This window comes from Prochlorococcus marinus str. MIT 0912 (genome assembly GCF_027359595.1).
GTDB lineage: Bacteria > Cyanobacteriota > Cyanobacteriia > PCC-6307 > Cyanobiaceae > Prochlorococcus_B > Prochlorococcus_B marinus_C.
In genome coordinates this window covers 1,805,860-1,862,514 of sequence record NZ_CP114783.1, presented here as the reverse complement: position 1 = coordinate 1,862,514, position 56,655 = coordinate 1,805,860, and the positions used below count along the sequence as shown (strand labels likewise).

At 34.9% G+C, this 56,655-nt stretch carries 63 protein-coding genes, 2 tRNA genes and 2 pseudogenes (1 of these 67 only partly in view); 36 read left to right on the top strand and 31 right to left on the bottom strand.

The window, feature by feature from the left end:
• Positions 1-19 precede the first annotated feature (19 nt).
• The 4 genes from cobO (at position 20) to O5640_RS10615 (ending at position 3,251) form a co-directional block, all read left to right on the top strand.
• Complete coding sequence (gene cobO, locus O5640_RS10630; protein ID WP_269612453.1) at positions 20-712, top strand: cob(I)yrinic acid a,c-diamide adenosyltransferase; 693 nt, start codon at positions 20-22, stop codon at positions 710-712.
• A gap of 97 nt (positions 713-809) precedes the next feature.
• Positions 810-1,523: a UMP kinase gene (gene pyrH / locus O5640_RS10625; RefSeq protein WP_269612452.1), complete on the top strand. Its 714-nt coding sequence runs from the start codon at positions 810-812 to the stop codon at positions 1,521-1,523.
• A 52-nt stretch (positions 1,524-1,575) separates the two neighbouring features.
• Positions 1,576-2,124, top strand: a complete 549-nt coding sequence (gene frr, locus O5640_RS10620) for a ribosome recycling factor (RefSeq protein WP_269612451.1) — start codon at positions 1,576-1,578, stop codon at positions 2,122-2,124.
• A complete protein-coding gene (locus tag O5640_RS10615) occupies positions 2,121-3,251 on the top strand; it encodes an NAD(P)/FAD-dependent oxidoreductase (RefSeq protein ID WP_269612450.1) in 1,131 nt (376 codons plus the stop codon). The genes frr and O5640_RS10615 overlap by 4 nt, the downstream gene beginning before the upstream one ends.
• A gap of 3 nt (positions 3,252-3,254) precedes the next feature.
• Here O5640_RS10615 and O5640_RS10610 read toward each other — a convergent pair whose 3' ends face one another.
• The 4 genes from O5640_RS10610 to O5640_RS10595 form a co-directional block, all read right to left on the bottom strand.
• On the bottom strand, positions 3,255-4,253 hold the full coding sequence (locus O5640_RS10610; RefSeq protein ID WP_269612449.1) for a transaldolase: 999 nt from the start codon (positions 4,251-4,253) through the stop codon (positions 3,255-3,257).
• Positions 4,254-4,345: 92 nt separating this feature from the next.
• Positions 4,346-6,142 (bottom strand): peptidoglycan D,D-transpeptidase FtsI family protein, encoded by a 1,797-nt coding sequence (locus tag O5640_RS10605; RefSeq protein WP_269612448.1) that lies wholly within the window; start codon positions 6,140-6,142, stop codon positions 4,346-4,348.
• 7 nt (positions 6,143-6,149) lie between these two features.
• Positions 6,150-6,614 (bottom strand): hypothetical protein, encoded by a 465-nt coding sequence (locus O5640_RS10600; protein WP_269612447.1) that lies wholly within the window; start codon positions 6,612-6,614, stop codon positions 6,150-6,152.
• Positions 6,615-6,698: 84 nt separating this feature from the next.
• Positions 6,699-8,045: a CPBP family intramembrane glutamic endopeptidase gene (locus O5640_RS10595; RefSeq protein ID WP_269612445.1), complete on the bottom strand. Its 1,347-nt coding sequence runs from the start codon at positions 8,043-8,045 to the stop codon at positions 6,699-6,701.
• Between the two features lie 109 nt (positions 8,046-8,154).
• Between O5640_RS10595 and O5640_RS10590 the strand changes: the two genes are divergently transcribed.
• Together O5640_RS10590 and O5640_RS10585 are read left to right on the top strand one after the other, a co-directional pair.
• Positions 8,155-9,483 carry a histidine phosphatase family protein gene (locus tag O5640_RS10590; protein WP_269612444.1) on the top strand — a complete coding sequence of 443 codons (1,329 nt, stop codon included), beginning with the start codon at positions 8,155-8,157 and terminating at the stop codon, positions 9,481-9,483.
• Positions 9,484-9,487: 4 nt separating this feature from the next.
• Complete coding sequence (locus O5640_RS10585; RefSeq protein ID WP_269612443.1) at positions 9,488-10,762, top strand: dihydroorotase; 1,275 nt, start codon at positions 9,488-9,490, stop codon at positions 10,760-10,762.
• Here the strand turns inward: O5640_RS10585 and lepB are convergent.
• The 5 genes from lepB to O5640_RS10560 all read right to left on the bottom strand — a co-directional run bounded on the left by lepB (position 10,737) and on the right by O5640_RS10560 (position 13,245).
• The gene (gene lepB, locus O5640_RS10580; RefSeq protein WP_269612441.1) at positions 10,737-11,429 is read right to left on the bottom strand and encodes a signal peptidase I; all 693 of its coding nucleotides are present in this window, start codon (positions 11,427-11,429) and stop codon (positions 10,737-10,739) included. The two genes, O5640_RS10585 and lepB, sit on opposite strands and share 26 nt — an antisense overlap.
• A gap of 69 nt (positions 11,430-11,498) precedes the next feature.
• The gene (locus O5640_RS10575) at positions 11,499-11,858 is read right to left on the bottom strand and encodes a Spx/MgsR family RNA polymerase-binding regulatory protein (RefSeq protein WP_269612439.1); all 360 of its coding nucleotides are present in this window, start codon (positions 11,856-11,858) and stop codon (positions 11,499-11,501) included.
• A gap of 53 nt (positions 11,859-11,911) precedes the next feature.
• Positions 11,912-12,439 (bottom strand): inorganic diphosphatase, encoded by a 528-nt coding sequence (locus O5640_RS10570; protein WP_269612438.1) that lies wholly within the window; start codon positions 12,437-12,439, stop codon positions 11,912-11,914.
• Positions 12,426-12,680, bottom strand: coding sequence for a hypothetical protein (locus O5640_RS10565; protein ID WP_269612437.1), 255 nt, complete (start codon positions 12,678-12,680; stop codon positions 12,426-12,428). Before O5640_RS10565 ends, O5640_RS10570 begins: the two co-directional genes overlap by 14 nt.
• A gap of 103 nt (positions 12,681-12,783) precedes the next feature.
• The gene (locus O5640_RS10560; protein ID WP_269612436.1) at positions 12,784-13,245 is read right to left on the bottom strand and encodes a resolvase; all 462 of its coding nucleotides are present in this window, start codon (positions 13,243-13,245) and stop codon (positions 12,784-12,786) included.
• Positions 13,246-13,418: 173 nt separating this feature from the next.
• Between O5640_RS10560 and O5640_RS10555 the strand changes: the two genes are divergently transcribed.
• The 4 genes from O5640_RS10555 to O5640_RS10540 all read left to right on the top strand — a co-directional run bounded on the left by O5640_RS10555 (position 13,419) and on the right by O5640_RS10540 (position 18,147).
• Entirely contained in the window at positions 13,419-15,200 is a 1,782-nt protein-coding gene (locus tag O5640_RS10555) for a proline--tRNA ligase (protein WP_269612435.1), read from the top strand.
• A 55-nt stretch (positions 15,201-15,255) separates the two neighbouring features.
• Positions 15,256-15,690, top strand: coding sequence for a photosystem II protein Psb27 (gene psb27, locus O5640_RS10550; protein ID WP_269612434.1), 435 nt, complete (start codon positions 15,256-15,258; stop codon positions 15,688-15,690).
• Between the two features lie 95 nt (positions 15,691-15,785).
• Complete coding sequence (locus O5640_RS10545) at positions 15,786-17,099, top strand: adenylosuccinate synthase (RefSeq protein ID WP_269612433.1); 1,314 nt, start codon at positions 15,786-15,788, stop codon at positions 17,097-17,099.
• 40 nt (positions 17,100-17,139) lie between these two features.
• Positions 17,140-18,147 carry an adenosine kinase gene (locus O5640_RS10540; RefSeq protein WP_269612432.1) on the top strand — a complete coding sequence of 336 codons (1,008 nt, stop codon included), beginning with the start codon at positions 17,140-17,142 and terminating at the stop codon, positions 18,145-18,147.
• A gap of 11 nt (positions 18,148-18,158) precedes the next feature.
• On the opposite strand, the gene cutA is transcribed toward O5640_RS10540, so the two are convergent.
• Together cutA and O5640_RS10530 are read right to left on the bottom strand one after the other, a co-directional pair.
• Positions 18,159-18,482: a divalent-cation tolerance protein CutA gene (cutA, locus tag O5640_RS10535; RefSeq protein WP_269612431.1), complete on the bottom strand. Its 324-nt coding sequence runs from the start codon at positions 18,480-18,482 to the stop codon at positions 18,159-18,161.
• 15 nt (positions 18,483-18,497) lie between these two features.
• The gene (locus O5640_RS10530) at positions 18,498-19,307 is read right to left on the bottom strand and encodes a precorrin-6A/cobalt-precorrin-6A reductase (RefSeq protein ID WP_269612430.1); all 810 of its coding nucleotides are present in this window, start codon (positions 19,305-19,307) and stop codon (positions 18,498-18,500) included.
• Positions 19,308-19,343: 36 nt separating this feature from the next.
• Here O5640_RS10530 and O5640_RS10525 point away from each other — a divergent pair, with 36 nt between their 5' ends.
• Positions 19,344-19,781, top strand: a complete 438-nt coding sequence (locus O5640_RS10525; RefSeq protein WP_269612429.1) for a single-stranded DNA-binding protein — start codon at positions 19,344-19,346, stop codon at positions 19,779-19,781.
• A 4-nt stretch (positions 19,782-19,785) separates the two neighbouring features.
• Here the strand turns inward: O5640_RS10525 and O5640_RS10520 are convergent, their stop codons facing one another.
• Positions 19,786-19,977, bottom strand: coding sequence for a hypothetical protein (locus O5640_RS10520; protein WP_269612427.1), 192 nt, complete (start codon positions 19,975-19,977; stop codon positions 19,786-19,788).
• Between the two features lie 53 nt (positions 19,978-20,030).
• Here O5640_RS10520 and O5640_RS10515 point away from each other — a divergent pair, with 53 nt between their 5' ends.
• The 4 genes from O5640_RS10515 to O5640_RS10500 are packed head-to-tail and all read left to right on the top strand — an operon-like array spanning position 20,031 to position 22,592.
• On the top strand, positions 20,031-20,594 hold the full coding sequence (locus O5640_RS10515) for a DUF2854 domain-containing protein (protein ID WP_269612426.1): 564 nt from the start codon (positions 20,031-20,033) through the stop codon (positions 20,592-20,594).
• Positions 20,587-21,501, top strand: a complete 915-nt coding sequence (argB, locus tag O5640_RS10510) for an acetylglutamate kinase (RefSeq protein WP_269612424.1) — start codon at positions 20,587-20,589, stop codon at positions 21,499-21,501. The genes O5640_RS10515 and argB overlap by 8 nt, the downstream gene beginning before the upstream one ends.
• Entirely contained in the window at positions 21,502-21,909 is a 408-nt protein-coding gene (locus O5640_RS10505) for a hypothetical protein (RefSeq protein ID WP_269612423.1), read from the top strand. It begins immediately after the preceding gene.
• Positions 21,910-21,962: 53 nt separating this feature from the next.
• Positions 21,963-22,592: a DUF3153 domain-containing protein gene (locus O5640_RS10500; protein ID WP_269612422.1), complete on the top strand. Its 630-nt coding sequence runs from the start codon at positions 21,963-21,965 to the stop codon at positions 22,590-22,592.
• Positions 22,593-22,607: 15 nt separating this feature from the next.
• Here the strand turns inward: O5640_RS10500 and priA are convergent.
• A pseudogene (gene priA, locus O5640_RS10495) lies at positions 22,608-24,850 on the bottom strand (replication restart helicase PriA).
• A 410-nt stretch (positions 24,851-25,260) separates the two neighbouring features.
• On the opposite strand from priA, the gene rpoD reads away from it, so the two are divergent.
• On the top strand, positions 25,261-26,523 hold the full coding sequence (rpoD, locus tag O5640_RS10490) for an RNA polymerase sigma factor RpoD (protein ID WP_269612420.1): 1,263 nt from the start codon (positions 25,261-25,263) through the stop codon (positions 26,521-26,523).
• 158 nt (positions 26,524-26,681) lie between these two features.
• The gene (gene hemC, locus O5640_RS10485; RefSeq protein WP_269612419.1) at positions 26,682-27,629 is read left to right on the top strand and encodes a hydroxymethylbilane synthase; all 948 of its coding nucleotides are present in this window, start codon (positions 26,682-26,684) and stop codon (positions 27,627-27,629) included.
• Positions 27,630-27,643: 14 nt separating this feature from the next.
• On the opposite strand, the gene O5640_RS10480 is transcribed toward hemC, so the two are convergent.
• The gene (locus O5640_RS10480; protein ID WP_269612418.1) at positions 27,644-28,231 is read right to left on the bottom strand and encodes an inorganic diphosphatase; all 588 of its coding nucleotides are present in this window, start codon (positions 28,229-28,231) and stop codon (positions 27,644-27,646) included.
• A gap of 127 nt (positions 28,232-28,358) precedes the next feature.
• Positions 28,359-29,887, bottom strand: a pseudogene (locus O5640_RS10475) (carboxypeptidase M32).
• A gap of 230 nt (positions 29,888-30,117) precedes the next feature.
• On the opposite strand from O5640_RS10475, the gene O5640_RS10470 reads away from it, so the two are divergent.
• From O5640_RS10470 to O5640_RS10455, 4 genes are all read left to right on the top strand, one after another.
• Positions 30,118-30,579 (top strand): secondary thiamine-phosphate synthase enzyme YjbQ, encoded by a 462-nt coding sequence (locus O5640_RS10470; RefSeq protein ID WP_269612417.1) that lies wholly within the window; start codon positions 30,118-30,120, stop codon positions 30,577-30,579.
• A gap of 19 nt (positions 30,580-30,598) precedes the next feature.
• Positions 30,599-30,886 carry a 4a-hydroxytetrahydrobiopterin dehydratase gene (locus O5640_RS10465; RefSeq protein WP_269612416.1) on the top strand — a complete coding sequence of 96 codons (288 nt, stop codon included), beginning with the start codon at positions 30,599-30,601 and terminating at the stop codon, positions 30,884-30,886.
• A gap of 25 nt (positions 30,887-30,911) precedes the next feature.
• Positions 30,912-31,946 carry a CobW family GTP-binding protein gene (locus tag O5640_RS10460; protein WP_269612415.1) on the top strand — a complete coding sequence of 345 codons (1,035 nt, stop codon included), beginning with the start codon at positions 30,912-30,914 and terminating at the stop codon, positions 31,944-31,946.
• 96 nt (positions 31,947-32,042) lie between these two features.
• On the top strand, positions 32,043-33,560 hold the full coding sequence (locus O5640_RS10455) for an ABC transporter permease (RefSeq protein ID WP_269612414.1): 1,518 nt from the start codon (positions 32,043-32,045) through the stop codon (positions 33,558-33,560).
• Positions 33,561-33,569: 9 nt separating this feature from the next.
• Here the strand turns inward: O5640_RS10455 and O5640_RS10450 are convergent, their stop codons facing one another.
• The 4 genes from O5640_RS10450 to O5640_RS10435 all read right to left on the bottom strand — a co-directional run bounded on the left by O5640_RS10450 (position 33,570) and on the right by O5640_RS10435 (position 36,879).
• Positions 33,570-34,484: a lysylphosphatidylglycerol synthase transmembrane domain-containing protein gene (locus O5640_RS10450; protein WP_269612413.1), complete on the bottom strand. Its 915-nt coding sequence runs from the start codon at positions 34,482-34,484 to the stop codon at positions 33,570-33,572.
• A 50-nt stretch (positions 34,485-34,534) separates the two neighbouring features.
• Positions 34,535-35,761: a nickel pincer cofactor biosynthesis protein LarC gene (larC, locus tag O5640_RS10445; RefSeq protein WP_269612411.1), complete on the bottom strand. Its 1,227-nt coding sequence runs from the start codon at positions 35,759-35,761 to the stop codon at positions 34,535-34,537.
• A gap of 65 nt (positions 35,762-35,826) precedes the next feature.
• A complete protein-coding gene (locus tag O5640_RS10440; RefSeq protein WP_269612410.1) occupies positions 35,827-36,474 on the bottom strand; it encodes a hypothetical protein in 648 nt (215 codons plus the stop codon).
• 69 nt (positions 36,475-36,543) lie between these two features.
• On the bottom strand, positions 36,544-36,879 hold the full coding sequence (locus tag O5640_RS10435; RefSeq protein ID WP_269612409.1) for a hypothetical protein: 336 nt from the start codon (positions 36,877-36,879) through the stop codon (positions 36,544-36,546).
• Between the two features lie 57 nt (positions 36,880-36,936).
• On the opposite strand from O5640_RS10435, the gene xth reads away from it, so the two are divergent.
• On the top strand, positions 36,937-37,779 hold the full coding sequence (gene xth / locus O5640_RS10430; RefSeq protein ID WP_269612407.1) for an exodeoxyribonuclease III: 843 nt from the start codon (positions 36,937-36,939) through the stop codon (positions 37,777-37,779).
• Between the two features lie 281 nt (positions 37,780-38,060).
• Positions 38,061-39,347 carry a glutamate-1-semialdehyde 2,1-aminomutase gene (gene hemL / locus O5640_RS10425; protein WP_269613852.1) on the top strand — a complete coding sequence of 429 codons (1,287 nt, stop codon included), beginning with the start codon at positions 38,061-38,063 and terminating at the stop codon, positions 39,345-39,347.
• Positions 39,348-39,402: 55 nt separating this feature from the next.
• On the opposite strand, the gene O5640_RS10420 is transcribed toward hemL, so the two are convergent.
• The 5 genes from O5640_RS10420 to O5640_RS10400 all read right to left on the bottom strand — a co-directional run bounded on the left by O5640_RS10420 (position 39,403) and on the right by O5640_RS10400 (position 42,851).
• Entirely contained in the window at positions 39,403-40,209 is an 807-nt protein-coding gene (locus O5640_RS10420; RefSeq protein WP_269612405.1) for a prohibitin family protein, read from the bottom strand.
• 136 nt (positions 40,210-40,345) lie between these two features.
• On the bottom strand, positions 40,346-40,540 hold the full coding sequence (locus O5640_RS10415) for a hypothetical protein (protein WP_269612404.1): 195 nt from the start codon (positions 40,538-40,540) through the stop codon (positions 40,346-40,348).
• 42 nt (positions 40,541-40,582) lie between these two features.
• On the bottom strand, positions 40,583-41,080 hold the full coding sequence (locus O5640_RS10410; protein WP_269612403.1) for a YajQ family cyclic di-GMP-binding protein: 498 nt from the start codon (positions 41,078-41,080) through the stop codon (positions 40,583-40,585).
• 120 nt (positions 41,081-41,200) lie between these two features.
• The gene (locus O5640_RS10405; RefSeq protein WP_269612401.1) at positions 41,201-41,719 is read right to left on the bottom strand and encodes a DNA recombination-mediator protein A; all 519 of its coding nucleotides are present in this window, start codon (positions 41,717-41,719) and stop codon (positions 41,201-41,203) included.
• Between the two features lie 31 nt (positions 41,720-41,750).
• Complete coding sequence (locus O5640_RS10400; protein WP_269612400.1) at positions 41,751-42,851, bottom strand: phosphotransacetylase family protein; 1,101 nt, start codon at positions 42,849-42,851, stop codon at positions 41,751-41,753.
• A gap of 151 nt (positions 42,852-43,002) precedes the next feature.
• Between O5640_RS10400 and O5640_RS10395 the strand changes: the two genes are divergently transcribed.
• Positions 43,003-43,752: an SDR family oxidoreductase gene (locus O5640_RS10395; RefSeq protein WP_269612399.1), complete on the top strand. Its 750-nt coding sequence runs from the start codon at positions 43,003-43,005 to the stop codon at positions 43,750-43,752.
• Between the two features lie 15 nt (positions 43,753-43,767).
• Here O5640_RS10395 and map read toward each other — a convergent pair whose 3' ends face one another.
• Entirely contained in the window at positions 43,768-44,607 is an 840-nt protein-coding gene (gene map, locus O5640_RS10390; RefSeq protein WP_269612398.1) for a type I methionyl aminopeptidase, read from the bottom strand.
• A 302-nt stretch (positions 44,608-44,909) separates the two neighbouring features.
• On the opposite strand from map, the gene rplS reads away from it, so the two are divergent.
• The 5 genes from rplS (at position 44,910) to gltX (ending at position 47,479) form a co-directional block, all read left to right on the top strand.
• Positions 44,910-45,398 carry a 50S ribosomal protein L19 gene (gene rplS / locus O5640_RS10385; RefSeq protein ID WP_269612397.1) on the top strand — a complete coding sequence of 163 codons (489 nt, stop codon included), beginning with the start codon at positions 44,910-44,912 and terminating at the stop codon, positions 45,396-45,398.
• A gap of 58 nt (positions 45,399-45,456) precedes the next feature.
• Positions 45,457-45,529: transfer RNA gene (locus O5640_RS10380), tRNA-Trp, on the top strand.
• 35 nt (positions 45,530-45,564) lie between these two features.
• Positions 45,565-45,753 (top strand): hyperconserved protein Hcp, encoded by a 189-nt coding sequence (locus O5640_RS10375; RefSeq protein WP_006043540.1) that lies wholly within the window; start codon positions 45,565-45,567, stop codon positions 45,751-45,753.
• Positions 45,754-45,953: 200 nt separating this feature from the next.
• Positions 45,954-46,027 (top strand) — tRNA-Asp (locus tag O5640_RS10370).
• A gap of 21 nt (positions 46,028-46,048) precedes the next feature.
• Positions 46,049-47,479, top strand: a complete 1,431-nt coding sequence (gene gltX, locus O5640_RS10365) for a glutamate--tRNA ligase (protein ID WP_269612396.1) — start codon at positions 46,049-46,051, stop codon at positions 47,477-47,479.
• Here the strand turns inward: gltX and O5640_RS10360 are convergent.
• The 4 genes from O5640_RS10360 to tsaD all read right to left on the bottom strand — a co-directional run bounded on the left by O5640_RS10360 (position 47,435) and on the right by tsaD (position 50,706).
• Positions 47,435-48,679, bottom strand: coding sequence for a cation:proton antiporter (locus O5640_RS10360; protein ID WP_269612395.1), 1,245 nt, complete (start codon positions 48,677-48,679; stop codon positions 47,435-47,437). The two genes, gltX and O5640_RS10360, sit on opposite strands and share 45 nt — an antisense overlap.
• Positions 48,680-48,849: 170 nt before the next feature.
• Complete coding sequence (locus tag O5640_RS10355) at positions 48,850-49,359, bottom strand: DUF1643 domain-containing protein (protein ID WP_269612394.1); 510 nt, start codon at positions 49,357-49,359, stop codon at positions 48,850-48,852.
• A gap of 63 nt (positions 49,360-49,422) precedes the next feature.
• The gene (locus tag O5640_RS10350; RefSeq protein WP_269612393.1) at positions 49,423-49,605 is read right to left on the bottom strand and encodes a high light inducible protein; all 183 of its coding nucleotides are present in this window, start codon (positions 49,603-49,605) and stop codon (positions 49,423-49,425) included.
• A 30-nt stretch (positions 49,606-49,635) separates the two neighbouring features.
• Positions 49,636-50,706, bottom strand: coding sequence for a tRNA (adenosine(37)-N6)-threonylcarbamoyltransferase complex transferase subunit TsaD (gene tsaD, locus O5640_RS10345; RefSeq protein WP_269612391.1), 1,071 nt, complete (start codon positions 50,704-50,706; stop codon positions 49,636-49,638).
• A gap of 73 nt (positions 50,707-50,779) precedes the next feature.
• Between tsaD and O5640_RS10340 the strand changes: the two genes are divergently transcribed.
• Together O5640_RS10340 and psaJ are read left to right on the top strand one after the other, a co-directional pair.
• On the top strand, positions 50,780-51,337 hold the full coding sequence (locus O5640_RS10340) for a Photosystem I reaction center subunit III (RefSeq protein WP_269612389.1): 558 nt from the start codon (positions 50,780-50,782) through the stop codon (positions 51,335-51,337).
• A 45-nt stretch (positions 51,338-51,382) separates the two neighbouring features.
• Positions 51,383-51,520, top strand: a complete 138-nt coding sequence (gene psaJ, locus O5640_RS10335) for a photosystem I reaction center subunit IX (RefSeq protein WP_269612388.1) — start codon at positions 51,383-51,385, stop codon at positions 51,518-51,520.
• Between the two features lie 22 nt (positions 51,521-51,542).
• Here the strand turns inward: psaJ and gmk are convergent, their stop codons facing one another.
• On the bottom strand, positions 51,543-52,103 hold the full coding sequence (gmk, locus tag O5640_RS10330; RefSeq protein WP_269612387.1) for a guanylate kinase: 561 nt from the start codon (positions 52,101-52,103) through the stop codon (positions 51,543-51,545).
• Between the two features lie 68 nt (positions 52,104-52,171).
• Here gmk and O5640_RS10325 point away from each other — a divergent pair, with 68 nt between their 5' ends.
• The 3 genes from O5640_RS10325 to tatC all read left to right on the top strand — a co-directional run bounded on the left by O5640_RS10325 (position 52,172) and on the right by tatC (position 55,118).
• Positions 52,172-53,875, top strand: coding sequence for an Rqc2 family fibronectin-binding protein (locus O5640_RS10325; protein WP_269612386.1), 1,704 nt, complete (start codon positions 52,172-52,174; stop codon positions 53,873-53,875).
• A 41-nt stretch (positions 53,876-53,916) separates the two neighbouring features.
• The gene (locus O5640_RS10320) at positions 53,917-54,168 is read left to right on the top strand and encodes a hypothetical protein (RefSeq protein WP_011294430.1); all 252 of its coding nucleotides are present in this window, start codon (positions 53,917-53,919) and stop codon (positions 54,166-54,168) included.
• 230 nt (positions 54,169-54,398) lie between these two features.
• A complete protein-coding gene (tatC, locus tag O5640_RS10315; RefSeq protein ID WP_269612385.1) occupies positions 54,399-55,118 on the top strand; it encodes a twin-arginine translocase subunit TatC in 720 nt (239 codons plus the stop codon).
• Here tatC and O5640_RS10310 read toward each other — a convergent pair.
• Entirely contained in the window at positions 55,084-55,446 is a 363-nt protein-coding gene (locus O5640_RS10310) for a DUF3067 family protein (protein WP_269612384.1), read from the bottom strand. The genes tatC and O5640_RS10310 overlap by 35 nt on opposite strands.
• A gap of 83 nt (positions 55,447-55,529) precedes the next feature.
• Here O5640_RS10310 and petC point away from each other — a divergent pair, with 83 nt between their 5' ends.
• Positions 55,530-56,066, top strand: a complete 537-nt coding sequence (petC, locus tag O5640_RS10305) for a cytochrome b6-f complex iron-sulfur subunit (protein WP_269612383.1) — start codon at positions 55,530-55,532, stop codon at positions 56,064-56,066.
• A 7-nt stretch (positions 56,067-56,073) separates the two neighbouring features.
• Positions 56,074-56,655: the 5' portion of a cytochrome f gene (gene petA, locus O5640_RS10300; RefSeq protein ID WP_269612381.1), read on the top strand. The gene runs 384 nt beyond the window's last position; the window shows 582 of its 966 coding nt (coding positions 1-582); it begins with the start codon at positions 56,074-56,076; the stop codon falls past the right edge of the window.

The following is a 56,655-nucleotide window of genomic DNA, read 5'->3' as shown; positions in this document are numbered from 1 at the left end:
TATAATTTAATCTAAGGAAATGAACAATAAGATTTCCAAAGAAGATTCAAGACTAAATAACCTAGATAAGAGTGCAGAGAAAATAGGGATGGGTGGTAATTTAATACAAAATATTACCGAAGAAAAATATCGCGAAAGGATGAAAAAAAGGAAAGAAGTTCAAGAACAAAGATTAAAAGAAAGAAATAAAGAAAAAGGCCTTATAATAATTAATACTGGTAATGGGAAAGGTAAAACTACAGCAGCTCTTGGGATGGTATTAAGAACTCTTGGTCATAACCATCAAGTTGCAATAATTCAATTTATAAAAGGGGGATGGGAACCAGGAGAGTCATTAGCCTTGAGAATATTTGAGGATAAAGTAAAGTTCCATGCCTGTGGGGAAGGGTTCACATGGGAAACACAAGATAGAAATAAAGATATAAATTTAGTTAAGTCAAGTTGGAGAAAAGCATTATTTTATATCAAAGACCCAAATTATAAACTTATAATTTTAGATGAGATTATTGTTGCAATCAAACTTGGATATATAGATGAAGATGAAATTATAAATGGCATAAATTTACGCCCCGATTTAACACATGTAGTATTAACTGGAAGAGGAGCTTCAAAAAAATTAATCGAATCAGCTGACCTTGTAACAGAAATGAAATTAATCCACCATCCGTTTAGAGAGCAGGCAGTAAAAGCACAAAAGGGAATTGAATATTAATCCCTAATCTTGAAAATATTTCCATCGCAAGGGATCCAATACAGATATAAAGACGTTCTCCCAGGACTTGCTACTGTCAATTTGTTATGAATTTTTAATGAAATACTCTAGAGCACTTATAAAACTCAGTGGTGAAGCTCTTATGGGAGAAAAACCTTATGGAATTGATCCTGAAATTGTTCAATCTATTGCCAAGGATGTTTCAAAAGTAGTTGAAAATGGAACGCAAATAGCAATTGTGGTTGGCGGGGGAAATATTTTTAGAGGTCTAAAAGGATCTGCGGCAGGTATGGATAGAGCTACTGCTGACTATGTAGGAATGCTTGCAACCGTAATGAATGCAATCACACTTCAAGATGGATTAGAAAGAGCTGGAGTCCCCACAAGAGTTCAATCTGCTATTGATATGCAACAGATTGCTGAACCATACATAAGAAGAAGAGCAATAAGACATCTTGAGAAAGGGAGGGTAGTGGTTTTTGGAGGTGGGTGCGGCAATCCGTTTTTTACAACTGATACCACTGCTGCGCTTAGAGCCGCTGAAATTAACGCAGAAGTTGTTTTCAAAGCTACGAAAGTTGATGGGGTTTACGATCGAGATCCAAAAAAGTTCTCTGATGCTGTCAAATATGACAATCTCACCTTTCAAGATGTATTGGCCAACGAGATAGGAGTAATGGATAGCACTGCTATTGCTCTTTGCAAAGATAATAAAATCCCTATAGTTGTTTTTAATATTTTTCAACCTGGGAACATTGCAAAGGCTATTTCTGGCGAACCAATTGGATCAAGGATATCCAATTCAAGTTAAGGCTAAAATTTTTGAACCTTTTTAATAATCAATTCGCAATAACTTTATCTAAATGTCAAACCAAGAACTTAAAACCACAATGAGCAAATCTGTTGAAGCAGCTCAGAGGAATTTCAATACTATTAGGACAGGGAGAGCAAATACGTCTTTATTAGATAGAGTTTCAGTCGAATACTACGGAGCTGACACTCCTCTTAAGTCACTTGCGACTATCACTACTCCTGACTCTCAAACGATAGCAATTCAACCCTTCGACTTGGGCTCATTAGCTTCAATTGAAAAATCGATTGCTACAAGTGATCTAGGTTTCACTCCAAATAATGATGGCAAAATAATTCGTATCAATGTGCCTCCCTTAACTGAAGAGCGTAGAAAAGAATTTTGTAAACTCGCATCCAAATATGCAGAGGAAGGTAAAGTTGCCCTAAGGAATATACGGCGTGATGCAATAGAGAGAGTCAAGAAAGCTGAGAAGGATGGTGATCTTTCTGAAGATCAAAGCAGAGATGAACAAGAAATAATTCAGAAGGAGACGGATAATTTTATTAAAGATATTGAAAAAAAACTTTCAGAAAAAGAAGCTGAGATTTTAAAAGTTTGACCATCATAGATGTTGCCATTATTGGAGGGGGAGCATCAGGTGCTACTGCGGCATTTCATCTAGCTAGTAAAAGTAAAAATGTATGTATTCTTGAAAAAAATATCTCCTCTCCAGAGAAAAGCTGTGGTGGTGGTATGTCTGCTGCAGTGCAAAATTGGTTTCCTTTTAAACTTTTACCAATAGTTGATGAAGTAATAACAAAAGTAGAGTTTAGTTGGTGCAATACCGACAAAGTGATAGCTAATCTATCTGGATCCTCTCCTTTTTGGATAGTTAAACGTGAAAAGCTCGATTCATACCTATTAAACCAAGCATTAAATTCCGGTTGTGATATATTGACAACTTTTAATGTTGTCGATATAAAAAAAAAGTCTAATATTTGGCAAATTACCGCCCTTGACGGGAGACAACTAGAAGCGAAAGCAGTTGTTATTGCTGATGGATCTCAATCACCATGGCCTAAAACTTTTAATTTAGGTCCAAATCAACAAAAATTTGCTTCTACTTTCTCAGGGAGAATTAGCAAGAGGGGAAACTTAAGGAGTGAAACCGCTAGATTTGAATTTGGCTTAGTAAAGAATGGTTTTGCATGGGCCTTTCCACTAAATAATGAAGTAAATATTGGAATAGGAACTTTTCTAGGTAATAAAAATTCAATTCCAGTTAATGAAATACTTAAATCCTTTCTACCTGATTTAGGTTTTGATCCTTCTGAAGTAATTGGCCATGAAAAAAAATTAAGGGTATGGAATGGCCAGTGTAAATTAAACGCAGAAGGAATTCTTTTAGTTGGAGATGCTGCCTCATTATGTGATCCTTTTTTAGCAGAGGGATTAAGACCTGCTTTGATGAGTGGTTTTGAAGCTGCAAAAAGCCTTATTTATTGGCTGGATGGAGAAGTCAACTGTTTAGATACCTATACAAAAACAATGCAAAAAAACTGGGGGAATTCGATGGCTTGGGGTAAAAGAATTTCTCAAGTGTTTTATCGTTTTCCCAAAGTTGGATACCAATTAGGTATAAAAAGGCCAACTGCTCCAAAAAGAATTGCACAAATTCTTTCAGGTGAGATGAGTTATGAAGACATTGCAAAAAGAGTAATCAAGAGATTAGTCTTTCAGAATTGAAGTTCAAATAGTTAGGGCAATTCCTTTTTCAATAAACTCAAGTCTTTCGTTCAATTGATTTTCTAATTTATCAATTGCTTCACTAAAACCGTTAATTCCTTCATTAAGTTTTTCCGTAGCCATTTTGTCTCCAGCCATCATTAGTTCAAAAGATGTCTGATCTAGATGAATTGTCTCTTCAACTAATAAAGGTTTTTGTGCGTTTAACTTAATTGGCAAGTCCAAATATGTTTGATTAAGTTGCTGAAGTAATTTAGGAGAAATTGTTAATAAATCACATCCTGCAAGCTCAGTTATTTCCTCTATATTTCTGAAACTTGCTCCCATAACCTCTGTCTTATAACCATTCGACTTGAAATAATTAAATATTTTAGTAACAGAAACCACACCTGGATCTTCAGTTGCCGGATAAGAATCTCTTCCTGTAGCAGATTTATACCAATCTAAAATCCTTCCAACAAAGGGTGAAATAAGCGTTACACCTGCCTCAGCACAAGCAACTGCTTGATAAAAATTAAACAATAAAGTTAAATTGCAATGTATATTCTCTTTTTCTAATACCTCAGCAGCTTTTATTCCTTCCCATGTAGAAGCAATTTTGATTAAAACCCGGTCATTAGAAATACCATCTTGATTATATTTAGCAATTATTTTTCTTGCTTTTGCAATAGTGGCATCAGTATCAAAACTCAGCCTTGCATCAACTTCTGTTGAAACACGGCCAGGAATTAACTTCAAAATCTCTTTACCAAAGACCACACAAAGTTCATCTAAAGCTTCCTTAACCACATTAGTATTAGAGGCACTGGCTCCTAGCATTTCTCTTGAAGTAGCAAGTGCTTGATCAATCAAATTTTGATAAGCAGGAATTTGTGCGGCCGCAAGAATTAAAGAAGGATTTGTTGTAGCATCTCTGGGATGAAATTTTTTGATCGCTTCAAGATCACCAGTATCAGCCACCACTACAGTCATCGAAGATAACTGATTAAGAAGGGATTCCATAATTAAAAACGTCTTTCATAGGCCATAGACTAGCTATATTTTTTAAGGATTTCACCCTTTAATTTGAACTTTTGAGAAAATTTAGCCATCTCTTAGCTTTTGATAGCTAAATGTTCTTTTTTAGAAATACTTGGAGGTATTTTTTCTATTACGAGTAAAGTCTCAATAATTTTTTTTGCCACAGGGAGAGCGACAGTTGATCCATAGGCATTTGGTTTTTGGGGTTCATCAATAACTGCTAAAACGACATAGCGAGGATCATCGATAGGAAGACTTGCAACAAAACTACAAATTTTTGAATTATAGTTCAAACCATCTTGCGATTTTTGTGCCGTCCCAGTTTTCCCTCCAATTCGATATCCAGGAACATTTACCTCAATACCACTTTCATCGTAAAAGGAGACAACAGTTTCCATCCATCCAAGAACAGTATTTGTAACCTCAGGAGATAAAACCTGCTTAGCTTCTGAAGGAGTATTGAAATACGACTCATAATCACCTTTCAGGCCTTTAGTAATATGAGGCGTAACAAGTCTGCCACCATTCGCAATCAAAGCATGCAATTGAGCTAGTTTAAGCGGAGTAATAGAAAATCCTTGGCCAAAGGAGGCTACCGCAGGTTCTATGGGTTGATTTACAAAAGTCTGTTTTGATTTTATTTGGCCAGAGACTGCTCCAGGAAGGTCAGTCTCTGGTATTTCATCAATGCCCAAGCGTCTTAACCATTGCCAGTAATTACTCGCATTCAATTTATTCATAATCTTAACCATACCTACATTGCTTGAGACTTGTAATACTTCAGGGAAAGTCAATATCCCATTAGGTTTTCGATCCCAATTAGAGAGAGGCCATCCTCCTACTGTAACCAGACCATCATCATTCACTTCTCCATTAGGGCTTATAACTCCCTCCTCCAATGCCAATGCCAAGTTAATTGGCTTAAAGGTAGAACCAGGTTCAAATAATTCTTGCACTGACCACTCTTTAAAAAGAGAAGGAGAATAATCCCAATATTTATTAGGATCATATGTCGGTGTAGAAGCTAATGCCAAAAGTTCTCCGGTCTCTATATCCATTACAATTACAACGCCTTTTTTTGCATTCCACTTCTTTACTTGCTTACTTATTTCTTTAACGGCTACCTCTTGAAGCCTTACATCTAAGGTTAGTTGTAGACTAAGTTGATCTTCATCAAAGACACCACGTTGAACACCTATAGGTAAAGGAGTTCCATCAGCTCCTCTTCTGATTACACTTGTTTTCTCTTGACGCTTTAGATCTCTATCTAAACTTAATTCCAGTCCAGCCTGAGGTCTTCTATCTATATCCAAAAAACCAACTACATTTGCAAAAAGTGACCCATGAGGATAAAGCCTTTGAGGATAGGCCTCCAAGTCAATACCACTGATTCCAAGTTTTTTAATTCTATTAGCCTTCTCGGGTGTTACCCCGTCTGCAAGTTTTACTCCTGAAGAGTAATTTCCTAATTTATTCAAAATTTCATCAACACTTTTGGATAATGGCGTAGAAAGAAGTTTTGCTACTTCATATGGTTTACGCACTGTCCTAGATGAATCACCAGGAAACTTAAAATATTTAGGATGAGCCCAGATTTTAAAACGTCTCTCATCTATTGCGACAAGCTTCCCATTTCTATCTAAAATAGATCGACGTGTTCCCAAAGGGTTTTTTTGTTCTGTTTGAACTTCGCGTGCTAGAGCTCTTAATTGATCAGACCGAAATAGTTGAAGCCAACCTACTCTTAAAAAAAGTCCCCCAAGTCCAAGGCATAATAAAACAAAGACAACTCTTAATCTAGACTGTGATAGGGGCGCAGGAGTTTTTACTTTAGAAGTCTTTCTCTTCTTTCTAGAATTCATACTTCTCATAAAATTATTAATAACCTGACTTAAAAGGAAAAGAAGATATTCTCTCTAGCAATCTACTTTTAAATGTCATATCTAATTTTATTTTAGTTTCTTCTGGTTTTGGTCTGGCCAAATATAGAAGATCTTCCGCTTTTGTCGGGACTAAATTTCTAGACAACTTTTGATTTTTCAATAGGTAACTTTCAAGAATTGAAGTTGATTCCAATATCCTTCGGTTCAAGTCTCTAGTGGTTTCAAGTTTAGTAAAAGATTTAGTCCACAAATATTGAGAGTGCAAAGCAACTGACGACATTATCGCCACTGTCGTGAGTATGCCTACCAATGCACCATCTAAAACGATATGAAGCGCAGCCTGAATTGGAAATTTTCTTTGAACCTGTTTTGATGAGAAAACACTGTTTAATAATCCCTTTGGCAACTTCTTTTTTTGAAATTGTCTTACTTTTTCTTTATATAGAGTGCGACTAAACAAATCAAAGTTCGAAAGTAATTCAAGTCAAACACCTTGATCAAGCAACTGCAAGAGCTGGAATACTGATGTTTTTTTTATTTAATATCAAGCTACCAATAGCAGGCTAATAAAAGTCACTCCATTCCAAAGAGAATGCATAAGAGCACAAGGAAATAACCTTCCTGAACTCAATCTCATTAAACCAAGACCAATTCCTAAAACGAATAGAGGGGGTAATTCCCCTACACTTAAATGAGCCAAAGCAAAGATCAAGGCACTCAATAAAACTCCGCTGATTTTTCCAACTTTGGATACCAATACTGGTAAAAGAATACCTCTAAAGACTAACTCTTCAAAGATTGGAGCTAAAAGAACGGTTGTAATCAAAAGCAAAGACAATGGAATAAATTCATCACTACCTAAAACCAATTCCAACAAAGGATTACTTCCACCCTGATCACCAAAAATTTCATTCATTAGCCACCCACTAAGCAGAACTAAAGGCATAACCATTAACCATCCACTTATTGATTTAAGAATGCCTGCTTGGATTGGTTTGATTTTCCATTGCAACCATCCTCCATCAATTCCCGAAGAAACCAGACCCATTAATTGATATCTAATTATAAATAAAGGAGCTATAGTCATTGAGCAGTAACCAATAAATACTCTGAGAGACTCTTTTAATGGAGAGGATAAATTATTAAACAATAAATCAGTTATGGGTATTATTAACGCGGGAAAAAAAACTTCACCAATAACAACAAAACCGCCAGAAATAAGTAGAACCATATCTATTAATGTTAAAGGAGGAGCTATCATTTCTGGCCATGGAGTATTTTTCTTTCTTAAGAAAATAAAAGCATACCTAATCAATAAAATACATCCTATAAAAGAAGCAAAAAAAGGTAGTAATTGTGAGGTTAAGAGTCTTAAAGCAGAGAGGGAACTATATTTTTTATTAATACACTTTTCATCCGAAAAACCCAGATTAGAGCATGAAATTTTATAAAGAAAAGGATCTAATTTAATCTCATCAATATTAGGGAATTCAGTTAATTTTTTACCTTTTTGTCTATCTAATATATATCCTCTAATCGTTTCAAAATTTTTATCCTTAAAATTTGTCTTCAAGATTAATTTCTGCTCATCCTCAGACTCTTCCATAACTGCTAATAAGAGTCTTTGCCTATCCTCAATTTGTTCCAAAGGAATCTTTTTAAGAGTTTGATATAGTTTTTCTTCGGGTTCTGAACCTAAAAATAAATCTTGTAAAGATTCAGGTATGGCTGAAGAAGCTGAAACTGCCATCTCAGTTTGCATCAAGGAAATCTTTGGAGCCACTGAGGGTCGTTCAAAGCTTTCTTGTAAGCCTTGTCGCCATATCAGAACAGTTAAAAGCAATGAAAATAAAGCTATGGCCCATTTCCAACTAGTTTTGGCTTGTCTCATAAAATCAACTTGTGAAGACTGACATGGAGAAAGACTTCTATCTTTACTAAAAGAACATTAGATTGCCCTCATGGCTAATACCATAATTATCTAGAAGACACTTTATTTAATGACATTGCGTCTAATTTTTGTCCGGCATGGATTGAGTAGTTTTAACAAGGAAGGTCGTATTCAAGGAAGAAACGACCTTTCAACATTAACTAAAGAAGGACAATTACAAGCTGAAGCTGCTGGAAAAACAATTTCTTCTATTCCAATAGATGCAATCTATAGTTCCCCTTTGCAAAGAGCATCAGAAACAACAAAAATCATAATCAAACAACTTAAGGACGACCTTCATGCAACTTATACAGATGAGCTCTTAGAGGTTGACCTTGGGCCTTGGAGTGGTTTAACAAAAAATGAACTAAAAGATCGCTTTCCAGAAGAGCTTTCTGTTTGGCAAAAAAACCCTAAGGAACTAACCATTAATAGAGAAGACGGTACAAAATTCCAACCAATTAAAGAACTCTTACATCAAGCCGAAACTTTCTTAAAAAATTTATTTAATTCTCATTTAGGTTCTAATAAAACGATTGTAATAGTTGCCCATAATGCAATTCTTAGGTGCTTGATACTGAAATTAATTAATGAGCCTTCAAAAGGATTTAAAAGATTGAAGTTAGACAATAGCTCAATCTCAATTTGTAATGTTACTTTTAATGATTGGCGGGATAGACAAGTTCAAATTCAATGTCTAAATAATATCGCTCATTTGTATCCTAGTATTCCCCAAAAAAGTAGTAAAAAAAGAATTATTTTAGTCAGGCATGGTGAAACAGACTGGAATAAACAGGGAAGGTTCCAAGGACAAATTGATATTCCCTTAAATAAAAACGGGAAAGCTCAAGCAAAGGCTGCAAGTGTATTTTTAAAAAATACTATTATAAAAAAAGCTTTTAGTAGTTCTCTATCAAGACCAAAAGAAACAGCTCAGATAATTCTAAATGAACATCCGGGGATCGAAATTTCTGTTAAAGATAACCTCAAAGAGATTGGTCACGGAAAATGGGAAGGAAAGTTGGAGTCTGAGATCAAGTCCGACTGGCCAGATCTTCTTAAAACATGGAAAATCTCTCCTGAAAGAGTTCAAATGCCAGAAGGAGAAAATATAAAAGAAGTCTCCGCGAGATCAATTACCGGTTGGAATGAAATTCGCAAAGATCTAAAAAATGGTGAAACGGCATTGGTTGTAGCTCATGATGCAGTTAACAAAACAATTCTTTGCCATCTATTAGGGTTAATGCCATCAGAAATTTGGATGATAAAACAGGGTAATGGAGGCATTACAGTCATTGACCTCTCAGAAAAAGAAGGTCAACCAGATACAATCATCTGTCTAAATATCACTTCACATTTGGGAGGAATTATCGACTCAACAGCTGCAGGAGCACTTTAATTAAATGACTAGTAGTTATTTGTTTGAAAATATTCAAATACTTGAAAATGCTGGATCATCTTTAAAGAGGGAAACTGTTTTAATCAAAAATGGTGTGCTTAAAGCATTTGGCCGCAAGGCACTTCAAAATGCAGAACTTTTAGGGATCAAGCCTCAAAAAGCTAAAAATATGCTTATTGCACCTTGCCTTGTTGACCCTCATTCATTTTTGGAATCCCCCTTTAATGGTAAGGAAGAGAATATCTATTCACTAATAGAAAAAGCAACATTTTCTGGATATGGTCAATTAGGTATTCTTCCTAGATCTGATTCATGGAGAGATCAAATCGAGTCGATTATAGCTTTAAAGACTATCAAAAGTGATGTTTTAATACACTTATGGGGAGGTTTTAGCCTGGGTGGGGAGGGAGTTGCTCTGTCTAAACATTCTGAACTACTACAAAATGGAGCCATTGGTTTAAGTGATGACGATTTCATGCCTCCCATAGAGCTTCTTAAAAAAGGTTTTTCACTTGGAGAAATGAAGAATTACCCTGTATTATTTGCACCAAGAGATAAAACACTACAAGCTGGAGGAATGTCTAGAGAAAGTGTTTATACACTTAGAGCAGGCTGGCCCCCTGATCCAGTTGAAAGCGAAATTATTCCTTTAATCCAATTACTTGAGCTTCATAAGCAATACCCTGAAATTGCAGTAAGGTTAATGAATATTTCTACAGCTGATGGCGTCTCAATTCTTAAAAATGCATCCTCTAATCCAATGGCAACCATCTTATGGTGGCATTTAGTCAATGACAACTCCAGTCTTTCCCCTTTTGATATTGGATGGAGCGTAACACCTTCATTAGGGTCCCCCAGAGATAGAGCCTCACTTATACAAGGTTTAAAGGATGATGTTTTAACAGCAATATCTGTTCATTCCACTCCTATAGACGACTCTGAGACTAAACTTCCTGCAAATAAAAGAAAAAAAGGGATTAGTTGCTATAACCTTGTTCTACCTCTTCTCTGGGATCAATTAATAAGAAAGTCAGGGTGGGAAGTGGAAAAATTATGGAAAAAAATTAGTTTTGGTCCATCAAAATTCCTAAACCAAGCTGAGGAAAAATTAAGTTTAAATAGTAATCGCTGGTTACTATTTGATCCTGACAAAGAATGGTACCAATCTAATGAAGAAAAACATTTAACTTCAGCAACTAATCAACCTATCAAAGACAAAAAAATAATTGGGAAAGTTATAGATTGTGGACTTATTAATCAAGCTTGCCAAAACGACTGACAGGCCAAAAACGCCAGCTTGCTTTCCCAATTATTTCTTTCTGGGGTAAGAATCCCCCTGCTGGCCAGAAACGACTATCCCAACTATTAGCTCGGTTATCGCCCAAAACGAACACATGTCCTTTTGGAACAATTGTAGTCATTGGACGACATAGATTAAATCTAGGTTGACTTGGGCAGAAGTATTCAACATATGGTTCGTTGATTGACCTACCGTTCAAAACAATCTCTCCCTTACCATTAATCAAAATACGATCTCCTCCTACAGCTATTATCCTTTTGATATAAGCATCACAAGCACGATCAGATAAAGTTGGTATCCAAGAAATCAATGGAAAAGTTAAAAATGAGCATTGAAATTTAGACGGAAGTTGTTTTTTTCTATCTGCTATCAATTTCTTATCAAAGGAATATGGTGAGTTGAAAACTACAATTTCCCCACGAGAAGGAGCCCTATTTCGCAAAGAAAGTTTTTCAACAATTAGTCGATCATTTACTTTCAATCCTGGCAGCATCGAACCCGAGGGAATATATCTTGCTTCTGCTATATAATGACGAATGCCTATATACAATAGAACAGTTAGAGAAATAGGTCCCCACGTATCAAAAAAAGAGTACCACCAACAATTTTTAGTTTCTTTAATCGAGTTTGACTGCTTTTGCTGCACTTGTTTATAAATAATAAGTTTGTAGTTTACTTTATTTGTAAAGACTACTGTTTCAAGTCAATGTTAGACCTAATTTGAATTTCTAAGTAATTTTTCAGACCACATTTCTTCTTTAAATCCAACTAAAAAGCATTTACTAGACTTAAATAAAAAAGGTCTCTTTATTAATCTGGGTTCAATAAAAAGTTTCTCAAACAATTCGTTATCAGTCATTTTTTTGACAACATCCGAACCCATAGAACGATATATAGCTCCACTAGTATTTAAAAGATATTTTCTATGTCCATATAGCTCACTTGCTGAGATTAACATTTCCTTGGAAGGAGGGGATTTTAAAATATCAACTAATTCGAAGGAAATATCATTGTTTTCAAGCCACTTAATCGCCCTGCGACAAGTTGAACATGAAGAATAACTAAATAATTTCAAGTGTTTAATGCCTAGAAAAAATCATTTTATCCAAAAAGATAAGATTAAATTAATTATTTCAGTGACAAATTAGTGTGATGTGCATCTATACAAGTTTTCAATAATTCATCAACAGCATCATAGTCTCTCCATCCGTCTATTACGATAACTCTTCCTTCCAAGCTTTTATAGGTTCTAAAAAACTCAGCAACATCCTCCAATTGGTTCTGAGCTATTTGCTTAATAGTATTAATTTCTCTTTGTCTTGGATCTGCCGTAGGTACACATAGAAGTTTGCCATCGTAGGCCCCTGAATCATGCATATCAAGAACTCCTATAGGCCTTGCCTTGATCAAGCAACCGGCAAAAGTAGGTTCTTCCATAACGACCATTGCATCAAGTGGTGCTCCATCCTCCGCAAGAGTGTTTGGGATAAATCCATAATCAAATGGATATCTCACTGAAGAATGCAAAACTCTATCAAGAGCCATAATTCCTGCAGAGCTAAAATACTCGTATTTATTTCTACTGCCTGCAGGAATCTCAACAACTAGATTTACTAATCCAGGCGATGGGGAAGGAGGAAGATCACTCAGGTCCATTTTGATTTATTGAAGTCGGTAGGCTGTTTCTGTTTGTTGTTTCTTGCCTTTCGCTAATGACAGCAAACAATGGTATTCCAAGCATTACAAATACTATTGCTAAACCAATTAAAGAAGTAGAGGTACTATTAAAACTGTAAGGATCTTCATCATCAGAAGATAGTTGATCTTTTTCTGTATTAAGAAAAGGTGGATCTAGCTTAGAAGATTGGTTCTTAATTAAATGTGGTTCTAAATCCATTTAAAATTTGAAATAAATAAATCGTTAGTCGAATGTGTAAAAATCAATTAAAACAATCAATTATTTATAAATTATATATACGTTACCCCGAATTTAAGAATAACTAGGCAACCTTTCTATCAGTATCTTTTAAATGACTGGGAATAGAGTGATTGTTATCAGACTGTCCATCAAGCTTATTTCTTATTATTCTCAACTCATCAAGTATTGCATTTAGAATACTTTGAGTTTCAGATGAGGGAGAATTCAATATTTCTACTGTTACTTCCTTAATTCTGAGTATATCTTTTGCAAATCTTGCAACTTCATTGGGGTGAAAAAGTAATTGATCTTTTTGATCACTTCTAAATTCAGTGTTTAGTTTTCTTGGGTTGAAGGGAGGATTTAGATTCCTAGTGTCAGTATTTGTATATCTGTATACGGAAGCCCTAGATCTATTTAATGTTTTCTGAACTTCGTCAATAGTCAATAATGAATCGCTTGAATTAGAAGCTGTATTAAATAATTTATCTAAAGACTCTTCTGATCTTCCATTTGTTCCTGAATTTACTGAGCCGTTAAACATTGCGAAAGAAAGATTCTAGAAAAACATGTGACAGAAGTTAGCAGATGAATCAAATTAACACCATGTACATTTGGACACTTTAAAAAAACAACATGATTCCCGCACAAACAATATAGATATTCTTACGGCCAACACTAGAGTACTAATCTCATAACGATATAAATTTTAGGCTCATGCGCGTCTCCCGCCTAATGCTAAACACGCTCAGAGACGTCCCTGCGGAAGCCGACATAATTTCACATCAATTACTTGTAAGAGGAGGCTTCATCAAACGTCTTACAGGAGGTATTTATGCTTACATGCCATTACTTTGGAAGGTTTTAAAAAAAATAACCCTAATTGTTGAGGAAGAGTTATCAACGAAAGGATGTCTTCAAACTCTTCTCCCTCAACTTCAGCCTTCAGATATATGGGAAAAAAGTGGGAGGTGGAAATCATATACAGAGGGAGAAGGTATTATGTTTAGCCTTAAAGATAGACAAGGTAAAGAATTAGGTTTGGGGCCAACTCATGAAGAAGTAATTACTCATATAATTTCTCAGACTATTCACTCCTACAAACAATTACCAATAAATATATTCCAAATTCAAACAAAATTCAGAGATGAAATAAGACCAAGATTTGGATTAATGAGAAGTAGAGAATTCATCATGAAGGATGCTTATTCCTTTCATGCAAACGAGAATGATCTTCAGTCAACTTATTCAGAGATGAGAAATGCCTATCAAAATATATTTTCAAAATGCGGTCTAGATTTTGTTTGTGTCGAAGCAGACAGTGGAGCTATTGGAGGAGCAGCATCTCAAGAATTTATGGTTACCGCCGAATCTGGAGAAGATTTAATTTTAATAAGTTCTGATGGTAAATATGGAGCCAATCAAGAAAAAGCTGTTTCTATTATCGAAGAAGGAGAATTACTAGAAATTGATGAACCTTCAATAATCAAGACTCCTAATCAAAAAACAATAGATGAATTATGTAACCACAATAATTTCCACCCAAGTCAAATTGTAAAAGTTATAGCTTATCTAGCAACCTGTGATAATAATAAAAAATACCCTATTCTCGTAAGTATAAGAGGGGACCAAGAAGTAAATGATATTAAACTTTCAAATGAAATATCATTTAAATTAAAACAAAATGTACTGGAAATTAGAAAAATTTCTTATGAAGATATAGAGAATCAAGGTATTAATAATATTCCATTTGGGTTTATAGGTCCTGATCTTAGCGATGATTTAATAACAAAATCAAAGGAATGGGAAAAAAAATTCATAAGAATTGCAGATAATTCTGTAAAAGATCTTAAAAGTTTTATATGTGGAAGCAATAATAAGGATGAACATAAAATATTCTATAACTGGAGTTTAATTAATACTGAACATCTGATATGTGATATTAGAAAAGCCCAGCTTGGAGACAGATGTATCCATGACAAAACACAAAAGCTTAAAGAATGTAGAGGAATAGAAATAGGGCATATATTTCAGTTGGGAACTAAGTATTCAAAATCGTTAAATGCTACTTTCACCAATGACAAAGGTATAGAAGAGAACTTTTGGATGGGTTGCTATGGAATTGGTATTTCCAGATTAGCTCAAGCAGCCGTAGAACAAAATCACGATGATTTAGGTATTATTTGGCCAGTATCAATTGCCCCATTTGAAGTAATAATAGTTATTGCCAACATAAAAAATGTTGAACAAACATGTTTAGCCGAAGAGATCTACCAAAAATTATTAGAAAATCGGGTTGATGCTCTACTTGATGATAGGGACGAGAGAGCTGGAATAAAATTTAAAGATGCAGACCTTATTGGCATCCCATGGAGAATTGTTGTTGGTAGAGAAGCTAGTTCTGGACTGGTTGAATTACATAATAGAAAAGCAAAAGTCACAGAATCGTTAAATGTAGGATCTGTTTTAAAAAAACTTTCTGAAGAATTTAATACCTAAAAACTATAAATTTAGCCCAAATGACTCTAGAGTCTAATGTAATTGCAAAAAACAAATGATTTCTGCCTTTCATCAGCACTCCATCAGGTTGGTGAGGGCAGCTTTGGCTATATGCCTTGGCTTATGCCTCATATTCTTCCAATTCGCTTCTGAAGTGAACGCAGCCAAAACATTTATGACTGGGGATTTTGCTAAAGACACAATTGCAGTCTCTTCTTCTTTAAAAGAAACCATAACTTTACCCAAAGAAGATAAGGGGCTATCAGAGGCAGAAAAAGAGGCTGTTTTTCTAATAAGTGATTACATTTCAAGATATAGGAATAGATCTCAAATAAATACTTCCTCGACCTTTACAACAATGCAAACTGCCTTAAATGCATTAGCAGGTCATTACAAAACTTTTGCAAACAGGCCAGTTCCTGAAAATCTCAAAGAGAGATTAAACGAAGAACTTTCTAAAGCAGAAAAATCAGTAGTTAGAGATAATTAAAGATAATCTTTAATTCATTTCTTTGACTCAGGGTAGGGCTATCTGCAAATCTTGTTTCTTCTAAAGTAAATCGGTTTCGAGCCGAATTTTCTTCCTTGGCAAATGTTGTAGTCATAGGCGCTCAGTGGGGTGATGAAGGTAAAGGCAAAATCACCGATTTGCTCAGTCGCTCCGCAGATGTAGTTGTTCGCTATCAAGGCGGCGTTAATGCCGGTCATACAATTGTTGTAGAGGACAAAGTTCTCAAATTACATTTGATACCCTCTGGAATCTTGTATCCAGATACGATTTGTCTTATTGGGTCAGGAACAGTTGTTGACCCTAAAGTGATGATTAAAGAAATAAAAATGCTTGAAGAAAATGATATTGATATTTCAGGACTAAAACTTGCTTCAACTGCTCATGTGACGATGCCATATCACAGGCTCTTGGATTTAGCCATGGAGCAAAAGCGAGGTCAACAAAAAATCGGTACCACTGGAAGGGGCATTGGACCAACTTATGCAGACAAATCTCAAAGGAATGGGATTCGAATCATTGATCTACTCAGCAGGGAAAAACTTCAAGAAAGATTAAAGGTTCCGTTAGCGGAGAAAAATGGACTCCTCCAAAAGATTTATGGAATTGAACCATTAATTATTGATGAAATAGTAGAAGAATATCTTGATTACGGAAAACAACTAAAAAAACATATTGTTGACTGCAACAGAACAATTCATCAAGCAGCCAAAAAGAAAAAAAATATCTTATTTGAAGGTGCTCAAGGAACCCTTTTAGATCTTGATCACGGTACCTATCCTTATGTTACCTCCTCTAATCCAGTATCAGGCGGGGCATGTATTGGTGCAGGAGTAGGCCCTACACTTATAGACAGAGTTATCGGTGTTGCTAAAGCCTATACAACTAGAGTGGGAGAGGGGCCCTTCCCTACTGAACTGCAAGGGAGTATAAATGACCAACTTTGTAATAGAGGGGGTGAATTTGGAACAACTACTGGAAGAAGAAGGAGATGTGGCTGGTTTGATGGAGTAATAGGTAAATACGCAGTTGAGGTAAATGGATTGGATTGTCTTGCTATTACTAAATTAGACGTTTTAGATGAACTGGAAGAAATTGATATATGTGTCGCTTATGAATTAAACGGCAAAAGAATTGATTATTTCCCAAGTAGCGTTGAAGATTTTGAAAAATGTACCCCCATTTTCAAAAAGCTACCTGGCTGGAGATGCTCTACAGAAAATTGTCGTCGTTTGGAAGACCTTCCACCAGCAGCCATGAGTTACTTGAGGTTCCTAGCCGAGCTTATGGAAGTTCCCATAGCGATAGTTTCCTTGGGAGCCAATAGAGATCAAACAATTGTTATTGAGGATCCTATTCATGGACCCAAAAGAGCTCTTTTAAATTCTTAAAAAGCAAAGAATTATAATTTTATGATTTTTAATTAATTTGATGATTAATAAAACGACCGTCCCTACCCTTGACATAGTAGGTGTTGGGAATGCAATTGTAGACGTACTAACAACAACAGATGATTCTTTCTTAGAGGATCTTTCTTTCAACAAAGGTTCAATGACCTTGATTGATGAAAACAAAGCTGAAGAACTTTATGAAATGACAAGTAACAGAGTTCAGAGGTCAGGAGGTTCTGTTGCCAATTCATTAGCATGTGTAGCCAAGTTAGGGGGAAAGACAGCCTTTATTGGAAGAGTAAGAGATGACAAGCTTGGAGAAATTTTTACAGAAGAGATATCAACGACTGGGACCATTTTTAAAACTCCACCGTCATTAGTTGGCCCCTCGACAGCAAGATGTCTCATCTTTGTCACTCCAGACGCTCAGAGAACTATGTGCACTTATTTGGGCGCTTCAGTTCTTCTAGAGCCTAAAGATATCGATCTGTCAGTAGTCAGAGAGGCAAAAATACTTTATTTAGAGGGATACCTATGGGACAACCCAGCTGCTAAAAATGCATTTATTAAAGCGGCAGAAATAGCTAAAAATGCAGGTAGAAAAGTTGCATTATCACTTTCTGATTCATTTTGTGTAAACAGACACAGGGAAAGTTTTATAAAACTAGTTGAAGATCATATAGATATATTATTTGCCAATGAAGATGAAATAACAACTTTGTATAAAAGCTCATCTCTAAATTCAGCACTTGAAAAATTGAAAAAAAAATGTGATCTTGCTGCAATCACTATTGGTAAAAAAGGTTCAATTCTAATTTCTAATGGCAAAGAAATAAATATAGACCCTTTCATTTTTGGAAAGGCTATTGATACAACAGGAGCGGGAGATCTGTATGCTGGAGGTTTTTTAAAAGGGCTTGCAGATGGTCTAAAGCCAGAGATATCTGCAAAAATTGGATCTATTTGTGCAGGACAGATAGTTACACAATTAGGGTCTCGATCCAATATTGACCTTTTAAATTTGGTCAGTTCACATTTAAAACCCTAAACATTTTAAACTCAAATAGAATTCACCCAATGATGATAATTCTTATTAGCTGAAACGGGAAAATAAATTATTTCTGGTACTTCATAGCTATGCCACTGAGCAATCTTATTACAAACTTTATTTACATTTTCCTTCTTACACTTGATCCTTAATTGTATTTCTTTCGATTGATTTATATTTCCTTTCCACCAAAAATATGATTCAACATTTTCAAAAGTAACACAAGGTATTAATTTTTCTTTCAAAAGTAAATATGCTAATTTACATGCTGTTTCTTTATCAATTTCGGTAGTTAAAACTATATATATTTCTTGATTTAATTCAGATAAATTCATGATCTTAAAAGCTTTTTATTCTAAACAAATAGATTTTAATCTTTTAATTAATTTATCATAACTATCTACTGAGTTAATATTTTTAAATTTAGTAGGTCTTTCCAGCATCAACAGATTAATTCCCATGCTTGAACAAATTCTGTGCCATAAGATTTCATTTCTCCCTCCTGATTGCCTACAAACTACACCAGCAATATTCCATTTCCTAATAAGTGCTTTTTCAATTTTTCCATCACTAGAGACTGAAGGATTTAATATCGCAAAATTTGATTTTTTTATTGATGAGGCCAGTATTTTTCTTATACTTTCTGGATTAGCTAAAACTCTTGCATAAACATTTGCTCCTGAATTTCTTGCAACTAGTAAGGCCTCCTGAAGATGTCTTACTCCTAAAGCTAGCAAAATAGATTTATTCTTTAGATCATAATTTTTTAAATCGCTAAATTTCTTTATTAAGAATGCATTTGAAAAATTTTCTATAGTTCTTTCATACCTTATTAATGGTTGATCGAGTTCCTTGCAAACTTTTGTGATTGACCCTGTAATTTTCATAGCAAATGGATGGGTCAGATCAATAACACAATGAAATCCATTTTCATGACTTCTTGCATTTAATATGACGCTCCGGATCTCTTCCTCAGAAATCAAGGCACCTATTAATATTTTCTCTAAATTTAATTTTTCATATGGAATTGAGGCTCTATTCGATACAACACTAACAGTAATTTTCCAACCTTCTTTCAATAAAGACTTAGCAAAGACATGTCCTTCGCCTGTTCCTGTTAACAACCAAAGATGTGGCTGGCATTTTTTCCTTATATCCATCAAGATAAACGACAATAACTAAAGAAAAAAAAAAAAATGAATCATTGCATGCTTGAGGTTTTGGTAAAGAAAGCCCCAACAGTTCGTTTTACCCAAGACAACAAAACTCCATTAGCTGAAATAGAAGTTGAATTTGACAGCCTCCGTGCCGATGACCCTCCTTACGCAATTAAGGTAGTTGGTTGGGGGAAATTAGCAGAAGAACTTCAAAACACAGTTCAAGTAAATTCTAAATTAGTAATAGAAGGTCGCTTAAGAATGAATACTATTCCTCGAAAGGATGGTACCAAAGAAAAACAAGCTGAATTTACTCTTTCTAGAATTCACCCCTTTTCTTCTAAAACAGCTATTTCATCAATACCATCTCAAAATCAGTCAAATCTAGAAAAAGATTCAGCAAATTCTTCAAATAACGAGGGTCTGAAATGGGACAGCTCACCATTAGTTCCAGATACCGATGACATTCCATTCTGAAAAATCAACAATTTTCCTCAATATATTCTGAAGCCCTGGTTAAGAGTTGACCTAATTCTCTCTCCAAAGCAGCTAGATCAGGTCTAAATTCAGGCCAGCTGCCTCTATCTAATTGTTCAAGGATCCAAGCTCTATCCTTGTTTAATTTTTCAACAAGTTCAATTAATTCAGAAAATTCTTTTTGGTGTGAGGCCATGAGACTGTCTCCTGAAAACCCATCTGCCCCCGATTTTAGCCAAAATCAAACTCATGAATAAACTTTTCTCACCGGCGAGCCTCATCACTATCGGAGGAGCATCACTTTCTCTAATTGGCCTAACAGCCTATTTTACTGATGCAACAAATCTCAGTGTTCCAACTTTCTTCTATGGAGTACCTATTTTTCTGATAGGCATATCATTGAAAACGACCGAAGTACCGCCAGCCTTAAGAGTAGTTCCGGCAGCTAATTTTGCCTCAGAGAGGGATAAAGCCCCTGAAGAACTAGGAAAACTAGTTAAAGATGTGACCAGATGGCGCTATGGGCAATCTTGCCAGCTTGAATCATCTCTCAGAGTATTAAAGCTTTGGGACATAGACAGTCCTCCTCAACTTATAGAAGTAGAAGAATTGATTAAAGATGGTAATTATGGATTAAGAATGAGATTTGAAATGGCTGCTGTTTCTTTAGAAAGATGGAATGCTCAAAAAGAACGTTTAGGAAGATTCTTTGCCAAAGGTTTGTGCGCTGAATTATTTTGTCCCACACCCGGTGAAATTGATTTAATAATACTTACGCAAAAACAAGAAGAAAAACCTGTAGAAAATGAATAAAGAAAACCAAAAAGCAAACTCCAGTAAGAATTTTAATAAATCCTTTACGGATAAAGATTCCATAAGAGTTTCTGTCTTAAGTGAGGCACTTCCTTACATACAACGTTTTGCAAATAAAAGGATTGTAATCAAATATGGTGGCTCAGCTATGGCTGACAAAACACTTCAGAATGCAGTATTTAGAGATCTAGCCCTTCTTTCGTCTGTTGGCGTACAAATAGTAGTCGTTCATGGTGGTGGCCCGGAAATAAATCAATGGTTGGAAAAATTAGGAATAAAGCCAGTTTTCCTTGATGGTTTACGTATTACTGATACCGAGACCATGGATGTAGTAGAAATGGTTCTTGCTGGAAGAGTAAATAAACAGATTGTGAGTGGAATCAACAATCATGGAAGATTGGCCGTTGGACTATGTGGAATAGATGGCAGACTTATTGAGGCAAGAACGCTTGGAGGTGGAAGTCATGGTCTTGTTGGGGAAGTGGCAAAAGTAAATACAAAGATTTTAAGCCCTCTTCTCGAAGAAGGTTACGTCCCAGTCATTTCAAGTGTAGCCAATTCTTCTGATGGCAGATCACACAATATCAATGCTGATACCGTTGCTGGGGAGCTTGCCGCAGCGCTAGGTGCCGAAAAATTAATCCTTTTGACAGATACTCCCGGTATTTTAAAGAATGAAAATGATACTTCTTCATTAATAGAAAAGATACGTCTATCCGAAGCTAGAGAATTAATTGATAAAGGGATAGTTAAAGCGGGTATGAGACCAAAAGTTGAATGTTGTATTCGTTCCCTTGCACAGGGTGTGAATGCTGCCCATATCATTGATGGAAGGACGCCTCATGCCCTTCTATTAGAAGTTTTTACTGATGCTGGTATTGGAACTATGGTTATGGGTAGAGGTTAAATGTCAAAAATAGCTTCAGCTATAAAAGCTGCTGAAGCGGCCCTTGAGAAAGGTGACTACAATGGTTGCACGAAAATAGTAGACCCTTTACTTGTAGATTTCGAAGCAGAGACAGTAATAGGAGGGCAACTTAGACTACTTTTAATTACAGCCTACATGGGGAAAGGTGATGAAAAAAAAGCAATCAATATTTGCCAAACATTAATACGTAATAAAAAAGAGAGCGTCCGTCAACAAGCTAAACAACTCCTATCAATACTGGATGCTCCACATTTACCAAGACCGTCAAACTGGTCTGTAGAAATACCAAAGATAGAGGTAGAACCATCTCTAAAATCAACATTTAGAAAAACGAAAAAAAGAAGGAGAAAATCAATCATCCTCCAACTGGTCCGACGAAAAGTCTAGACTTTGGATTTTCAATAATAACTTTATTAATTATTTTATTATTAACCTTCCTTTTGAGTGGTTGCGTTGATATATCAACAAACCTGAGTGTTACAGGTCCAGATCGACTAAAGATTTCACTTGATATAGATAGTAATTCTGGCAAATCAATTCCATGGCAGAAAGAATTTGAAGATAATCTTACTGAAGAACATAGCATCCTAAAACTTCAAACTCATGAGTATAAGCAACATTTTGAATCCCCAACTATTCGTTTTGAAGAAGCAAATACATTACTTCAAGAAATAGCTTCCGTTGCTTCAAAAACTAGCGGTTTTACTATAAAGAAACCTGAAATAATTACAAACAACAAAAACTGGATAATTGGAACAAGTCAAAATTTCAAAATTTATTTTGATTTAAGAGAAATCCCAAAAATTCCTGGATTAAAAATAAACATAATCATTCATGACATTGGCAATAAAAATAATTTCGAAGCCACACCTCTAGAACCTAGTTTTAAAAAAGGTTTAACTTTCTTTCCTCTTGAAATTGGACAGATTAACAAACTAAAGATTTCAAATTGGAAATGGAACCAAATTTCAATTGGGATTATCTTGATAATTGCCTTAATTTTGCTGAGCTTATCCCTTCAAAGATTCCGCCTCCTAATGGGATTCGGATTCCCTGAGTTGCCACCCTAATAAGCATGAATCTACTCACAATTGTAGTGGATCAGGATCAATAGAAAGACTTACTCCTTTTGGTAAATCGTTCCATAATTCAGGTCCATAAGGAATTGGGATTTGGCTTGATTCAGGTCCGTACACGAGAAGTTGCCAACGACTTTTACCTGCGACCCTCTCAACTAATGAAGGTGCTGGCCCGACCAATTTCCAATCTTTTGCATTGCAAACATTCTTGATTTTTGAAGAGACATTGAATGCTCCTTGAGATGTCAACTCTGAAGATTCTCCTGAGAACCTTAATAAGCAAGCTCGACTATACGGAACCATCGCAGCTTCTTTTCTGGTCTTTTCTTCTTTTTTAGAAACTCTTCGTACCTCCCATCAATCAAGTGGAGAACAACAGGATGTTCAGGACAATAAGTTTGTACTACAACCTTCCCATGCTGCTCGCCACGTCCTGCACGACCAGCCAATTGCATAAAAAGTTGAAGAGTTTCTTCAGTAGCCATCAAATCAGGACGATGCAATAAACCATCTGCTGCCAGCACGACAGCAAGAGTTACTTTTGGTAAATCCATACCCTTAGAGAGCATCTGAGTCCCTACTAAAATATCGGCGTCACCATTAGCGAATCTTTCTAGCAATACTCTATGGCCATCACGGCCTCTAGTTGTATCCCTATCAAACCTTAATAAACTTATGCCATCTAGTTCTCGCTCTAAATGATCCATAACTCTTTGTGTTCCAGTTCCAAATGGTTTAAAAGCATTTGAACCACATTCTCCACATTTCTCACTAGTTTTCGAACGAAAGTCACACCAATGACAACGCAACCATTGATTGCCTTCCTTAGAACGATGCACTGTTAGTGCAACATCACAATTTGGACATTGAACGACCTCTCCACAACTACGGCAACTTAGGAAACTACTATATCCCCGCCTAGGGACTAATATGATAGCTTGGTTTCCGGTCTCTTTTATCTCCAAAAGTTGTTTTTTTAGATATCTACTAATTAAGCTTCTATTTCCAATAGCTAATTCTTCACGCATATCTACTATACTAACCGTTGGCAATTTACGATTTAAAATCCTTTGATTTAATTTAGCTACAACTATATTGCCATTGGGTTGTATATTTTTCCAAACATTTAAAGAAGGAGTTGCTGTTCCTAGTATTACTTTGGCTCCTATTTTCTTTGCTCTATGAATAGCCAAATCTCTTGCATGATAGCAAGGCATTGGGGATTCTTGTTTATAAGAGCTATCATGTTCTTCATCAAGAACTATTAATCCTAAATTGGATAATGGTAGAAAAATAGCTGATCGAGTACCAATAAAGACACTAGGTGTTGTGATGTCTAAAGATCTCTTCCATGTGTCAATTCTCTCTTTAATAGAACAATTACTATGATATTCAAAAACATTTAATCCAAATCTTTTTCGAAAGCGGTCAACCAATTGTGGTACTAATCCAATTTCAGGTGTAAGTATAAGACAATGCCTACTTGCAGATAACTCAAGTTCTGCTATTTGTAGATATACCTCCGTTTTACCAGATCCAGTAATACCCCAAAGCAAAAGAGCTGACCCATTTGAAAGAGACTTATATTTGTCTTTGGCTAATTTTTGTTCTAACGTCAAAGGTTGAGGATCCTCAATCTTTGACTTTTTTTTATCAACAGATTCTTCATCATCAAAAGATTTAAAAAATAAAAAACGTTTTTCCCTTTCTCCGTAACCAGCTGAGACAAAGTTTCTTATTAATAATGAAGAAAATCCTTCAGCCTCTAAATCTTTTTGCCATTTCCCGCCTCCATTTAAAAGAAGATTTTTCTTTAACTCAACCCCACGTGAAGATATCTTTCCCTCACAATTATTACTAGACAATTTCACCCACCAAAGTTTTTTTGGTCTATTCGATATCTTTGACCTTCCTAACCAGCCAGGAGGTAATGCAGTCTTAAGCATCTGAAAATCACTTACATATAATTCACGAGCGATTTCTTCCAGCCACTCTCTCCATTCTTTTTTGATAGCTGATTTTTGAACCAATTTTTCTACATTATTCAATGAAATATTTTTTAAATTTTCCTTTGAACTAGTAATATTATTTTTCATTTTTTTAACGACTAACCCCTGCATGAGTTTTCCTTTCAAACGAACAGTCACAACATCGCCTAAATCAATATCCAAATTATTTCCATCTTGATAAGAGAAACATCGTCCTTCACGACCCACATGTAACCAAATATCAAATATAAAAGGGTTCATATCATTTTTAATACTTGCCGACTTCAGAAATTTTTTCTACCATTGGATTGTTAACAGCTTTAAAGCTGTTGTGGAACTTGCAAAATTCCACCCAGAGGGAAGACTAGAAGCTTTATCAAGAATAGGAAAAATCCCATTCTGAGATAAGCCGGTCTGAGAAATCCCCTGACATCCTTGCTTACACATTTCGATTCTTCAACAAAACATCCATCATAATTTCAAGTCCATATTGATGTCATGTGATTTTTCGCAAGATTTATCCCGATTAAGGACAGTCTCAAATTAGAGTGTTTTTGTTGAAATTTTACAAATTAAATAGTTTTTCCTGAAATATTATCTCTAGGAGATTCTGACTATTTTTCGGGTAATAACCTGAGCTCTGCAACAGACCACAAACCATCGGGGAAATCATGTTAAAGGGAAACCAGTCATCTAAAAATATTTCTATTAATCAGGAAACAATAAACAATTCAAAAAAAATTAAAAAAACAGCCGCCAAAGTAAACGTGACTAAAGAAACCCAAACTCTTCCTCAAGAATCTTCAAATGATCTAAAAATTGATTTAGATTTAGAGGCTGATAAATTAATTGCTGAAGCAAATAAAGTGCCTGAAGCAGATATCGATCTAGATGAAGATGAAGATAATGCCTCTGTACTTTCAAGTGCGCAAGAAGCAGCAGCCAAAGCTTTAGCAAGTATAAAAATAGGACCAAAGGGTGTTTATACAGAAGACTCGATTAGGGTTTATTTACAAGAGATTGGCCGTATAAGACTTCTCAGGCCAGACGAAGAGATTGAATTAGCCAGAAAGATAGCCGATCTTCTTCAATTAGAGGAAGAAGCTGCGCAATTTGAAAGCGAGAATGGACATTTTCCATCAGTCAAAGAATGGGCAGTTCTTGCAGAAATGCCATTAACTCGCTTCCGAAGGAGGTTAATGCTTGGTAGACGAGCAAAAGAAAAAATGGTGCAATCGAATCTACGATTAGTAGTTTCAATTGCTAAGAAATACATGAATAGAGGGTTGTCTTTTCAGGATCTTATTCAAGAAGGAAGTCTTGGTCTCATTCGTGCAGCTGAAAAATTTGATCATGAGAAAGGATATAAATTCTCAACTTACGCTACCTGGTGGATCAGGCAGGCTATAACTAGAGCAATTGCAGATCAAAGCAGAACAATTCGCTTGCCTGTGCATTTATACGAAACAATTTCACGGATCAAGAAAACCACTAAAGTTTTAAGTCAAGAGTTTGGAAGAAAACCAACTGAGGAAGAAATAGCTGAAAGCATGGAAATGACGATTGAGAAACTGAGATTTATTGCTAAAAGCGCTCAGCTCCCCATTTCTCTTGAGACCCCAATTGGTAAAGAAGAAGATTCTAGACTTGGTGACTTTATTGAAGCAGATATAGAAAATCCTGAACAAGATGTAGCAAAAACGTTATTAAGAGAGGATTTGGAAGGGGTTCTCGCTACATTAAGTCCCAGAGAAAGGGATGTTCTAAGACTTCGTTATGGCTTAGATGATGGAAGGATGAAAACCCTTGAAGAAATTGGACAGATTTTTGATGTAACAAGAGAAAGAATTAGACAAATAGAGGCTAAAGCCCTCAGAAAACTCCGCCATCCCAATAGGAATGGAGTACTTAAGGAATATATCAAGCTAAATTAAAAAAAATTAAACAATAATTTTTACTTTCCCTAGTAACAAAGACAAATATTTAGTTAGATCATAGATTTCATTTCACATCAACCTTATTAAATTATTTTCCAGGATTTTAATTAGGTATGGTTGACTGCTTAAGGTAAAGAAATAGAAAAGATTTGCTAATGACACTAGACCAACTGCGCATCGCCTCTCGCCGAAGCCAGCTGGCCATGGTTCAGACGAACTGGGTACGAGATGAACTACAAAAAGCCCATCCTGATCTTGCTATCACTATCGAAGCAATGGCTACGCAGGGTGACAAAATACTTGATGTGGCATTAGCAAAAATAGGAGATAAAGGTCTTTTCACTAAAGAACTTGAAGCTCAAATGCTTGTTGGTCATGCCGAAATTGCGGTCCACTCCTTGAAAGATTTACCTACCAATCTTCCAGAGGGATTAATTCTTGGCTGCATAACAGAAAGGGAGGATCCTTCAGACGCGTTAGTCGTTAATGAGAAAAATAAAATTCACAAACTAGAGACTCTGCCAGATGGTTCTGTAGTGGGGACTAGTTCCTTAAGAAGGCTTGCTCAATTGCGATACCATTATCCACATCTTGTTTTCAAAGATGTACGAGGAAATGTTATTACACGATTAGAGAAGCTTGACTCAGGAGAATATGACTGTCTTATCTTGGCAGCTGCTGGATTGCAAAGACTTGGTTTTGCTAATCGAATACATCAGTTAATTCCAACAGATATTTCACTCCATGCTGTGGGACAGGGAGCTCTTGGTATTGAATGTGTAAGTGGACAACAAGAGGTATTAGATATTTTAAAAACACTTGAACACGAATCAACATCTAAAAGATGTTTAGCAGAGAGGTCTTTCCTCAGAGAGCTTGAAGGAGGATGTCAAGTTCCAATAGGCGTCAGAACAGAAATTAACAACAATGAATTAATTCTTGAAGGTATGGTCGCAAGTTTAGATGGTAAAAGATTAATTAGAGATATAAAAAAAGGATCTGTAAGCTCTGCAGAGGAAATAGGAATAGACTTAGCCAATGAATTAAAAGGCCGTGGTGCAGGAGAAATATTAAAAGAGATTTTCAAGTCTGCAAGGGCCTAAATCATTCAAACAGTTTAATTAATTAAATTAGGATCTATTTCAGATAAGTAACGCTTCTCGCAGGATTTGATAATCTCAACTGCTTTTTCAACACCAAAGAAGCCATTTACAGTACAAGTTCCTGGTTTTTTAAGATCTTTATAATGCTCCCAATAATAAGTTGTTTCCTTAATCCAATGCTTGCCTAATTGTTCAAAGCTTTTTATGTGATCCATCCTCTTATCATCAGCTATTACGCCAATAACTTTATCGTCAACTTCACCTCCATCATCAAAGGTCATTATTCCTATAATCCTAGCTTCAACAATTGAACCGGGTACTAAGGGCTCTGTAACATTCACAATTTCGATATCTAATGGATCGCCGTCTTCATCCCATGTACGTGGAAGACATCCATAAGCGAAAGGGTAGGAGAGGGACGAATATCCAACTCGATCAAGCTTTAGATGCCCTGTTTCAGTAATAAGCTCGTATTTATTTATTGTGTTTGAATTCAACTCAACGATTGTGTTGACTCTATGTTCAGATTCATTAGCAAACGCAGGTAAGACATGAAGCAGATTAGGCATTGTTCTGCTAGGTGCTTGGTCAAGGTTCGCCATAGTATTTTTTTATGTTCTTATATGGTAAATCAACGCCGTAAATGCAAATGAAGTTCTAGCAAATAATTTAGAAAAATTTCAACAAACAATATGCTTTGATTAATTTTTATCCTAATAAATGTATATTTTAATTAGAGATTCTAGAAAGCTTTTCAAGTTTATTGTCTAAGTATTCAAGAAAATAGTTTGATGATAAAGTTGCTCTAGAGACCTTCTTTACAAGTTCCTCAGAATCCATACTTCTCCCATGATGATGAACATTTTTGCGAAGCCAACCCAATATTTTACTGATTTCATTAGATTCAATAATATTTTCAATTTTTCCTAAATCTTCTTCAAGAGTTTTTGTTAACTGAGCGCTAATTAGATGACCAAGCAAATAAGAAGGGAAATAACCAAACATCCCCTCACTCCAGTGAACATCTTGCAAACATCCTTCAGTATCATTTTCAGGCGAAACACCTAGAAGGTTCAAATACCTTTTATTCCATTCATTAGGCAGATCTTCTACAGAAAGCCCTCTCTCTAGAAGATCAATTTCCAAGTCAGTCCTAATCATTATGTGCAAGCCATAACTAAGTTCATCGGCCTCTACTCGATTCAACCCGGGGGTAAATGGATTTAGATTGATCCATAAATCTTTTCCAGAGTGAATTGGAGCACCTGCATTCTCAAAATGATGCCAAAAAGACTGTGCAAATGAAAAGCTCCTAGCAATTCTATTTTCCCAAAATAGAGATTGACTCTCATGAACAGCCATAGAAGTTGCTTGACCTAATGGCCATGCAAACCATTGGTGACTTTCAGAAGGCAAGCCTTGTTCATACAAAGAATGTCCCCACTCATGTGCAGTAGCTAATAAGCAAGAAAGTGGCTGACCTTTAACTATTCGAGTCGTAATTCGATAATCATCCGGACCTAAAGTTATTGAGAATGGATGAGGGGACTTAGCTATAGCTGTATTAGAAGGATCCCTAGACCAATCATTTAAAAGTATTTGACAGAGCTTTTCCTGATCGCTATTTGCTAAATCCCATTTTTCACTCTTTTTATTAGTTATTGTCGCAGCCTTCTGAATCAATTCTGGCAATCTTTTTTTAAAGGTTCAAATAGTTCGCTTACACGATTAATCGTTAAGTTCGGTTCAAAAGGCTGGGCAAGTGTCTCCCAGCAACTTCTTTCTTCACTGAGCTGATTGGATTGTTCTGTTCGTAGTGAAATTAATTTCTTGAGAGCTGGAGAAAAGCTTTTGAAGTCATTATTTTTCCTAGCTTCCTGCCAACACATATAACCTTCAGACTTTGCTGTTGCAAGCTCAACAACCAATTTAGGATCCAATCTTTTTTGTCTATTGAAATCTTGCTCAAGCAACTCAATATTTTTAAACCTATCTTTCAAAAAATCTGATTCAGAATCGTCTTTTTCTTTTAAATTTTGAAGTTCAAATTTTGCTTCTTTTATTAAAATTTCGAACTTTGCAGAACTTTGTCTTGCATGAAGTTGCTTAGCTAAAAGACTTAATTGCTCACCTCTCCAAGTGGAACCAGCAATAGGCATAGATGTATTTTGATCCCAGTAGAGAGTACTTTGTATAGATCCCAACAACTGCGTATCTTTTAGGTAATCACCCAAAAGCTGCCAAGCAGACTTTGACAACGTATTCAATTTGATATTTGTTTAATTCTAATATCAAATTGATGTAAATAGATCCATATTTGATCAATTTAAAATAATTTAAATCACAAGCTCTTATTAAATTATTCAATATTTAAAAATCAAAAAGATTATATCTTTTTGATACGACCAAATTCACAATACTTTAACTTAATAGAAAAAGAACAAACCTTTTAGTATTTATTATAGTCAGGTCAAACAGTTTATTAGCAATGGAACAGATTTTATCAACTTTAGATTTTGAGACGAAGGGACAAGGTTTTACTGATATTACAAAAGACATTAATGATTGGATACAATATAAAAAGTTTCAAAAAGGAATACTTCTTATTTTTCTAAAGCATACAAGCTGTAGTTTAATTATAAATGAAAATGCGGATATTAATGTTCTAAATGACCTATCAGCATACATGAAAGCTATTGTCCCAGAAGAGGGATTTTATCCTATTGACAGAAGTAGTAGAAAAATAGAATATCTTCATTCACAAGAAGGATTAGACGATATGCCTGCTCATATCAGAACAATGCTTACTTCAAATAATTTGAGCTTCAGTGTTGTTGATGGTGATTTAAAAATAGGTTTATGGCAAGGAATTTATATATGGGAACATAGAACATCAAATAAATCAAGGTCATTACAATTGCATGCAATTGGTGATTTTGGTTTAAATTAAAATTAAATACAAGAAACTCATGACCTCCTTAATAGAGCAACATCAACTAGATCATTTCATAGAAAAGAATCCTTCTTGGATAATTGATAATAAAACAATCAAAAAAGAATTTAAATTTTATAATTTTATTGAAGCTTTTGGCTTTATGACTAAAGTCGCTCTTTTATCTGAAAAGATGGATCATCATCCTGATTGGCAGAATACATATAATAGAGTTAAAATCAATCTAACCACTCATGATAAAGGTGGAATTACTACTAATGACATCAAGCTTGCTGAGTCTATTGATAAATTAATCAATACCTAATGTATCATTATTTACTTCCATTAAAATGAACACAAATAAATCTGATTTCCAAGAAAATATAGTTCCCGAAAATAATATTCCTATTACAATCATATCAGGATTTTTAGGATCAGGAAAAACAACTTTATTAAATCATATCCTTACTAATCAGAAAGGTATAAAGACAGCTGTATTAGTTAACGAATTTGGTGAAATAGGCATTGATAATGAATTAATAATTAAGACTGAAGAAGAGATGGTAGAGCTAAGTAATGGATGTATTTGTTGTTCTATAAATGGTGAATTAGTAGAAGCAATAGAAAAGTTAATTAATATCAACAAGAAGTTAGACTATATTATTATTGAAACCACAGGATTAGCTGACCCTCTTCCAGTCGCAATGACATTACTTGGAAGCGAGTTAAGAGATCAAACAAGATTAGACTCTATTATAACTTTAATTGATGCTGAAAACTTTAATGATGTTGCCATAGAAAGTTCAATAGGTAGATCTCAAGTAATATATGGTGATATTTTACTTCTTAACAAATGTGATTTAGTATCTAATAAAAATCTAGAAGAAACGATATCAAAGTTAAAAGAAATAAAAAATGATGTGAGAATTTTAAAAAGTATTAAAGGGAATATTCCTCTTAATCTATTATTAAGCGTAGGGCTATTCGAAACTGATCTAATAAATGAAAAAGAATCGGTTCATGATCACTCGCATGAACATGAACATGAGCATGAACATGAAAAAGAATCGGTTCATGTTCACTCAGAAGAAGATAATAAAATTGAAGATTTTCTTTCTGTTTCTTTTCAAACTAAAGAACCTTTCTCTCTTAGGAAGTTCCAATACTTTCTAGATAATCAATTAAAAAGTAATGTTTTCAGAGCAAAGGGTATTCTATGGTTCAGCGAAAGTGAAAGAAGACATGTTTTTCACCTTGCTGGTAAAAGAATTTCTATTGAAGATAGTGAATGGGGAGAAGAAAGAAATAATCAACTTGTCTTTATTGGAAAAGAATTAGATAAAGAGAAAATACTCTCTCAATTAAATGCATGTATTGATAAATAATCATAAAATAACAACTTATAAGAATAAATTGAATAACATAAAATCCACTTCAGAGCCTTTCACAAAAGAAAAAATATTAATTTTTACTATAGTCTAATGGGATTAAATAATAGTCGCAACATATTAAAATTCTTAGTAGTTCTTTTAACATTTTTTATTTTGTGGCCGTTATTTACTCTCTTAAGAGAGGGTTTATACGGTATTCAAAAAAGTTCTATTTATTTTACGACAGCCAATCTTAATGAAATAAAAGGCACACTTTTACTATTGATTTTTTCTCTAATTCTCGGAGGATTTTTAGGAATAGCAAATGGTTGGATTTTAGCCAATTGCCATTTCAAAGGCAGAAAAATACTTAGAGTCTGCCAACTAATTCCTTTCGCAACTCCAGCTTATCTTTTAGCAGCCACATTGATTGACCTCGGCAGCATAAATTCCCTCAGAATTAACGGTATGTTTTGGGGAGTAGTAATAATGGCATTTACAACCTATCCATATGTATTTCTACTATGTTTAGAGAGTTTTGAGAAAGGCGGTAAAAAACAAATTGAGGCATGCAGAACTCTTGGAATAGGTCCTTGGAAAAGTTTTTTTAGAATATCCCTACCAATTGCAATTCCCTCAATTACTGCAGGATTAGCTTTAATGGCAATGGAAATCATAAATGAGTTAGGCGCAGTTCAACTTTTAAATATTCCAAGTATTTCAGCTGGAATACTTGAGAGCTGGGTGGAGGAAGGTGAGCCTTCAGGTGCCATTGCTCTTGCCATATTTGCTCTGATTTTAGTTTTTCTATTAGTTGCAATCGAACGCAAATCAAGAGAAAGAAGTAAAAGATGGACAGAGGGTATAAGTAGTGGAGAATCACCAGAATGGGAATTAAAAGGTATCAATCTATTCCTTGCTCAAGTTATAACCTTTACTCCCCCAATTCTTACATTGGGCATTCCAATTACATGGGCAATAATAAATATTGATCAAATGAATCAAGGATTCAATACAGATTTAATTGGATTAACTCTTAGAAGCTTTAGTTTAGCCTTAGTTGTTTCATTAATAACGATATTTATATCATTGATTTTATCAATTTCTAAGAGATGGCATAATCATCAATTGCTCAATATATTTACCTTCTTATCCAGTATTGGCTACGCAATTCCTGGATCTGTGTTAGCCCTTGCTCTTCTTTCCTTTAAAGGAGATATCTGGCAAATCAACATCTTAAGCTTACTAATATGGGGTTATAGCATTCGATTTTTAGCTGTATCAAAAGGTGGACTTGATGCTGGGTTTGAAAGGATTTCACCAAATATAGATAATGCAGCCATAAACCTTGGGAAGAACTGGTCAGAGGTACTTTTCAAAATACATTTACCACTTCTCAAAGGGCCTATGTTAGTAGGTATACTTCTTGTTTTTGTTGACACAATAAAGGAATTACCACTAACTTTTATATTAAGACCATTTGATTTTGATACGCTTTCAGTACGAATTTTCCAATATGCAGGAGATGAGAGAGTAGCAGAATCTATCTTACCTTCATTGATAATAATTTGTTTAGGATTAATAGCGTCCTTAGCCTTAATACCAAGCTTAAACAACAGAAATAAATAACATAGATGTTTAAACTTTAAATAATTTTTTAACTGGATAAGTCAAAGCTCCAAATATATCAGAGATTGTTGAAACGAGTCGATAGCAAAGCAATGAAGCCAAAAGGGGTGCTTCTGGCAAATTCGAACCAAGACTAAATAGAATTACAGATTCAAAGACACCTAAACCTCCTGGTGCTGCAGGCACTATCAGACCAATGATCCATGCTAAGGAAAAAGAAGAAATTAATTCACCTTGAGAAATTAATGACCCAATAGCAAATGCATTCATACAAAATAAAAAGCCCATAAAGCGAAATAAAACAAATATAATCTCTACTAATAGTGGCTTATAAGGATAAAACATCCTTCTCGAAATATTTTGGTTATTTTGAGCTAAATTTCTTTCTTTCAATTCATCATTATTAGTAAATATAGATGCCTTCATGGTCTTCAACTTTTGTATTATAAAATTTCTAAATACTGGTAGAAATACTAAAGTTGATGACCAGCAAAGAATAAAAACAAATATATTAAGGCTTCCAAAAGGTATAAAAATCAATCCTGCAACCAGCATTAATAATGGCTCTAATAAAATAGATTCAATTGATTTTTCAGTTGAAAATTCTAGGCGCAAGGTATTATATCTAGATACAAAATGCCATATTCCTCCTGGGAAATATTTATATATATTTGTAGATAAAAATAATTTTACTATATTAAACTTATTACTATGACACCCAATATTATTGATTAAATACTTCCATGCATAGGCATTTATAATTATACTTAAATAACTAAATATAATTCCAAGCAATAACCATAAAATCTCTTCTGTAGCAATCTCTTCATTAGATAAAGACTCAAAATTTATGTAAATTGAAGTTCCAATAAATAAAAAACAACTCAATGTTATCAAAAGCTTGATATTAATTTTAGAGATCATTTCAAAAACAAAATTTTTTCTTTTATTTTGAAGGATATTAAAATTAAACATCATAAAGACCAATCATCTAATTCATATAATTCTGATAATTCAATGTATAATTCCTGACGGATCTCTTCTATTGGAACTCCTGTATTTAAACTTATTTTAGTCAAGTCTTTATGTTCCATTTTTATTGAAACCGTACCATTTGGTCTCATTGCTTGTTTAACATTAACTTCCCCAAATTTTGTTTTATGGCTAATTGTTCGTCTTGGAAGTATCCAGCGATTTATCTTATTTTCTCTTAATCCAATTGTTGTACTATAATTAAACCAAACTTCCCTCAATAAGGTTTGATTTTGTAAAGATACAAGAGCTTTTATACATATACCTTTTCTATTTTTTTTCATATCAACCGAATAACAAACCACATCAATTGCACCTGCAACTCTTAATCGCTCGATTAGAATTGCAATATCTTCAGGTGTGGAATCGTCGATCCAAGCTTCCTGTGAAATTATAGTCTCACAAACAGGATTATTATTATTTTCCTTCTGATCGTCATTTGTTTCTATTAGTAGAGCTCGTAAAAAATTAGGTCTAGAAATATTTTTAGTTCCTAGACCAATACCAATTTTCTTTATTTTCATATTATCTAGTTGATCAAATTTATCTACAAAAGTTGCTATCAATGCGATACCAGTAGGGGTTGTTATTTCACCAAAATACTTGTCTTCAATTGCCACTAATGGGATTCTATTTTGTCTTGCTATCTCTAAAACTGTAGGTACTGGGACCGGAAGAGGGCCATGCAATGTCGACACAATTCCTTTGCCTGCAGGTGGATTTGAAAAATAAATCTTATCTGGATTTAAAAAATCAATTGCGGAGCATACATTAACAATATCGAGTATGGAATCAATTGAGCCTAGTTCATGAAAATGAACATCTGAAATTTCTTTACCATGAACAATTGCCTCTGCTTCGGCAAGAATTTCAAAAACCCTTATAGATTTTTTTTTCACATACTCATTCAAGCTTGAATCTAGAAGTAAGTTTTTGACATCATTAAGACTTCTAAATAATTCCTTAAATTGCATTTGGTTTTTCATACAGACAATTCCCTTTATTCCTTCAGTATCTCCCTCGTTAAATTCTAAGTTAAAGTTTTTCTGTATATTTAACCTTGCTAAATTATCCAATAAAATGGAGTGAGGCACACCTAAGTCTATTAATGCTGATGCAAGCATATCTCCAGATATTCCAAGAGAACAATCAATAAAAATAGATTTCATTTAAGATTAAATTTATAATCAGTTTTATACACAGAATACATCTGAATATATTTGCAGGAAAAACACTAATTTTTATTTTTAAGATTTTTTTTATTTTTATAGCTTAATGGTTGATGAGAGACAGGACCTATTATTTTAAAATCCTCGACAAACAGTTGATAGTCAATACGACGAACATCAAGACTAATAAAATGTTTTAAATAATTAATAGGTAGTTCACCTTTAAGATTAACTTTAAAAGGTAACGCTTTCTTTTGCTGATTTCTTGGCTTTTGACGGATCTTTATTACTAACTCCTTCTCTTCTGGCTTAGTAAAAACCAATTCTCCTCTTATTGAGAAATAATCATCACCCTCCAATAAATCATCAGAATCAACTTTCAAATTTGAAGCCTCATTAAATTCTTCTTTATTCGAAAGCTTTTTGTTTAAAGTGCTGGGTTCCCAAATACCTGTAATTTGCAAATGAAGATTTTGATTATTCCTACATCTTGGATATACGACCCAGAGGTGTGGCTTTTCTAAAGGGACGTGATTACGAATCAAAGTTATGACTCTACCAAGCACAACTGAATCTATTTCATTACCTTTAGAGTCAATCAGAGCACCACGAGTAAAGTTTTCATCATCTTGAGGCTTGTAAATACCTCTAACTAATCCAATAGCTCTGTATTGCAAAGGATCAGTAACCGAGGGAATCGGATGGTTCTTCATCTATTTAATAAATGAGCCATTAGTGACCAATCTTAAATTTACCAAAATCCTAGAAATAGTATTTGTATTTTATTCATTTTGGAAGTTTTCATACTCTGACTTATCAAATGCATTGAGAGCTTCATCGAGTGCATCTGATGGAGTTGTTGCATTATTCATTGCATCTGCTTGTTTAAGGCGATTCATTAAATCAAATGGGTCTATAGGTAAACCTTGATCAATTTGATCTTCCGTATCAAAAGTACTGTAGATATCTCTTTGCTCTTCAGTTGAATAATTTTTTAATTCCGAAAGTTTTGTTATTCTTGATGAAGAAATAACTTGCCCTGAAATAATTAGAATTGGTGTTAAACACACGAAAGCTCGCACTAATTGACCAATATTAAAAAGTGCAGTTCTATTCAAAACCAAACTTTCTTCAGAATTTCCATAATAATAACTTAAGAAATAAAATTTAGAGTCTTGCTTGTTGCAACCTGGAATGTCAACTCTATTCGTTCAAGAATAGATCATGTCAAAGAATGGCTGGTCACCAACAAAGTTGACATTCTTTGTTTGCAAGAGACAAAAACAGAAGATAAATTTTTTCCCGTTGAAATTTTTTCTAACCTTGGATATGAGGTTTCAATCTCTGGCCAAAAATCTTATAATGGTGTAGCAATTATAAGTCGATTTCCAATTAATGATATAAAGATTGGTTTTAATCAAGTAATCGGTAACTACAAAGATTTAACTTTATTGAGTGAGCAAAAAAGAATTATAAGTGCTGAAATAAATAATATTAGAATTATAAATGTTTACGTTCCAAATGGATCTTCTATAAATTCAGATAAGTTTATTTACAAACAAAAATGGATAGAATGTCTACAGATTTATCTCAGACAAATCAATTCATACAATACACCTATATGTTTATTAGGAGACTTCAATATCGCCCCTGAAGATAGAGATATACATACACCAAGCAATTATATAGATTCCATTATGGCTTCTTCTAAAGAAAGAAAATTACTTAAAGATGCTTTAGGAGGGCAATTAGAAGATGTTTTTAGAATATTTGAGCCTGGAGGGAAAAACTGGTCTTGGTGGGACTATCGTCATTCAGCCTGGGAAAGAAACAAGGGTTGGCGAATCGATCATATTTACTTAACAGAAGATATTCTTAGTTCTGCAAACAGTTGTTGGATCGACAAAGAACCAAGATCTAGAGAGAAACCCAGTGACCACGCACCTGTAGTTGTCGACATTAGCTGGCCTCCAGCAGAAGATGAAAATGCAGAAGATGAAAATGAATTTTTCTTTTGAAAAAATCAGGTAATTTTCTATTTTCAAATCATCACAGAATTAACAAATCAAATATTCACAATCAAACAAAAAACATTGATTTAAACAGGGTGATTTCAAGCAAAGTCTTTCTATCACTTGTTTTCAAGCTTAAAGTCAATTTGAAAAACAGGAGTTTTAAAGATTAAAAAAAATAACCAGATGCTGAACAGATTCAAAAATTTAGACGAATCAGTCACTTTTAGGCCATTATGGCTGACTGTGTTTATGAGCTCATTCGCTGAGGTGCCGTGACAGAAGCGTTGAACACAAAAAGATCTGAAGAGATTTTTGGCTCTGCTAAGGATTTAATGCCTGGTGGAGTCAGTTCGCCTGTAAGAGCTTTCAAATCCGTTGAAGGCAATCCAATCGTTTTTGATAGGGTTAAAGGTCCTTATGCCTGGGATGTAGATGGAAACAGATACATTGATTTCGTGGGAAGCTGGGGACCTGCAATTTGCGGGCATGCCCACCCTGAGGTAATAGCAGCCCTTCAAGAAACACTTGAGAAAGGAACTAGCTTTGGAGCGCCTTGTGCTCTTGAGAACCAGCTTGCTGAAATGGTTATCGATGCCGTTCCAAGCGTTGAGATGGTTCGTTTCGTTAACAGCGGAACAGAAGCATGCATGGCAGTTCTTCGCTTAATGAGAGCTTTTACTGGAAGGGATAAAGTTATCAAGTTTGAGGGGTGCTACCACGGACATGCAGATATGTTTTTGGTTAAGGCTGGATCAGGCGTAGCGACCCTTGGTCTGCCTGACTCACCAGGCGTTCCAAGAAGCACAACAGCAAATACTCTAACTGCTCCTTATAACGATCTTGAAGCAGTTAAAGAGCTATTTGCTGAAAACCCTGATGCTATTTCTGGCGTAATTCTTGAACCCGTGGTTGGAAATGCAGGCTTCATAACACCTGAACCAGGTTTTTTAGAAGGATTAAGAGAGGTAACTCAAGAAAACGGAGCTCTTTTAGTTTTTGATGAAGTAATGACTGGTTTCCGAATCAGCTACGGAGGAGCTCAAGAGCGCTTTGGCGTTACTCCTGATTTAACTACTATGGGTAAAGTTATAGGTGGAGGCCTTCCAGTTGGAGCATATGGAGGCCGTAAAGAAATTATGTCAATGGTTTCCCCTGCTGGTCCAATGTATCAAGCAGGTACTTTGAGCGGCAATCCGCTCGCTATGACAGCTGGAATAAAAACTCTTGAACTTCTTAAGCAAGAAGGAACTTATGAAAAACTAGAAGCAATTACAAAAAAGCTTTTGGATGGAATCATTAATGCCGCTAAAGAATCAAACATCTCCATACATGGTCAGAGCATTAGTGCAATGTTTGGTTTTTATCTATGTGAAGGCCCAGTCAGGAACTTTGAAGAAGCTAAGTCTGCTAACACAGATCTTTTTAGCAAATTGCATAGACTGATGCTTCAAAAAGGGGTTTACTTAGCACCTAGTGCATTTGAAGCTGGTTTCACCTCATTAGCTCATTCGGAAGATGATATAAGTGCAACAATAAAAGCTTTTCAAGAAAGCTTTGCTGAAATCAAATAAAACCGACTTAAATTAATAAATTAAAGTCGGTTTTATTTACAATTAATATTAAATATTACCTATTTCTGCCACCAACAATTACAGGAACATTACCTGCTTGGCTACCTGGTAGAGAAGGTACAACTTGTGTCTCACCATTCCATTTATCTAAGAACAATTTAAAAAGAACTTGATCATCAAGACTTTTATTTAATGTGTCGTATCTCAAAGCCTCTTGTTCGGCAATTTTAACTTCAGTCTGAGCTCTTAATAATTTCTGCTCAGCGATCTGTTTTTCTTCGATAGCGGCTCTGTATTCATCTGCAATTGTTAAGCCTGTTAAATCAAGAGATTGAACATCTACATAATCAAACTTATTTAGTTCATCAGCTACTGTTTCTTCCACTAATTCAGAAATATCACTCCAGGAACTAGCTATGGTTACCAACTCATATTTTGAGAAGACTGATTTAAGGGCCTTAAGCAAAGATGGTTGAATAATCCTGTTATAGATTTCTCTGTCGTTGTAAGAGATAGTTTTAAATACTCTGCCAGCCTCACTAGGCTTTAGAGCATATTTAACAGTTGCAGTAGCAGAAATAACCTGCAAATCTTTAGTTAATGAGTCAAACTTTTCAGGTCTAACTTGAGTCTGAACATTAAAAGGATAAGTATTTTGAACGAAGGGGACTTTAAAATTCAAGCCAGGCTTGCGTGATCCGCCACTTACTTTTCCCAATGTTGTTACCACTGAAACTTGTCCAGCAGGTACAACAAAAAATGCTTGTGTAAGAAGCAAAAAGCCCGTAAACGAAAGGACAAGTAGAAGAGTTGTTGTTCCACCTGGTCCATTCGGAGTCACATTACGAAATGGAGTTGTCATAAAAAAGATTATCTACAAAGATTTTATGTTGGTTTAGAGAGTATTGCGAAAATTGTTAGATAGAAAAGATAATTAACTGGTAATTAGAATTGAGCAAAATGAAATCCTAGATGAGTAAAAGTATCCTTATTTCCTCCTAAATGATCTCTTTAGCAGCGCGTAAAACCTCCAAATACAATTCTTCATCAATCTCCCTAATATCATATTCAGTTGGCATCACGTCATGCTTATACTGATGAACAATCATCCAACATGTTCTTTCTAATTCTTTTTTTGACTTGCCAGATAAGTCAATTGCTTTTCTTGAAAGTTTCTTTATTAATGGATCCATAATAAAAATTCTTAATGAATTGGGTTTCTATATATAAATTTACTATCTATAATTTTGAAATTGTAGGGCTATTTCTAAATCGTCTTCCTGCTTCTTAATTAAATTAATTGCAGATTGCAAATCATCTTTATTTTTACCTGTAACTCTCAAACTATCTCCTTGAATTGAAACAGTTACTTTTTTCATATTATCTCGAACTAACTTACTCAATTTCTTTGAAATTTCTTGAGGCAAACCTTTCTTTAATTTAACAATTTGCATTACCATATTGCCTCCTATTATTTCAACTTTTTGAAAATCAAATATCTTTAATGATAAATTTCTCTTAGTTGCTTTCTGTAATAAAATATCTTTTACGGATTCTATTGTCATATCGCTTAAAGAGACAATTGATAATTCATCTTCTTTAATATCTATTTTTGTCTTTGAGTCTTTTAGATCATACCTTTGATCAACCTCTCTCCTCAATTGATCAATAGCATTTACTAATTCCTGCTGATCAAATTCTGAAACCACATCGAAAGAATAAGAAGAGGGCATAAAATTTCTCTTTGTTTCCACCATCTTATGAACAAAAAGCCAAATTGCTTATAAATATACTTATGAGATATTTCGTAAGTTAAAAATATCTAGAAGTAGATAAAATCTTTTGATTGAAAATTAATCAAAAAACATCAGGCTCACAATTTTTCCCATATCTTCAGCACTATGGCAACTACTCAATAATGTTTCACTGTCATGGAAAGCGAAACAAATCAATTGATCACATCTGTTAATAATTTCTTGATTACAAAGACTACTTGCCATTGGCAAAGGCAAATCATTATTGTCTTCTTTTTCTATTAGATGTAAAACGCTGCTAAGAAGATCCTTCACTTCGACAGTTTGCCTATCAAGAGACTGAGGCAACAAAACAGTTAAGAGAGAGGGGTTAACATCTAAAACTGCTCTAATTACTGCGGCATTTACCCCTTGAGAACCTGAAGTAATTATCGAATGGCCCTCTTGAGCCAGAGACCTTGCTATTAATTCAACTATATGAATCGAAACAACAGGCACATGCCTGCTCCCTAAAAAAGCAATTCTTCTTTTTCCCTCGTTTTTCAACAAGGCCAATTCCTGAGCGAGAGTATCAACTCGTCCCAATGCAGGAAGATCGAGTGATCGACTCAAGGACATCCTAATTCAGATAATATAAACTTAGCCACTATTAATGAACTGAAGAAGAAATTCCTAAAGTTTTAAAGATTCGTTCAAGATCACAATGTTCTTGAACTAATCGAAAAGCATAAGTAGCTTTAACTGTCTCATGAAGACGAACATGACCAAAAGCTTGCTCAATGACCTCAACTGTTGAGAGAGTATCTCTATCAACTTTTAGCAATGGAACATCCAGCTCTTCTGATCTATTAATCAATTGAGGTAGTGGTTCGCCAGCACCTGTCAGTATCAAACATTGAGTAGAAGCTTCCAAAGCAGCCAATTGGATATCTGTTCGATCAGCTCCTGTCACTACGGCCATATTACGCCTTCTCCGAAAAAACTCCATTGCAGAATTAACACTCATCGCCCCAATACTTAACGTCTCGACCATTAGCTCAAGCCTGTCAGAACAACAAATAACTCGAGCATTTAAACGTCTCACCAACTCTTCAACAGTGACACTCCTCAATAAAGGAGATCTAGGCATTACTCCAAACACATCCAAACCTAGTGACTTAAGAGATGGAACTATATTGTCTTTAATATCTTTTATTTGATCGGGATTAACAGCATTTAAGACAACACCACTGAGATGATCTCCTAATTGATTTTTAGCCTCCAATAAAGCTTCAACACTTCTACTATCTTGCCAAAAATGAGCGAGTAAAACTTTAGCGTTTAAACCTTTTGCTAGTTGACTCAGACTTAATCCATACAAGAGTCCCTCGTGCAAGCTACCAGCTGCTTCAAGAATATTGATAGCCTCACCAGAAGAGTCTAGAGATAGCTTGAACTCATTAAATTTAATTCCAGGGTCTAACGTATTATCTTGAATCCTCTTGTTAGCAGTAGAGGCGGCCAAGAATTGAATGGAAGGAATTAAATTTTCCGCAGTTAATTTTAATGTCTCTCCAACAAATCTGACATCATCATCAATCATATCTTTTATGTCTCCTCTTTCAGAGACATTTAATTCAAGGCTTGTCGCCAATGGTTTACCAAATCTAACCAATTGGTTTGAAGCAATTAAATTTCTTGCTATGCCAAGAACTAATGCCGACTTACCGCTAAATGGTTCACATGATCCAATTAGAAAGGTCTTGCTCATTAATTAAAGATCTAATGTGAGATTAATATCTTTATAAGTTTAGGCTTTTTATAAAAGTTCTCAACACTAAATCTGTATAAAATTCTAATTAGACAAATATTCTTTAGTAATTCCTAATTTTTTTCGCAAGAAATCCAATGGATCCAACTCAATGAACAAAAACTTATCAGACAATTCAAGGTTTAAAGGTTTAAGAGTTGCCATAACTGGTGCAAATGGGAGCCTTGGAAAGTCACTCATTGAAGTACTCAAAAAGAAAGGGGCTTATGTAGTTGGCTTAACTCATGATAAAAAAAACAATTGTAACTGTTCTAAAAGCACTCCAGACGAATGGATTCTTTGGTCCTGTGGAGAAGAAGAACTCCTTTCAAGCAGCCTTACTAATATTGATATTTTAATACTTAATCATGGATTCAATCCAAAGCAAATGATTGATTCAAATGATATAAATAAGGCAATAGAAATAAATTCACTTAGTCATTGGAAATTAATAGAAATTTTTGAGAATTTAGCACTTTCTACTAATTTAAAAAAGTACAGTCCAAAGGAAGTTTGGGTAAACACATCTGAAGCCGAAATCCAAATAGCTTTTAGCCCGGTATATGAAATAACAAAACGTCTGATAGGTGAGCTTGTAAGTTTAAAAAAAAGTAAATTATTAATGGAAAAAAGAAATTGTTTTTTTATCAGGAAATTAATTCTAGGTCCTTTTAAATCGAAATTAAACCCACAAGGAATAATGCATCCTGAATTTGTAGCAAGAAAAATAATACAAAAAGCAGAAAAAGAGAATTATTTAATTATAGTATCTCCTAATCCCATAACATATTTATTAATGCCATTCGTTGAATCAATTAGAATCTTATATTCAAGATTTATAAAGAAAATTTACTCAAATTAAAATCTTTAGAAGGAATCAATCTCCTCTATCAGTAAGTATCTCGAACCCATCTTCAGTAACTAAGACAGTGTGCTCCCATTGAGCCGAAAGATTTCCATCTTTTGTTATTACGGTCCATCCATCGCGAAGTGTTTTACAGTATTTTGAGCCAAGATTAATTATAGGTTCAACAGCAATAGTCATTCCTTCTCGCAGAGTAACATTTGGCAAATCATTGGTTCTAAAATTAAAAACGGAAGGTTCTTCATGAAGATTCCTTCCGACGCCATGTCCCGTATAATCTTCTACGATACTAAAACCATTAGCTTTAACATAATCTTCTATAGCTCCTGCTATATCAAGAAGTTTATTCTGTGGCTTAATTTGTTTTATTCCAAGCATCAAAGCTTCTTTAGCAACTCTACTTAATTCAATTGCTTTATCTGATGTATTACCAACGCATATAGTTATACAACTATCTCCATGGTAACCATTGTAAAAAGCTCCAGTATCTACTTTGAGTAAATCTCCATCATTAATAATTTTCTTCTTACTCGGTATTCCATGAACCACTTCGTTATTTATGCTTGAACAGATACTACCTGGGAAGCCATGATATCCCTTAAAGCTTGGTTCTGCATCATGATCTCTTATGCGTTTTTCTGCATATTTATCTAGATCCAAAGTAGACATTCCAGGTTTAACTAAGTCTCTAATTTCACTCAATACAGTCGCAACTATTTTACTAGATTTACGCATGATTTCTATCTCTCTAGAGGACTTAATTTCCACTCCTCTTCTTTGTTTAATAACAGGACCATTGTTGATAGGGATCTTTGAGTTTGAAGAAGAAAGAAGATCAGAGAAAAGATTCATTGTTTAGAAAAAAGTAAAAACCTCAAAATTTGCATTTCCTTATCAGGCTAATAATAGGTGAACTATCAATTGGAAAGGGACAGTTTTATTAAAAAAATTCTTTTCTTTAATAAATTTTTTATATTAAAGAAAAAGGTAGAGAAAACTAATTTTTCTTTTTAACGACCAATCAAAGACTGCTAGAAACTAAATGAGAAAGTTGTGATCAAACAGGGATGAAAAGATCCAGATACTTAAAAAATTTTTAATTTGAGAAACCAGCGGTTACAATAAAAGCTCGGCCAAATTAAGAGTAATTGGTGATGTCCGTTGATTCGAAAGAGCTCTCATCAGAAGAGGTCAAAGTTGAAGATGAATCAAATGCTTCAGAAGAGTCTGAAGTAAAAATTTCTTCTGAAACGAAATCTAAAGGAAAGAAAACTCCAGTAAAAAAGCTCTCTCCTTCAGAAATAATAAAAGCTTTTGAAGATGCGCAACAAACCAAAGATCTCCCTGATATTTACGTTGGAGACACTGTGCGTGTTGGCGTCAGAATAAGTGAGGGCAACAAGGAGAGGGTTCAACCCTATGAAGGTGTTGTAATAGCAAAGAGACACGGAGGAATTCATCAAACAATTACAGTAAGAAGAATTTTCCAAGGAATAGGAGTTGAAAGGGTTTTTCTGGTTCACAGTCCACAAGTTGCATCCATTAAGGTTGAACGCCGAGGTAAAGTAAGAAGAGCGAAGCTTTTCTATCTGCGTGAGCGAGTGGGCAAAGCCACACGCGTAAAGCAGCGCTTCGACCGCTGAGGTTTCGGCCTCCTCAATCAAAAGTCATTTAAATAATGACTTAAAGGGTTTATAAAATGCGCCGTTAGTTCAGTTGGTAGAACGCAGGTCTCCAAAACCTGATGTCGGGGGTTCAAGTCCTCCACGGCGCGTTCGCAAACCTTTTTTGCAGTTACTTTTTTAAAGAATGGAGTTGGATCTTCAACCTGGCGATGTCGTAAAAGTTCTTGAGTCAGCCGCATTAGGCTGGGTCAGGGCTCGAGTTATTCGTGTAAAATCAGGTGGCCGTGTAGTAGTGCAAAGCGACCAAGGCCGCGAGTTCACAGCTCGTGGTAATCAAGTTAGGCTTATAGAGCCTGCAGGTTTTCGTCCTTAAAAGTTATCTACGTATATAGTTTTATTTCATGAGCATCTCTCTTAACAGAGAATTAGATTGAAAAAAACTTATAAAGATAGTTTTCTTAAGTCAACAATATTAATTCTTAGTTGACTAGAAGGCATTTTTCGGATGATACTCATTGGGTCAATACAAAGGATTTCTAGTAAAAGACTAAATCCTTTTTAAGGCCTAAAACTGGGACCGTAGTTCAACTGGTTAGAGCACCGCCCTGTCACGGCGGAAGTTGCGGGTTCGAATCCCGTCGGTCCCGTATCTAAATCGAATTAGAGCTTTGACAGTTAGGGTAAGATTGGCACCAAGTCCAACTGGAACACTTCACATAGGAACAGCAAGAACAGCACTATTTAATTGGCTATTTGCAAAAAAAGAAGGTGGAACTTTTCTCTTAAGAATTGAAGATACTGATATTGAACGATCAAAAAAAGAATATATAAAAAATATATATGATGGGCTCCAGTGGCTAGGAATTAACTGGGATGAATCCCCAACAATTCAAAGTGAAAGAGTAAATGAACACAAACAGATTATAAAAACTCTTATCGATAAGGGATTTGCATACAAGTGTTATGCATCCGAAGCGGAACTAAACGAAATGAGAGAAACTCAAAAGAGAAATGGTTTAGCTCCAAAATATGACAATAGACACAGAAACTTAAGTCCAGAGAAAGAATCAGAATTTATAAAAGCTGGAAGAGAACCTGTTATCAGATTCAAAATCAATGATCAAAAATTAATTTCATGGAATGACTTGGTTCGAGGAAAAATGACTTGGAGTGGAAAGGATTTAGGCGGTGATATGGTCATTGCACGACGAGCACAACCAGATTCAATTGGTGACCCCTTATACAATTTAGTTGTTGTAGCAGATGATTCAGCAATGAAAATCTCTCACGTAATAAGGGGAGAAGATCATCTTGCAAATACAGCAAAGCAAATTCTTCTTTACGAAGCTCTTGATCTAAAGATTCCAGTTTTTGCGCATACGCCTTTAATTCTTAATTCTGACGGTAAAAAACTTTCAAAAAGAGATGGGGTTACTTCCATTTCTGAATTCAAAAAAATGGGTTATACATCCGAAGCAATGGCTAATTATATGACTCTGCTTGGCTGGTCTGTTCCAGAAGGAATTAATGAAAAATTCAAAATTTCTGAGATTTCAGAGGTTTTCAGTTTTAAAAAGGTAAATAAAGCGTCAGCTAAATTTGATTGGGACAAATTGAATTGGCTCAATTCCCAAGTAATCCATGAAATGTCAGCCGAAACTCTATTAAAAAATTTAGACCCTTTATTAAAAAAAAATGGATGGTTTATTCCAAGTAAACAATGGGGAATCCATCTAGTAAGTTTACTTGGACCATCGATGGTTCTTATTAATGATGGAGTTGATCAAGCCAAACCTTTTTTTGAAGAACCAGAGTTATGTGATGATGGCAAAAAGCAATTAGAGATAAAAGAAGCAGCAGTAGTTTTCAAGTTTATTCTTAAAAAGTTGGAGAGTTCAGATGCTACATCCTTTTCTAAAGAGGAAGCGCTTGATTTAATAAATCAAGCTACAAAAAACTGCGAAGTAAAAAAAGGTCTTGTTATGAAAAGCCTAAGAGCTGCGCTTTTTGGAACTCTTAATGGACCTGATTTAATTCAAAGTTGGATTTTACTCTCAAGATTCAGTAAAGATAGAGCCCGAATTAGTCGATTTATCTAGATCTTTATCTTCATCCAATAAACCCATCATTTTTGCTAATGGTTGAGCTGTTAAACCTTGAATACCTACTGTCATTAATATGGTCAAAAAAACTAATCCCTGAAGTTTTCCAGCACCTAAAACTCCTGCTTGCTCCAATCTAATAGAGAATAAAGAGGCTACTGCTGCAGTTACTATTCCACGGGGAGCCAACCAACCAAGAAACAATTTTTGTTTATTATCAAGAGGCAACCCATAAGTTGCTATCAATACAGCTATCGGTCTGACTATTATCATCAAAAAAAGTACACAAGTTATACCTCCCCACCCCAAAGGACTTAATTCCCCCCATGAAACATCCGCTGCTAATAATGGGAAAAGCATAGTTATTGCTAACTGAGCTAATTCTCTAATTAATTTGTCAAGTTCATTAGCCTGTGTAGAAGGTCTTTGTCCAACAACAAACCCTGCGGCAACAGATGCAGGCAGGCCTGATTCAGGTAATAACCATTCGCATACTCCATAAAGCAAGAAAATCACTCCAAGAGTCAGCTGCAATCTGATCCCGATATAAGGCTCAGAACGTAATCTTTTCAAACCTTCTGAAAGCAATAGACCTGCAAGTGATCCGATTAGAACTCCTCCTCCAAGCCTTGAAAACAAACCAAGAAAAAGCTCTCTCCAGCCATGCAAATCTCCAACAACTAGCTCTAACAACGAAAGTGCAAGAACTGCTCCAATAGGTTCGAGTATCAAACCTTCAGCTTCAAGCACATCACTTAATGGTGATGCAAGTCTAATTTGTCGAACTAATGGAGTTACAACAGTTGGTCCAGTAGCAAGAACAATTGCACTATAAACTCCTGCAACAGACCAACCAAGTCCTGCTAACCAATGCGCAGCAATGAAGCCAGCTGCCAATGAAATAATCAACCTAATTGAGGAAATCCTCAGAACTATTGACTTGATTGCCCCACCAGGAAATCGAAGATTTAAACCTCCATCAAACAAAACAAGGCTTACCAATAAACCAACTATTGTCTCCAAACCTTTACCTAGATCTAAAGGTTCAACCAATCCAAGACCTGATCTCCCAATCAACAGGCCAGATAGCAACAATAAAACTACCCCAGGAAGTCCTGTTAGCACTGATAGTAATCTTGCTCCAGCCCCAGAAAAAACTGTTATACCCCAGAGCAAGCCCAGTCGCTCAGGAGTCATAAATAACTAGCAAAGAAGACATAAGCGAGTATTCTTTAAATCTACCTAAGAAAATAAATAAGTTAATAAGCTGATTTTAGTTACATATTCTTATAGAGTAGCAACCCTTTCAATCGTATATTATTTATACATTCTTATTAAGAACATAAATGTCAAGAGAAATTTAAAAATCAAAGATCAAATATTCTTAAGAAAGATTGATTAGGCATATAGAGAGGGTGGAGAGGGTTCCCTTTTTTACTAAGGCCAAGACTTAAAACGCGTTTGGACTCATTATTTTCGTTTGATTTCAAATTTGAAAAGTTTTTAATTAATTTTAAAACTTTTCGATCACGTCCATTTATTTGACCTTTATCACCCCATCCTAACCACAAGTCGCAATTTGTATTTCCTCTCCAGAATTCTAATGATTTCAAAGTAATTAAATCATTATTTACCCCTATAGGATCATTGCTTTTTGATAGATGAATAGGAGACTTGGAAATCAAACCAAAGAGATTTATTATATATATATTTTTATAATTCCATCTAGAACAAAAATTAATTATCCTTATGAGAGTCCTATCGTTATGGAATGAATTACCTTTTGAAGGATTCAAGCCAATAAAAACTACCGACTTTTTACCAATTAATAACTCTCTTTTTAGAATCCATCTATAAGACCTGCATTGACTAAACAAGCAAAATGACAACCTAAAAAAAACTAAATATTATAAATATTATTTTAAAACTAATAATTTTTTTTAGCCAGAAAAAATTAAATTTGAGAATAAAAGAATCGTTAGTAATATAACTAACCCTGCAATGGCCATCCGGCCATTCCATATCTCAGCTTGAGGAGTGAATCCCCTTTTCCATGAATTAAGTTCACTTGAGCTTGCAATCCTAGTGGATTTATTATTATCATTTACTTCATTTAAAGACATAATAAAAAATTAAAAGATTAAAAATATTGATTAAAAAGGAGGATTGGAATCATAAAGTAAATCAGATTTTTCTAAAGGCCAACGAGCGGAAACACCAAGTTCCATTGAACTTTGGTAATTATTTGATGATAATCTTAACAAAGCTGCCGCCCCAATCATTGCCGCATTATCAGTACAAAATTCCATTGGTGCAAGAGCAATATTAATTGATTTCTCAGATGCTTTCTCAAGCATCATTTCCCTTAATCGTACATTTGCTGCAACTCCACCCACTAAGACAATAGAGTTTAATCCTTGATCAAGAGCACATCGAAAGCTCCTCTCAACTAAGACTTCAGCTACTACATTTTCAAAACTTGCCGCAATATCTTCTATTGGTAATTTTTTATTTTCTGACCTGATTTTTTCTATCTGGCGAAATACAGCGGTTTTTAAGCCACTAAAAGAAAAGTCATATGGATAAAAGCCACCTTCAGGTTTGGAGACTCTCCCTTTTGGGAATAAAAATTTTTTAGGATCTCCAGATTTAGCAATTCTTTGAATTGCAGGCCCTCCTGGATATGAAAGTCCAAGCAATCTTGCGACCTTATCAAAAGCTTCTCCTGCCGCATCATCATGACTTCTGCCAAGACGTTGATACTTATGATGAATATCTACTTTTATCAATTCAGTATGACCTCCACTAACCAATAAGACTAAAAAAGGAGGCTTGGGATGGTTTTCTGACAAATATATTGATGAAAGATGTCCCTCCAAATGATGAATTCCTAAAAATGGAATTTGATGCAAATTTGCTAAAGTTCTTGCAGTCATTGATCCGACCAAAAGTGAACCTGCTAATCCTGGAGTGACAGTTGCGGCTACTGCATCTATGTCTTTGATCTGTATTTTTGATTTTGCAAAAACCTCTTCAATTAGGAATGGAAGATTTTCCAAATGTCTTCTCGACGCAATTTCCGGAACAACGCCACCCCAATTAGCGTGTTCTTTAATTTGTGAAGCTATTTCATTAGCTATCAAATCAATTTTTCCTTTTTCATCAGAAACCAAAGCCGCTGCAGACTCGTCACAACTTGTTTCGAGGGATAAAATTATTGACATTTATAGCTAGTGATCAACTAAGTTTAGTATTGAAATCCTATTAAAACAGGGCAACAGATAAAAATCAGAACTCATGCGTCGTCTTTTATCACTTCTACTTTCAGCATTTCTTTTCTTAGGAATAGCTCCAATAGCCAATGCAAGACCAGGCCCAGCATTAAATGCTGATAGAGCTCCTACAGATTTCACTGCTTCCGCATTGGTTTCTTGCGCTGATAATCCCCGTTTCCAAGAAAGAGCTAGCGCCGCCTCCACAGACCAGGCCATAAAAAGATTTGAAAGATATAGCAAAGCCTTATGTGGAGATGATGGGCTTCCTCATTTAATAATTGGTCCCCCTATTGAGCCTTGGGGTGCATGGATCAACCGAGGTCATGAAGGAGATCTACTTATTCCTGGAGTAATGTTTATATATATTGCCGGTATTATTGGTTGGTCAGGAAGGGAATATGTAAGAGCTGTTAGAGGGAAAAAGAACGCTGCAGAATATGAAATCATTATTGATACTAATCTTGCTTGGCAATGCTTAAAAAGAGGAGCAGCTTGGCCTCTACAAGCAAACAGAGAAGGAAAGAATGGTGAACTCAGGGAAAAAGACAATAATGTTTCTCTTAATGGTCCAAGAGGCTAAGAAATTTTTTATCTAATTAAACAAATCACTTAACTTTTCTCAATCATGTTTCAATTATTTCGTACCAAATGGTTTAGATCAGCGCCAGTAGTAGCAGCGATCTGGATCACCTTAACAGCTGGTATTATTGTTGAATTCAATAGATTTGTTCCTGACTTGCTTTTCCACCCAATGTCTTTTTAAAAATATAAATTATTGATTAAATTTAAGTTTTCAATCCCATTAAGCCTTCAATTTCCTTGAAGGCTTTTTCTATATCTTCATTAATAACCACAGCGTCAAACTCCTTTTTCGCAATAAGTTCCTTATTCGCTATTTCCAAACGATCTTTAATAGCTTCTTCAGTCTCAGTTCCTCTACCTCTAATCCTTTTTTCAAGTTCCGATAAATTTGGCGGTGCTAAAAATATTTGTAATGCTTGAGGAAAAGACTTTCGGATCTGTCGAGCACCTTCTAATTCAATTTCAAGAAGAACATTAGTCCCTTTTTCTATTTTTTCTTTAACTATTTTTTTTGGAGTTCCATAAAAATTATTAGAAAATGAAGCCCACTCAAGAAAACCTTCTTTATCAATTATTTCCTGAAAATTTTTCTTTTCTAAGAAAAAATAATGCTCTCCATCAATTTCTCCAAATCTTGGCTGGCGAGTAGTAGCAGAAATAGAAAGCCATACATCACTATGACTATCAAGGATTTTCCTAACAATTGTCCCTTTACCAACCCCGCTTGGGCCAGTAAGAACAGTAAGATTTCCTAAAGATGACATGACTGAATCCTCTCTAATTTACCTACCAAAGGTTAATTACATCATTTTTGAAGTTAAAAGGATGATAGATGAACAAAGTTCCGATTCAAATAATGGACTTAACAACCCTTAAAGCGGTTGTATTTGAACTTAACCAAGAAATAGTTCCAAGTCGATTTGAGAATGCACAGCAAATTGATTCACATACAATTCAATTAGGTTTTAGAACCTTGGAAAAACTTAAATGGATAGAAATAAGCTGGCTTGCTGAAACTCCAAGAATTGTATCCATACCACCTCCAAAAAGATATGGTGAAAAAAGTACATTAGCGAAACAATTAAAAAATCTATTGATCAATTTAGCTTTGGTAGAAATTGCACAAACTGGTTTTGAAAGAATAGTAAGGTTTAAATTATCTAGTAGACCTGGAAAAGAAATAGAGAAAGAATTGATAGTCGAATTGATGGGCAGACATAGTAATATTTTACTTATAAACAGAACAGGCAAAATAATTACTCTTGGGAAACAAATAAAGAACAGTCAATCAAGATTAAGGCCAATAGGAACAGGAGATATATATACATCTCCTCCACCTCTTAAAGGTCTAGTTCCTGATTACTTTGAATCATTCAATTCATGGAAAGAGAATATATGCTTAGTTCCTTCATCATTTAAGAATAGCCTCAAAAATACCTACCAAGGAATAAGTCCTGCTCTAACATTACAGATTGCGAGCAATGATTATAAAGATGCAATTAATATAATAAATCAATCAGTAAAAAGTATTGAATTAGATACATGGGAAGCAATATATAAAAAATGGAAAGAGTGGTTATTAGATTTAAAGAATAACAACTACACTATTAGTTTCGAAGGACCAACAGATTTTAAAGTATGGGGTCAAAGAAAATCAAAAGCTAACAATCCTAAAATAGGAAATAGCCTTAGCATCTATTATTCAAATAAAATTGTAGAAAGGAAAATTAATTCTATTAGAGAAAAATTGAAACAAGATCTAGGGAATTCAAAAGATCATGAAATGAGAAAACTAGAGGAACAGGAATTACTAATTCAAAGTATTTCTGAATATCTAACGATGCAAAAAAAAGCTAACAATCTTCTCACTTTACAATCTCCCACCAAGAAACAAATAATTGAGGCTCAAAGACTCTTTAAAGAAGCAAAAAGAAAAAAAAGATCTCGAGAATCAATTCTAAATAGAGTCAAGTTTTACAAGAAGAAAATATCAGAAATTGAAAATTGTGAGTTATTTCTTGATTCATTAATGTATGGGGTTAATGAGGCTAATGAAAACAAACTAGATTCAATTATTGAACTTAAAGAAGAAGTAGAAGAATATATTTGTATTAAAAAGAACTCACCCAAGTTTAAATCAAATAGAAAGAAGGAAGACTCCTCGATTATAAAAGAGATACAAAGTCCTAGCGGACTAAAGATTCAAATAGGTTCTAATAACAGGCAAAACGAATTTATTAGTCTAAGGAAAGGTAAAAAAGGAGATCTTTGGTTTCATGCTCAAGAAACACCTGGAAGCCATGTTGTACTTAAATCGTCCAATGGACTTTTTGATGACAAAGATATTGAACTAGCTGCTGATATTGCTTCTTTCTTTAGCCGTGCTAGAGGTAACAAACTTACACCAATAATTATGGTTCCAATTGAGAATCTGCAAAGGATATCAGGATCCTTGCCTGGAACTGTTAGGCATAGGGGTGGGAAGGTTCTTTGGGGAAAAGCTGAGAGAGCCGCGAAATATTTCCCCCATAATTGAACTTCAATGACTTAATATCAGCTTCATTAGACCAGTTTAAAATGATTGACTTTTTGCTAGGCACGCATGAGTTTCTTGGTAATCACACTTTCCCAGAGTTTTTAATTGGATATTTATTTGGTGCTGCTTTAATTATTGGTGCTCCAACAGTCTTTCTTTTATTAGCATTTACAAGCGCTTTAATGAAAACAAACGGAAAAATGGGTGGATATAAAGAATATGCTAGTTATGGAGAATCTTCACTAAATGATTGCCCTCCTTTTATTTTGCCTGACCCAACAAAAAACAAGTAAAAAAAACTATCTATAAAGCGAATTAACAAGAATTTATAAATTTAGATCTTCTAAAATAGCTATCAAAATTCCTTAGTTACTACTTACAAACTCAATTTCCTACTAAAATAAGACCATTAAGCTAAATCAACCTGAATAGCTCCAACAAAAACGAAAATATTTTAAAAGCTCCTCCTCCTATAAGGGTTAACGGAAAAGCTAATTCATATAAGGCATCTCAATCTAATGAAATGCCTTTAGTTGATCATCTTGAAGAACTTCGACAAAGGATCCTAAAAAGTCTGATTGCAGTTCTTCTTTTATCAGGTTTTTGCTTGTTATTTGTTAGAAAGCTTGTACAAGCATTAGAGATGCCAGCAGGAAAAATACAATTTTTACAAGTAGCACCTGGTGAATTTTTATTTACTTCAATAAAAGTTGCAGGTTACGGAGGACTTACTCTCTCTCTTCCTTTCATACTTTACCAATTTTTAAGGTTCATCCTTCCAGGTCTAACTAAAAAAGAGAAGCTTTTGATAGCACCATCAGTTGCAGGTTCAGCAATTTTATTTTTTTTAGGAATTTTCTTTGCCTGGAAGGCTTTGATACCTGCAGCCTTAGGATTTCTAATAAATTATGGAGCCGATGTTGTTGAGCCACTATGGTCAATAGAAAAATATTTAGATTTTGTCCTTCTACTTATGCTTTCGACTGGTTTAGCCTTCCAATTACCAATACTTCAATTGATTTTAGGTTTCTTTGAAATAATTTCTTGGCAAAAGATGTTATCTGCATGGAGATTAGTAGTTATGGCCTCAGCCATTGCAGGTGCTGTTTTAACTCCATCAACTGATCCGATAACGATGCTTCTTTTGTCAACATCGATAACTTTTTTATTTTTTGTGGGAATTGGTTTAGTGGCCTTAACAACAAATCTCAAAGGACAAATTCGTCCATCCTTTGATCCATAGGTAAAGCTAATGTAATTGCTTTGCCTAATCTTGGTTTGGCCTGGACATTTTCCAGCCAATTTCTAACAAAATGTGAGTAGCCGGAACGGTTAATTATTTCTAAGGTTCGATTTAAATTTTCTTTAAAGGTCTCTTCATCCATAGGAAAAGACTGTTGTTCTAAAAATCCCCACATCATTTGCAAATAGATCCGGTCTCTTTTTATTAACAATCGCAAATCATATGTTACGCCCCAGCGCCTTCTTAAGCACTCCATTACTTCTTCTGCTTTCAATGGGATTGAAGAAGAATAACGACCAGAATTTGACGAATTAAATTCAGAACTCATTTCAAAACCTAGTCTTGGCAGAGATTAATAACCCTTTATGTGTCCATTCTGGTCTAATATCTATCTATAGGTGAACGTCTGTAATGACACAAATGACAACTGCAGATGTGCCCTCAATGGGTAGAAGGCAGTTCATGAATCTGCTTACTTTTGGAACTGTTACAGGAGTTGCTTTAGGAGCGTTATATCCAGTAGCCCAATACTTCACTCCATATAGGGCCGGTGGTGGTGGTGGTGGAACAAATGCAAAAGATGAGTTAGGAAACAATGTAAGTGCAAGTGGTTGGTTATCAACCCATCCAGTTGGAGATAGAAGTTTGGTCCAAGGTCTCAAAGGTGATCCAACCTACCTAATAGTTGAAGGGGAAGATGCAATTACTAGTTACGGAATAAATGCGATTTGCACTCACCTTGGTTGTGTAGTGCCATGGAATAGCGGAGCAAACAAATACATGTGTCCATGTCATGGAAGTCAATATGATTCCACAGGAAAAGTAGTCAGAGGTCCTGCTCCTCTATCTCTAGCGATAGCTCATGTCTCCGTGGAGGATGATCAAGTTCTAGTAAGTCAGTGGACAGAAACTGATTTTCGAACTGGTACTAATCCTTGGTGGGGATGATAAATAAATGAACAAAAACTTTAATACAATTTCTAAAACCATGAGTCGTTCACTAAAACTTTTTCTCTTCTCAATTTTTATTGGATTTTCAATATTTATAATTCCTCAACCAACTTGGGCATACCCATTTTGGGCGCAACAAAAATTTGAAAATCCGAGAGAGGCAACAGGGAAAATTGTTTGTGCTAATTGCCATGTAGCAAGTATGCCAACAAGAGCTGAGGTACCTCAGGCAGTAGCTGCTGATAGTGTTTTCAAAACAGTCGTAGAAATACCCTATAAAAAAGATCTACAAGAGATAGGAGCGGATGGGAGTAAAGTTCCTCTCCAAGTTGGAGCTGTTGTAATGCTTCCAGATGGATTTAAGCTTGCCCCTCAAGAAAGATGGACTGATGAAATAAAGGAAGAGACACAAGGTGTTTACTTCACTCAATACAGCGAGGAACAAGAAAATATTATTTTAGTAGGCCCTTTACCTGGTGATCAAAACAGAGAGATTGTATTCCCTGTATTATCACCTGATCCCAGAAAAGACAAAAATTATAATTTTGGAAAGTATTCAATTCACATAGGTGGCAATAGGGGAAGA

Coding starts and splice junctions, on each gene's coding strand:
- cobO (WP_269612453.1), top strand. CDS start 20: ATGAACAATAAGATTTCCAAAGAAGATTCAAGACTAAATAACCTAGAT.
- pyrH (WP_269612452.1), top strand. CDS start 810: ATGAAATACTCTAGAGCACTTATAAAACTCAGTGGTGAAGCTCTTATG.
- frr (WP_269612451.1), top strand. CDS start 1,576: ATGTCAAACCAAGAACTTAAAACCACAATGAGCAAATCTGTTGAAGCA.
- O5640_RS10610 (WP_269612449.1), bottom strand. CDS start 4,253: ATGGAATCCCTTCTTAATCAGTTATCTTCGATGACTGTAGTGGTGGCT.
- O5640_RS10605 (WP_269612448.1), bottom strand. CDS start 6,142: ATGAGAAGTATGAATTCTAGAAAGAAGAGAAAGACTTCTAAAGTAAAA.
- O5640_RS10595 (WP_269612445.1), bottom strand. CDS start 8,045: ATGAGACAAGCCAAAACTAGTTGGAAATGGGCCATAGCTTTATTTTCA.
- O5640_RS10590 (WP_269612444.1), top strand. CDS start 8,155: ATGACATTGCGTCTAATTTTTGTCCGGCATGGATTGAGTAGTTTTAAC.
- O5640_RS10585 (WP_269612443.1), top strand. CDS start 9,488: ATGACTAGTAGTTATTTGTTTGAAAATATTCAAATACTTGAAAATGCT.
- O5640_RS10570 (WP_269612438.1), bottom strand. CDS start 12,439: ATGGACCTGAGTGATCTTCCTCCTTCCCCATCGCCTGGATTAGTAAAT.
- O5640_RS10565 (WP_269612437.1), bottom strand. CDS start 12,680: ATGGATTTAGAACCACATTTAATTAAGAACCAATCTTCTAAGCTAGAT.
- O5640_RS10560 (WP_269612436.1), bottom strand. CDS start 13,245: ATGTTTAACGGCTCAGTAAATTCAGGAACAAATGGAAGATCAGAAGAG.
- O5640_RS10555 (WP_269612435.1), top strand. CDS start 13,419: ATGCGCGTCTCCCGCCTAATGCTAAACACGCTCAGAGACGTCCCTGCG.
- psb27 (WP_269612434.1), top strand. CDS start 15,256: ATGATTTCTGCCTTTCATCAGCACTCCATCAGGTTGGTGAGGGCAGCT.
- O5640_RS10540 (WP_269612432.1), top strand. CDS start 17,140: ATGATTAATAAAACGACCGTCCCTACCCTTGACATAGTAGGTGTTGGG.
- cutA (WP_269612431.1), bottom strand. CDS start 18,482: ATGAATTTATCTGAATTAAATCAAGAAATATATATAGTTTTAACTACC.
- O5640_RS10530 (WP_269612430.1), bottom strand. CDS start 19,307: ATGGATATAAGGAAAAAATGCCAGCCACATCTTTGGTTGTTAACAGGA.
- O5640_RS10525 (WP_269612429.1), top strand. CDS start 19,344: ATGAATCATTGCATGCTTGAGGTTTTGGTAAAGAAAGCCCCAACAGTT.
- O5640_RS10520 (WP_269612427.1), bottom strand. CDS start 19,977: ATGGCCTCACACCAAAAAGAATTTTCTGAATTAATTGAACTTGTTGAA.
- O5640_RS10515 (WP_269612426.1), top strand. CDS start 20,031: ATGAATAAACTTTTCTCACCGGCGAGCCTCATCACTATCGGAGGAGCA.
- argB (WP_269612424.1), top strand. CDS start 20,587: ATGAATAAAGAAAACCAAAAAGCAAACTCCAGTAAGAATTTTAATAAA.
- O5640_RS10505 (WP_269612423.1), top strand. CDS start 21,502: ATGTCAAAAATAGCTTCAGCTATAAAAGCTGCTGAAGCGGCCCTTGAG.
- rpoD (WP_269612420.1), top strand. CDS start 25,261: ATGTTAAAGGGAAACCAGTCATCTAAAAATATTTCTATTAATCAGGAA.
- hemC (WP_269612419.1), top strand. CDS start 26,682: ATGACACTAGACCAACTGCGCATCGCCTCTCGCCGAAGCCAGCTGGCC.
- O5640_RS10480 (WP_269612418.1), bottom strand. CDS start 28,231: ATGGCGAACCTTGACCAAGCACCTAGCAGAACAATGCCTAATCTGCTT.
- O5640_RS10470 (WP_269612417.1), top strand. CDS start 30,118: ATGGAACAGATTTTATCAACTTTAGATTTTGAGACGAAGGGACAAGGT.
- O5640_RS10465 (WP_269612416.1), top strand. CDS start 30,599: ATGACCTCCTTAATAGAGCAACATCAACTAGATCATTTCATAGAAAAG.
- O5640_RS10460 (WP_269612415.1), top strand. CDS start 30,912: ATGAACACAAATAAATCTGATTTCCAAGAAAATATAGTTCCCGAAAAT.
- O5640_RS10455 (WP_269612414.1), top strand. CDS start 32,043: ATGGGATTAAATAATAGTCGCAACATATTAAAATTCTTAGTAGTTCTT.
- O5640_RS10450 (WP_269612413.1), bottom strand. CDS start 34,484: ATGATCTCTAAAATTAATATCAAGCTTTTGATAACATTGAGTTGTTTT.
- larC (WP_269612411.1), bottom strand. CDS start 35,761: ATGAAATCTATTTTTATTGATTGTTCTCTTGGAATATCTGGAGATATG.
- O5640_RS10440 (WP_269612410.1), bottom strand. CDS start 36,474: ATGAAGAACCATCCGATTCCCTCGGTTACTGATCCTTTGCAATACAGA.
- O5640_RS10420 (WP_269612405.1), bottom strand. CDS start 40,209: ATGACAACTCCATTTCGTAATGTGACTCCGAATGGACCAGGTGGAACA.
- O5640_RS10415 (WP_269612404.1), bottom strand. CDS start 40,540: ATGGATCCATTAATAAAGAAACTTTCAAGAAAAGCAATTGACTTATCT.
- O5640_RS10410 (WP_269612403.1), bottom strand. CDS start 41,080: ATGCCCTCTTCTTATTCTTTCGATGTGGTTTCAGAATTTGATCAGCAG.
- O5640_RS10405 (WP_269612401.1), bottom strand. CDS start 41,719: ATGTCCTTGAGTCGATCACTCGATCTTCCTGCATTGGGACGAGTTGAT.
- O5640_RS10400 (WP_269612400.1), bottom strand. CDS start 42,851: ATGAGCAAGACCTTTCTAATTGGATCATGTGAACCATTTAGCGGTAAG.
- O5640_RS10395 (WP_269612399.1), top strand. CDS start 43,003: ATGAACAAAAACTTATCAGACAATTCAAGGTTTAAAGGTTTAAGAGTT.
- map (WP_269612398.1), bottom strand. CDS start 44,607: ATGAATCTTTTCTCTGATCTTCTTTCTTCTTCAAACTCAAAGATCCCT.
- rplS (WP_269612397.1), top strand. CDS start 44,910: ATGTCCGTTGATTCGAAAGAGCTCTCATCAGAAGAGGTCAAAGTTGAA.
- O5640_RS10375 (WP_006043540.1), top strand. CDS start 45,565: ATGGAGTTGGATCTTCAACCTGGCGATGTCGTAAAAGTTCTTGAGTCA.
- O5640_RS10360 (WP_269612395.1), bottom strand. CDS start 48,679: ATGACTCCTGAGCGACTGGGCTTGCTCTGGGGTATAACAGTTTTTTCT.
- O5640_RS10350 (WP_269612393.1), bottom strand. CDS start 49,605: ATGTCTTTAAATGAAGTAAATGATAATAATAAATCCACTAGGATTGCA.
- tsaD (WP_269612391.1), bottom strand. CDS start 50,706: ATGTCAATAATTTTATCCCTCGAAACAAGTTGTGACGAGTCTGCAGCG.
- O5640_RS10340 (WP_269612389.1), top strand. CDS start 50,780: ATGCGTCGTCTTTTATCACTTCTACTTTCAGCATTTCTTTTCTTAGGA.
- psaJ (WP_269612388.1), top strand. CDS start 51,383: ATGTTTCAATTATTTCGTACCAAATGGTTTAGATCAGCGCCAGTAGTA.
- gmk (WP_269612387.1), bottom strand. CDS start 52,103: ATGTCATCTTTAGGAAATCTTACTGTTCTTACTGGCCCAAGCGGGGTT.
- O5640_RS10325 (WP_269612386.1), top strand. CDS start 52,172: ATGAACAAAGTTCCGATTCAAATAATGGACTTAACAACCCTTAAAGCG.
- O5640_RS10320 (WP_011294430.1), top strand. CDS start 53,917: ATGATTGACTTTTTGCTAGGCACGCATGAGTTTCTTGGTAATCACACT.
- tatC (WP_269612385.1), top strand. CDS start 54,399: ATGCCTTTAGTTGATCATCTTGAAGAACTTCGACAAAGGATCCTAAAA.
- O5640_RS10310 (WP_269612384.1), bottom strand. CDS start 55,446: ATGAGTTCTGAATTTAATTCGTCAAATTCTGGTCGTTATTCTTCTTCA.
- petC (WP_269612383.1), top strand. CDS start 55,530: ATGACACAAATGACAACTGCAGATGTGCCCTCAATGGGTAGAAGGCAG.